Source organism: Lactobacillus sp. M0403 (assembly GCF_016101265.1).
Classification (GTDB): domain Bacteria; phylum Bacillota; class Bacilli; order Lactobacillales; family Lactobacillaceae; genus Lactobacillus; species Lactobacillus apis.
The window spans coordinates 9,157-66,827 of record NZ_JACFQV010000001.1 but is presented as its reverse complement, the minus strand read 5'-3'; the positions used below and the strand labels follow the sequence as shown (position 1 = coordinate 66,827).

The window sequence follows — 57,671 nt, the reverse complement described above, 5'->3', positions numbered from 1 at the left end:
AGGTGACGTCGTAGACGTTACTGGTACTACAAGAGGTCATGGATACCAAGGTAACATTAAGCGTTGGGGCCAATCACGTGGACCTGAAACTCACGGTTCAAGATACCACAGAGTTCCTGGTTCAATGGGTTCCATCATTAACCGTGTACCAAAGGGCAAGCGTTTGCCAGGTCACATGGGTATGAAGAAAGTTACCATTGAAAACTTAGTAATTGAAAAAGTTGTAGCAGACAAGAATGTTTTACTTATTAAAGGTAACGTTCCAGGTGCTAAGAACTCATTAATTACTGTTAGATCTGCTGTTAAGAATAGTAAATAGGAAGGAGGACTAGAATGGCTAATTTAAAAGTTATCGATCAAAAAGGTAAAGATGCCGGTGAAGTTACTTTAAAAGATGAAGTATTTGGTATCGAACCAAACGAAAGCGTAGTTTTTGACGCAATCATCAGACAAAGAGCTGGCAAGCGTCAAGGTACCTCAAAAGTTAAGAACAGATCTGCTGTTCGCGGTGGTGGTAAAAAGCCATGGAAGCAAAAAGGTACTGGTCGTGCTCGTCAAGGTTCTATCCGTTCACCACAATGGCGTGGCGGTGGTGTAGTCTTCGGACCAACTCCACGTTCTTACGCATATTCAATGCCAAGAAAGCAACGTCGTTTGGCTATCAAGTCAGTTCTTTCCCAAAAGTTGATTGATAAGAATTTGATCGTTTTAGACCAGTTGACAATGTCTGCTCCTAAGACTAAAGAATTCAAGTCAATGTTAGACAGCTTAAATATTGAAGGTAAAGTACTTGTTGTTTCAGAAGACAAGAATGTACAACTTTCAGCTAGAAACTTACCAAAGGTTAAGGTTGTTCCTATCAACGGTTTAAACGTTGAAGACGTTGTCAACTATGACAAATTGATCTTGACTAAGGATGCTATTGAGAAGATTGAAGAGAATGTTGAGGGGGCTTCGAGAAAATGAGTGCACATGATATCATTTTAAGACCTATCATTACTGAAAAGTCAACGAACTTAATGGATGATAAGAAGTACACTTTCAACGTGCTTTTAACTGCAACCAAGACTCAAGTTCGTAATGCTGTCGAAGAAATCTTTGATGTCAAAGTTAAGAAAGTTAATATCATGAATGTTCGTGGTAAAGACAAGCGAGTTGGTCGTTACACTGGTAAAACTGCTCGTACGCGTAAAGCAATTGTCACATTAACTGATGATTCAAACGACATTAAGATTTTCAAAGACGAAAATCAAGAAGAAAATAAGTAATAGGAGGTCAGTCAATTGGCTATTAAAATTTATAAGCCAACCACAAATGGTCGCCGTAATATGACTTCTTCCGACTTTGCTGAGATTACTAAGACTACGCCAGAACGTACCTTACTTGAATCTCAATCACATACTGCAGGTCGTAACTCATATGGTCGTATTACAAGTAGACACCGTGGTGGTGGTCATAAACAAAAGTACCGTATCATCGATTTTAAGCGTAACAAGGACAATGCAAAGGCTGTTGTTAAGTCTATTGAATATGATCCAAACAGAAGTGCTAACATTGCGCTTTTACACTACACTGATGGTATCAAAGCTTACATTTTAGCTCCTAAAGGCTTAAAAGTTGGCGATGTTGTTGAATCTGGTCCAAATTCAGATATTAAACCAGGTAACGCTTTACCATTAGCAAACATTCCAACTGGTACTTCGATTCACAACATTGAATTAAGACCTGGCAAAGGTGGACAATTCGTAAGAAGTGCCGGCACCAGTGCTCAAGTTTTAGGTAATGACGGTAAGTACACTTTAGTTAGATTACAAAGTGGCGAAGTTCGTAAGATTTTGTCAGCTTGTCGTGCAACTATTGGTGTTGTTGGTAATGAACAACACTCATTGATTCAATTAGGTAAGGCTGGCCGTAGTCGCTGGTTAGGCAGACGTCCACAATCTCGTGGTTCTGTAATGAACCCTAACGATCACCCACATGGTGGTGGTGAAGGTAAGGCTCCAGTTGGTCGTCCACAACCTATGACTCCTTGGGGTAAGAAAGCTCGCGGTATTAAGACTAGAGATAGTAAGAAAGCTAGCGAGAAGTTAATTATTCGTCACCGTAAGGGTAGCAAGTAACAGAAGGAGGGTTAATTAATGAGCCGTAGTATTAAAAAAGGGCCTTTTGCTGATGCATCATTGCTGAAGAAAGTCGATGCACAAGCAGACACAGAGAAAAAACAGGTTATTAAAACCTGGTCGCGTCGTTCAACTATTTTCCCTTCCTTCGTTGGTTTGACTATAGCTGTTTACGATGGTAGAAAACATGTTCCAGTTTATATTACTGAAGACATGGTTGGTCACAAGTTAGGTGAATTTGTTCCAACGAGAACTTTCCATGGACACAAGACATCTGACGACAAGGCCACTGGAAAATAGAGGAAGGAGAAACACTTAAATGGCAGAACAAATTAGTTCAGCTAGGGCTGAAGCAAGAACTGTTCGTATTGCTCCAAGAAAAGCACGTTTGGTCGTTGATTTGATTCGCGGCAAAGATGTTGCTGAAGCATTGGCAATCTTGAAATTTACGCCTAGAGCTGCTTCCCCAATCGTTGAAAAAGTTTTACGTTCAGCAATTGCTAACGCAGAACATAACTACGATCTTGAAAGTGCTAACCTTTACGTATCAGAAGCATACGTAAATGAGGGTGCTACTTTAAAGAGATTTAGACCACGTGCCAAGGGTATGGCTTCTCCAATTAACAAGAGAACTAGTCATGTAGTTGTTGTAGTTTCAGAAAAGAACGATTAAGGGAGGTATATTAATGGGTCAGAAAATTAACCCAAATGGTTTTCGTCTCGGCGTAATTCGTGACTGGGAATCTAAATGGTATGCTGACAGAGGATATAAAGAAACCTTAAATGAAGACTTGAAGATCAGAAACTTCATCTCAAAGAAATTAAAGGATGCCTCTGTTTCTACTATTGAAATTGAACGTGCAGCAAATAGAATCAACGTATCAATTAATACCTCAAAGCCTGGTATGGTAATTGGTAAAGGTGGTTCTGAAGTTGAAGCTTTAAGAAAACAATTAAATGCATTAACTAAGAAGCAAGTTCACGTTAATATTGTTGAAATTAAGAAGCCAGATCTTGATGCTAAGTTAGTTGCTGACAGTATTGCAGCCCAACTTGAAGCTCGTGTTGCTTTCAGACGTGCTATGCGTCAAGCAACTCAAAGATCTATGCGTGCTGGTGCCAAAGGAATCAGAGTTCAAACTTCTGGTCGTTTAAACGGTGCCGACATGGCAAGAAGAGAATGGCACACTGAAGGTCGTGTTCCATTACAAACTTTAAGAGCTGACATTGATTACGCTTGGGTAAATGCCTTCACTACATACGGTGAAATTGGTGTTCAAGTATGGATCAACCGCGGAGAAGTTTTACCTTCAAAGAGTAAAAATCCTGCAAAAGCTGTGAAGGGAGGAAACAAATAATGCCTCTAGTACCTAAAAGAGTAAAGCACCGTCGTGAATTCCGTGGAAAGATGCGTGGTGCTGCTAAGGGTGGTAAGACCATCGCTTTCGGCGAATACGGTTTACAAGCTCTTGAATCTCACTGGATTACTAATCAACAAATCGAAGCTGCCCGTGTTGCGATGACTCGTTACATGAAGCGTGGTGGTAAAGTTTGGATTAGAATTTTCCCTCAAAAGTCATACACTGCCAAAGGTGTTGGTGTCCGGATGGGTTCCGGTAAAGGTGCACCAGCTGGTTGGGTAGCTGTAGTTAAGAGAGAAAAGATTATGTTTGAAATTGGCGGAGTTAGTGAAGAAGTTGCTCGTGAAGCTTTAAGACTTGCTTCAACAAAATTGCCAATTAAATGTAAGTTTGTGAAAAGAAGTTCGGAAGTAGGTGGCAATTCTAATGAAGGCTAAGGATATCAGAGCACTAACCACTGATCAGATGTTGGACAAGGAAAAGCAATATAAAGAAGAACTCTTCAACTTGCGTTTCCAACAAGCAACGGGTCAATTAGAAAATACCGCTCGTCTACGCAAAGTCCGTAAAAACATCGCTAGAATTAAAACAATTCTAAGTGAAGATGCATTGAAGAAAGATTAGTGGAAGGGAGTTATTAACTTGAGCGAAACAATCGAAAGAAATCGTCGTCACGTATATCAAGGTCGAGTAGTTTCAGATAAGAATGACAAGACTATTACAGTTGTTGTTGATACTTACAAGAATCACCCTGTTTACAAGAAGCGTATCAAGTACTCCAAGAAGTACTACGCACAAGACGAAAAAAATGAAGCTAAAGTTGGCGATACTGTTCGTATCATGGAAACCCGTCCATTATCTCGTACAAAGCGCTTCCGTTTAGTAAAAATTGTCAAGAAATCTGTATAGTTTTGCGGATTTAGTGAGGGGAGGATTAAATAGTGATTCAAAATGAATCCCGTTTGAAGGTTGCTGATAACTCTGGTGCCAGAGAACTATTAGTTATTAGAGTCTTAGGTGGATCAAGACGTAAGACCGGTAACATTGGTGATATCGTAGTAGCAACTGTTAAACAAGCAACACCAGGTGGCGTTGTCAAAAAAGGTGACGTTGTCAAAGCTGTCATTGTTAGAACAAAATCAGGCGCACGCCGTGAAGATGGTTCATACATCAAATTTGATGAAAATGCCGGCGTTGTAATTAATGCAGATAAGAGCCCACGCGGTACTCGTATCTTTGGGCCTGTTGCACGTGAGTTGCGTGAGCACGACTTTATGAAAATCGTCTCTCTTGCTCCTGAAGTCTTATAATTAAGTGAGGTGCACTGATGTTTGTTAAAACTGGTGACAAAGTAAAAGTTATTGCCGGAAAAGACAAAGGCAAAGAAGGTACTGTTCTTTCTGTTAACGTTAAGAAAAACCGTGTGGTTGTTAAAGGCGTTAATACAATTAAGAAACACCAAAAACCTTCTCAAACCAATGCTAATGGTGGTGTAGTTGAATCTGAAGGTTCAATCCACGCATCAAACGTTAAGGTTATTGCTAAGTCTGAAAGCAAAAAAGAAGAAACTAAGAAATAGGAAGGAGGACACAAATGGCAAATTATTTAGCAGAAGAATATAAAGAAAAAATTGTTCCTGCATTGCAAGAAAAGTTTGAATACAGCTCAGTTATGCAAGTACCTAAAATCGAAAAGATCGTTTTGAACATGGGTGTTGGTGACGCTGTTACTAATGCAAAGAACTTGGATGAAGCTGTCGAAGAATTAGCTTTAATCTCAGGTCAAAAGCCTTTAGTAACTAAGGCTAAGAAGTCAATCGCTAACTTCCGTTTACGTGAAGGTATGTCTATCGGTGCTAAGGTTACCCTTAGAGGAGATAGAATGTATGACTTCTTGTACAAGTTAATTAGTGTTTCACTTCCTCGTGTTCGTGACTTCCGCGGTGTTTCAAGCCGTTCATTCGATGGTCGTGGTAACTACACTTTAGGTATTAAGGAACAACTTATCTTCCCTGAAATTGACTTTGATAAAGTTAATCGTACAAGAGGTTTAGATGTTGTTATCGTTACTACTGCCAACACTGATGAAGAAGCTCGTGAGCTTTTAAGTCAATTTGGTATGCCGTTTGCAAAATAATGGAGGACACTAATGGCTAAAACATCACAAAAAATTAGAAATCATCGTCCTGCTAAGTTTTCTTCACGTGAATACACTCGTTGCGAGAGATGTGGTCGTCCACACTCCGTATATCGTAAATTTGGTTTATGCCGTATTTGCTTGAAGGATTTAGCACACAAAGGTCAAATCCCAGGTCTTAAAAAGGCTAGTTGGTAATACGGTTAGGAGGATAGCATAAATGGTCATGACAGATCCGATCGCAGATTACTTGACTAGAATTAGAAATGCCAACATGGCAAAGCATAGTTCAGTTGAAATTCCTGCATCAAACATTAAAAAATCTATTTCAGAAATTTTGAAACGCGAAGGCTTCATCCGTGATTACGAAGTTACTGATGACAACAAGCAAGGCATGATTAAGATTTTCTTGAAATATGGTCCAGACGGAGAACGTGTCATTTCAGGCTTAAAGCGTATTTCTAAGCCAGGTCTTAGAAACTACGTAAGTGCTGAAAACTTACCTAAAGTTCTTAACGGTTTAGGTATCGCCATCGTTTCAACTTCTGCCGGTGTAATTACCGATAAAGAAGCTAGACAAAAAGACGTTGGTGGCGAAGTTGTTGCTTACGTTTGGTAATTTTGACAGAAAGGAGAACAATCAATGAGCCGTATCGGTTTAAAAACAATTGAAGTCCCAGATAGTGTCACAGTTACCAAAGATGGTGACAACATCACCGTTAAGGGACCTAAGGGTGAATTAACTAGATACTTTGATCCAAAGATTACTTTCAAGCAAGAAGATGGCAAGATCAACTTTTCACGTTCAAGTGAAAGTGATAAGGCACTTCATGGTACTGAAAGAGCTAACTTAGCTTCAATGGTTGAAGGTGTAGTTAATGGTTATAAGAAGACTTTGAAGTTAATCGGTGTTGGTTACCGTGCAACTGCACAAGGCAACAAGTTAACTTTAAATGTTGGTTACTCACACCCAGTAGAAATGACTGCACCAGAAGGTGTTTCCGTAAAAGCTACTTCAGCAACTGAAATTGAAGTAGAAGGAATTTCAAAGCAAAATGTTGGACAATTTGCTGCTGAAATTCGCGATGTACGTCCACCAGAGCCTTACAAGGGTAAAGGTATTCGTTACACTGACGAATACGTACGTCGTAAGGAAGGTAAGACAGGTAAATAGTAAATAAATTTTTGAGGTGAAATTGTGATTTCAAAACCAGATAAAAACAAGTTACGCTTAAAGCGTCACAAACGTATTCGTGGCAAAATTTCTGGTACTGCTGAGCGCCCACGCTTAAGCGTTTTTCGTTCAAATAAAAACATCTACGCTCAATTAATTGATGACGTAGCGGGTGTAACGCTAGCAAGTGCCTCATCTTTAGATGATTCTGTTGCAAAGGATTCAGCTAAAGTAGAACAGGCTCAAGCTGTTGGTAAGGCAATTGCCGAAGCAGCAAAAGCTAAAAACATTTCAAATGTTGTGTTCGATAGAAGTGGTTACTTATACCACGGCCGTATTTCAGCTTTGGCAGATGCCGCTCGTGAAAACGGATTAGATTTCTAGGGAAGGAGATAAATACATGGCAAACCGCAACGATTCTCGTAATAATCGCAGAAATAAAGACGACATCGAAGATCAGTTAGTAGCAATTAATCGTGTCACCAAGGTTGTCAAGGGTGGTCAACGAATGAGATTTGCTGCCTTGGTAATCGTTGGCGACAAAAAAGGTCGTGTAGGCTTTGGTACTGGTAAAGCTCAAGAAGTTCCAGAAGCAATCCGTAAGGCCGTTGAAGCTGGTAAAAAGAACATGATTACTGTTCCTAAGGTTGGTACTACTATTCCTCATGAGGTAATTGGACACTATGGTTCAGGTAGTATTTTAATTAAACCTGCCCCAGCTGGTTCCGGAGTTGCTGCCGGTGGTGCCGTTCGTATCGTTATGGATATGGCTGGTATCGCAGATGTTACTTCTAAGTCACTCGGTTCAAACACTCCAATTAATGTTGTTCGTGCAACTATTGATGGTTTGAAGAAGCTTAGAACTAGTGAAGATGTTGAAAAGCTTCGTCACGCAGATTTAGATTAGGGAGACAATATAAATGACTGAATTAAAAGTTACTTTAATTAGAAGTGCTGCGCACCGTCTACCTAATCAACAAAAAATTGTTAAAGCTTTGGGCTTAGGTAGAATCAATAGTACAGCTACTCTACCAGACAACGCTGCTACTCGTGGTGCATTGATGAAAATTGCACACTTGATCTCAGTTGAAGAGATCAACAAATAAATTATTGAGGAGGTGCCGAATTAATGAAGCTTCATGAATTACATGCTGCTGAGGGTTCACGCAATACTAGAAAACGTGTTGGACGTGGTACTTCAAGTGGTTACGGTAAGACTTCAGGCCGTGGACAAAAGGGACAATTAGCCCGTCAAGGTGGACACACTCGTTTAGGTTTTGAAGGTGGACAAATGCCATTATTCAGAACTATGCCTAAGCGTGGTTTTAAGAATGTTAACCGTAAAGAATATGCAATTATTAATTTAGACGACTTAAACAAGTTTAAAGACAATGACGAAGTAACTATCGCAAGTCTTAAAGAAAACGGTTTGGTAAAGAAAGAATTATCAGGCGTTAAATTACTTGCCAATGGTGAGTTGAAAGTTAAGTTAAACGTAAAGGTTAACAAAGTTTCCGCCGCTGCCAAGAAAGCAGTTGAAGCTGCAGGCGGATCTGTTGAGGTGATCTAATGTTTTCGACTTTGAAGAACGCCTTTAAGGATAAAGAAATTAGAAATAAGATTTATTTTACTCTCTTTATTCTTTTGCTTTATCGCATTGGAGCTAACATTACTGTTCCAGGTGTCAATGCAAAAGCGATTACTCAAGTTGCACAAACTGGTTTGGTCCCAATGCTGGACACTGTGTCCGGTGGTGGACTAGATAACTATTCAATCTTTTCACTGGGTGTTTCCCCGTATATTACTGCGCAAATTGTTATTCAATTATTGCAAATGGATATAGTTCCTACATTAGTAGAATGGGGAAAGCAAGGTGAAGTAGGTCGTCGTAAGACAAACAATGTGACAAGATGGCTTGCATTGGTTGTTGCCTTCATTCAGAGTATCGGAATCACGCTTGGTTTCAACGCTTTGACTGAGATGGGATTAGTCAAATCACAGACTTGGCAATCCTATGTTGAGATTGCAATTGTGATGACTGCCGGAACAATGTTACTAACCTGGTTAGGTGATGAAATCACTGATAAAGGTTTAGGAAACGGAGTTTCAGTTATCATTTTTGCTGGTATTATTGCTCGACTTCCGCGCGGCCTATGGCAGCTTTATAAAGATGAAGTTATTAACAATAGTGCGAGTGACCGTTGGCAAGGAATTGTGTTCTTCATTGCGATTATCATTGCAATACTCATCGTAACTCAAATTGTTACTTGGGTTGAACAGGCAGATCGCCGAATTCCAATCCAATACACTAGACGAGCAACTACCAGTGGCTCAGAAAGTTTCTTACCATTAAAAGTTAATGTTTCAGGTGTTATTCCAGTAATTTTCGCTAGTTCGTTTATCGTAACACCAGCGACAATTTTAATGGCCTTTCAAAGAACCCAAGGCGATCAACAATGGTACAAGGTAATGACTACAATCTTTAGTCTGCAAACTACGCCTGGTGTAGTAATTTACACAGTGTTGATTGTACTGTTTACTTTCTTTTATGCTTTTGTTCAGGTTAATCCTGAGAAGCTTGCTAAGAACTTGCAAAAACAAGGTGCATACATTCCTAGTGTATGGCCAGGCAAGGATACTCAAAAATACGTTTCAAAAGTGTTGATTAGATTATCAACTGTTGGTTCAGTATTTTTAGGTTTGGTAGCATTGCTACCACAACTTGCAACTAATTTGTGGGGCTTACCAAGTTCAATCGGACTAGGTGGAACTAGTTTATTGATCGTAATTGGGGTTGTCTTGGAGTTATCTCGTCAAATTAACGGCTTGTTAATGAAGAGAGAATATGTAGGATTCATCAGATAGGAACGAATAAATGATTAATTTATTTCTTTTAGGTTTGCCAGGTGCTGGTAAAGGAACAGTATCAGAGCAAATTGTTGATAAGTATCATCTAACTCATATTTCAACTGGGGATATGTTTAGAGAAGCAATGGCTAATGAGACCAAGGTTGGTCTTGAAGCTAAGAGTTATATTGACAAAGGTGATTTGGTACCGGATGAGGTTACAGCTAGATTAGTTGAAGAACGTTTGGGCCAACCTGATATTAAGGAAGGCTACATTCTAGATGGTTTTCCAAGAACTATAGTTCAAGCAGAACTTTTAGAAGAAATCACTAAAAAGCTAAATAAGCCTTTGACTAATGTTATCTCACTTGAAGTTAAAGAAGATACTTTAGTAAATCGTTTGTCAGCACGCTTCATGTGTAAAAAATGTGGTGCAACATATAATAAGATTACAAAGATGCCTAAAGTTGAGGGTACATGTGATCGTTGTGGTAGCCACGAATTTTACCAACGTGAAGATGACAAGCCAGAAGTAGTAAAGAATCGTTTACAAGTTAACGAAAAGATGAATACACCTTTAAAAGACTATTATCAAAAGAATGGAATTCTCAGCGTCGTTGACGGTGAGCAAACTCCAGAAAAAGTCTTTGAAAGTGTTGATGCGGTTTTAAGTAAATAGTAATAATTTGTATATTTACTTTTCCGTGTTATAATTTCAAAGTATGACTGTTTAAATGCGGAGGAACCACTTTGGCAAAAGATGATGTCATTGAAGTAAAGGGTAAAGTTATTGATACTTTACCTAATGCTATGTTTAAAGTTGAATTGGAAAATGGAGCTGAAATTTTAGCACATGTTTCTGGTAAAATCAGAATGCACTATATTCGTATTTTGCCTGGAGACCGTGTTACTGTTGAACTTTCTCCTTACGACTTAACAAAAGGTAGAATTACTTATCGGTATATAAAATAATAACGGAGGGAAACATGAAGGTTAGACCATCTGTTAAACCAATGTGTGAACATTGTAAGATTATTAAAAGACATGGTCGTGTAATGGTTATTTGCCCTGCAAACCCAAAGCACAAGCAGCGTCAAGGTTAAAAACAAAATAGGAGGTGCAATTTATGGCACGTATTGCTGGTGTTGACTTACCAAGAGATAAAAGAATCGTTGTTGCATTAACATATATTTACGGTATTGGTGAACCAACAGCTCAGAAAATTTGTGCGGATGCTGGTGTTTCTGAAGACATACGTTCAAAAGATTTGACTCCAGATGACCAAGAAAAGCTTCGCGCAGAAGTTGATAAATACCGTGTTGAAGGTGACTTACGTAGAGAAGTCAGCATGAATATCAAACGGTTAATTGATATTGGTTCTTACCGTGGTATGCGTCACCGCCGTGGACTTCCAGTTCGTGGACAAAATACCAAGAATAATGCCCGTACACGTAAGGGCAGTAAGAAGAGATAAATAAAATTATAAGGAGGTTTATTGATGCCTAAAACAGCACGTAAACGTCGTGTAAAGAAGCACGTTGAAAAAGGCGTTGCTCACATTCACTCTACGTTTAATAATACTTTAGTCATGATTACTGACGCTCAAGGCAATGCAATTGCCTGGTCTTCAGCTGGTGCATTGGGCTTTAAAGGTAGCCGTAAATCTACACCATTTGCTGCTCAAATGGCAGCAGAAGCTGCAGCTAAGAGTGCAATGGACCAAGGAATGAAACATGTAGAAGTTTCCGTTAAAGGTCCTGGTGCTGGACGTGAATCTGCTATCAGATCACTTCAAGCTACTGGTTTAGAAATCACTGCAATTCGTGATGTTACACCAGTTCCCCACAATGGTTCTAGACCACCAAAACGTCGTCGTGTTTAATTTTGTTCTTAATGAAGGACGTTGCGTTTTGAAAGGGGCCTAGTAATGATTGAATTTGAAAAACCAAATATTACCGTTGTGGACCAAGAGAAGTCTTATGGTAAATTTGTCATTGAACCACTAGAACGAGGCTTCGGTACTACTCTAGGTAACTCATTGCGTAGAGTTTTACTTACATCTATTCCAGGTACTGGACTTGTTTATGTTCAAATTGATGATGTTTTACACGAATTCTCAACCGTTCCAGGTGTTAGAGAAGACGTTGCTAAAATAATCTTGAACCTAAAGAAGCTTCAATTGAAATCATTTTCTGATGAGCAAAAGACAATTGAAGTAGACGTTGAAGGTCCGGCTACTGTTACTGCAGATGACTTAAAAGTCGACTCAGATGTGCAGGTTCTTAACCCAGAGCAATATATTTGTACTATTGCTGAAGGTGGACATTTACACATGCAAATTGCAGTTAAAAATGGCCGTGGTTACGTTGCAGCAAGTGAAAATAAGAGTGAAGATATGCCAATTGGTGTTATTCCAGTTGATTCTCTCTTTTCACCAATTGAAAAAGTTAATTATCAAGTTGAATCAACTCGTGTTGGTAAAAGAGATGATTTTGACAAGCTCACTTTAGAGATTTGGACTGATGGTTCAATCAAACCTAATGACGCCCTTAGTTTTGCTGCTAAAATTTTGGTAGCACACTTTAAAGTGTTTGAAACTGCTGATGCAAATACCCAATTCAATGACGTGATGGTTGAAAAAGAGGACGACACTGCAGAGAAGAAGCTTGAAATGACAATTGAAGAGCTTGATTTGTCTGTTCGTTCATACAACTGCCTGAAGCGTGCTGGTATTAATACTCTGCAAGAACTGACTGATAAGACAGAAGCAGATATGATGCGTGTACGTAATTTGGGACGCAAGTCATTAGAAGAAGTTAAAAACAAATTAACTGATTTGGGACTTTCACTTCGTCAAGAAGATTAACCTAACAAATAAAAGGAGGTAAACTGATGGCATACCGTAAATTAGGTCGCGATAGTGCACAAAGAAAAGCAATGCTTAGAGAAATGACCACTCAATTGATCATGAACGAACGTATTGTTACTACTGAGACACGTGCTAAGGAAGTTCGCAAAACTGCCGAAAAGATGATTACTTTAGGCAAGCGTGGTGACTTAGCTGCAAGAAGAAGAGCTGCTCGTTACGTACGTAATGAAGTTGCTGATATTCAAGAAGAAAAAGATGCAGTTGTTGTAAAATCAGCATTGCAAAAGCTTTTCAGCGATATTGCACCTCGTTATAAAGACCGTAATGGTGGTTACACCAGAATTATGAAGTTGGCTAAACCTCGTAGAGGCGATGCAGCTCCAATGGTTATTCTAGAATTAGTTTAATTTAGATAACCAACTTAATAGCTATTAAGAATTACCCGTGAGAGTGAGAATAAGCGTTAAGATGATGACGAAAGTTTAGTCTAGCTTAGATAAGTAAATTATCCCTCCTCATGGGTGATTTTTTTTGCTCTTTTTTATTCTGCTGAGTCAGCTTGCTTAAGCTATCAGCAGAATTTTTATTTTTAAAAATCATCTTTTTGAATGTCTAGTTTTCACCTTAGCCGTAAGTTATTATAATAGATACAGTAATAGAAAATTTAACTCTTAAAGATAGAATTACAAAGTAAAAAGTTTACCAATAACGTTATGCGGTGTGAAACAGGTGAACTGATAATCATCTAGCGAAATATGTGATTAATAGTCTTAAAGAGAAAAATAAAAAAGTGTAAGAAAGCATGATCATCGAAGAATTTTAGTTATTTTTTGGTACAATTAAATCATACTGTGAGAAAGGTGAAATCATGACAAAAGATAATATTATAAAAATCAAAAATATCAGCTTCACGTATCCTGAGTCTGATTCGCCTGCTATTGATCAACTTAGCTTTGAGATTCCGAGAGGATCTTGGACATCAATTATCGGTCATAACGGAAGTGGTAAATCGACAATCGTCCGTTTAATAAATGGCTTATTAGTTCCGAATGAAAATGAAGACTCATTTATCGAAGTTGATGGAACAAAACTAACTGATGATTCTGTCTGGGACATTAGAAATAAAGTTGGGGTAGTTTTTCAGAATCCCGATAATCAATTTGTAGGAGCAACAGTTGCTGATGATGTAGCCTTTGGATTGGAAAATCGAGGAGTACCCCGGTCGGAAATGGTAAAGATTGTTCCAGAAGCAATTAAAGCTGTGGGAATGACGGATTATACACATACTGAGCCAGCTAACTTATCAGGCGGTCAAAAGCAGCGGGTAGCAATTGCCGGTATTATTGCAATTAGGCCAAAAGTAATTATTTTGGATGAGGCAACTTCAATGCTTGATCCTGAAGGCAGAGATCGGATTTTAAAGACAGTTCATCAGATGCAGGATGATTACAATTTAACGGTTATTGCAATTACACATGATATCGATGAAGCAAGCTTGGCAGATAATGTGATTGTCATGGACGACGGTCATTTAATTACCCAGGGCACTCCTAAAGATGTATTCGCACAAGCCAAGTTGTTAAAAGAAATTGGTTTAGATATTCCTTTTTATATGCAAGTAAAACAGGCATTACTCGAGGATGAATTTCCAATACCAGAACAAGTTAATTCAGAAAAAGAGTTGATTAAGTACTTATGTCAATTAAATTCGAAAAAGTAGGATATACATATTCACCAGGCTCACCATTAGAGAAAAAAGGGCTTGATAATATTAGCTTTGAGTTAAAAGAGGGCTCTTTTACTGCAATTATAGGACATACTGGAAGTGGTAAGTCTACGCTGATGCAACATTTTAATGCGTTGCTTAAGCCTACCGAAGGACAAATTGAAATTGCAGGAACAACGATAACGCCTGAAACTTCCAACAAGAACCTAAAACAACTTCGTAAACATGTTAGTTTAGTATTCCAATTTCCAGAGTCACAGTTATTTGAAAATACTGTACTTGACGATATAGCATTTGGACCAAAAAATTTTGGTTTTAGTGAAGAGGAAGCTAAAGAAAGTGCACGTTCGTGGCTAAATAAGGTTGGTTTACCTGATGAAATTGGTGAACGCTCTCCCTTTGAACTTTCCGGCGGACAGATGCGTCGTGTGGCAATTGCAGGTGTAATGGCCTATGAACCAGATATTTTATGCCTTGATGAGCCCGCAGCTGGTCTTGATCCACGTGCACGTAATCAGATGATGAATTTGTTTTCTGAATATCAAAAAGCTGGTCATACTATTATTTTGGTTACACATAATATGGATGATGTAGCTAATTATGCTGACGACGTTCTTGTCTTGGAGCATGGTAAGCTATTGATGCATGATTGCCCTGACCAAGTATTTAAAAACCGTGCGTGGCTTGAAGAACATCATTTAGAAGAACCCAAGGCTTCACTTTTCGCTGCACAGTTGGAAAATTTCACTTTTGCTAAGCCACCGTTAACAAAACACGATTTGGTAAAAGAAATAGAAAAGAATTTAAAGGGGTGAGTGTGCGTGAGTAAAATTTTAATTGGGCGCTATATTTCTGGTAACTCGCTGGTTTATAAAATGGATCCACGCGGTAAATTACTAGCCACTATCTTTTTTATTCTGATTGTTTTTATGGCGAATAACCCTCTTTCTTATTTAATTGTTACAGTATTTAGCTTAGTTGCTGTTGCTGCTACTAAGTTAAAGCCAAAGATTTTTTGGGATGGTGTCAAACCGTTAATATGGTTGATACTATTTACTTCCTTTTTGCAGCTCTTTTTTACTGTGGGAGGAAAAGTATATTGGCGATGGACAATATTTGCAGTTTCAAGCTATGGTATTGAGAATGCGATATTCATTTTTATTCGCTTTACGGTAATTATTTTAATTTCGACCGTTATGACGGTTACAACTATGCCACTTGAAATTGCTGATGCAATTGAATGGATCTTGACACCGCTGAAGCTAATAAAGGTTCCTGTTGATAAAATTGCGTTGGTTATGTCGATTGCGTTGCGTTTTGTTCCAACATTATTTGATGAAACATTTAAAATCATGAATGCGCAGAGATCGCGGGGAGCGGATTTTAATAATGGTGGATTAATTACTAGGGCTAAAGCTGTAACACCGCTTTTAGTACCACTGTTCATTAGTTCGCTTGAAACTGCGATTGATTTGTCGACGGCAATGGAGTCGCGTGGTTATCGCGGAGATGAAGGTAGAACCAAGTTTCGCGTTTTAAAGTGGTCAAAATATGACTTAGTGAATTTGGGCTACTTTGCTATTTTAATTGTACTGTTATTAGTTTTTAGGACACATTAATGACTACTAGATATAAGATGACTTTGGCCTATGACGGTCACTTGTTTCATGGCTTTCAATCTCAACCCAATCAGAGAACGGTGCAAGGAACAATTGAAGCAGCTTTGAAAAAAATGACGAAGGGACAAGATGTTCCAATTGAAGGCTCAGGCAGAACAGATTCTGGGGTTCATGCATTAGGACAGGTTATTCATTTCGATTATCCGGGAACAAGAATTCCGCCAGAAAGAATGATTCGGGCTCTTAATTCAATTATGCCTCTCGATATTGTTTTTAAAGAATGTGAAATAGTTGATGAAAGTTTTCATGTTCGCTATAGTGCAAAAGGTAAATGGTATCGTTATCACGTTAGCTTAGATCGCTTTGTTGATCCATTCAAACGTTTTTATACAGGACATTATCCGTATCCAGTTAATTTGGAAAAGATGCAGCAAGCTGCGACTGACCTAATTGGTACTCATGATTTTACTAGTTTCGCTGCAAGTGGTGGACAAATAAAGAATAAAGTACGGACAATGTATTATGTTAATATTCAAAAAGATGAGCAAGAAAACGAAATTGTTTTTGATTTTATTTGCTCCGGCTTTTTGTACAATATGGTGCGAATTCTTGTTGCAACTTTATTAGAGATTGGCAATGGGAAAAGACCGGTGGATGATCTTCCTAGAGTAATTGAGGCAAAAGATCGGGAACTGGTCAGAGAAACTGCACAAGCAAATGGTCTATTTTTATACCATGTTTTTTATGAAGATATCCCCAAAAAATATCGACTGGACAAGGATTAATATTGACAAACTGCTCAAATAGACGTATTCTATTTAAGTATGTTTGTCCACGATAGGCCCCGGAATCTTATTGTTTTCAAACAACGTATTAACGGAGGAAATTAAATTGCGTACTACACAATTAGCAAAACCTAATGAAATTGAACGTAAGTGGTATGTTATTGACGCAACAGACGTATCTTTAGGTCGTCTGTCTACTGCAGTAGCAACTATTTTAAGAGGTAAAAACAAGCCTCAATATACACCAAATGTTGACACTGGTGACAACGTTATTATTATTAACGCTGCTAAGCTTAAGTTAACTGGTAAAAAGGCTACTGACAAGATTTACTACCACCACTCTTCTTACCGTGGCGGCTTAAAAGCTACCCCAGCAGGTGACTTACTTGCCAACAACCCAGTTAGATTAGTTGAATTGTCAGTTAAAGGAATGCTTCCAAAGAACACTCTTGGTCACCAAGAATTCATGAAGATGCATGTTTATGCTGGTGAAGACCACAAGCATGAAGCACAAAAGCCTGAAAAATTAGACATTAACAAATTAATCTAGGAGGTTAAATTAAATGGCACAACAAGTTGCATATGCAGGTACTGGCCGTCGCAAGAATTCAGTTGCGCGTGTACGTTTAGTACCAGGCAGTGGTAAAATTACTGTTAACAACAAAGACATTGATGAATACATTCCATTCCCTAATTTAGTTAAGGACTTGAAGCAACCATTGACTTTGACAGAAACTGACAACCAATATGACGTTAAAGTTAACGTAAATGGTGGTGGATTCTCAGGTCAAGCTGGTGCAATCCGTTTAGGTATTGCTCGTGCTCTTCTTGAAGTAGACCCAGATTTCCGTGGTCCATTAAAGAAGGCAGGTTTCTTAACTCGTGATCCAAGAATGGTTGAACGTAAGAAACCAGGTCTTAAGAAAGCTCGTAAAGCTTCACAATTCAGTAAGCGTTAATTTTATTTCATATTTATTAACGTTTTGCCGTAAGATTGCAGAGCTTAAAATAAAAAAAAGCACTTACTGTAGTTTAGTAAGTGCTTTTTTGTTGTAATTTTTTGGAGATAGATAATGGTACAAATAGAATTAACTCGCTTTAGAATTAAAAAAGGTAAAGAACAAAGGGCTGAAGAGTGGATGAAATTCCTAAATGATCATCATGCTGATACAGTTGCAACGATGGCTGGTGAGAAAATGTATGTTGAAACTGTTTTTAAAGAAGAAAATGCCGATGGCTATATGTACTTTTACTGGTACTCAATTCAAGGTGAAAATGGTAGTGCAGTTGAAGACTCGGAGAGCTATATTGATAAAAAGCACCTAAAATTGAAGAAAATATGTAGTAATGCATAGATAAATATTCAAAGCTGGAACCAATTATAGTTCCGGCTTTTTTCTTTTCTCAAGTTTTGAAAAAATAAGTATATGGGTAGAATATACATGAATTCTATGTGTCATTAATAAAAAAATATAATTGGATTATAGATGAGCAAAATTACATTTAACTGTTATTTATGAAAAGTCGGTTCACATATAGATATCAAAGAAAGAAGCGACAGTTTCTACTGTAATACTATGTTATTTTATTTTTCCAGTTTGTTATTTAGCTTATAAATGCCATGTTGACGCAAAAGTTACCATAATATATAATCATAAAACGTGATGATTAAATAAATAATTCTATGATATGCGTTATTTAATTTGGTGTAGTTGTTACTATACCTACTGCTTGTAAGACATTTTATAGAAATTTTCATTTAATAGTATGGTCATTATTTTTTTGAAATATAAAAATATGGAGAAGTGTAATTTAATATGAAGAAAATTAAAAAGGCTCTATTTTGCTTTATGAGTTTAATGGTTCTCTTGCAGTATATGATGCCGACAGTTGTCTTTGCTGTAGAAAATCAAGGCGACTTTCAGTTAACTTCTTTATCTGTCGATAAAGAAGAGAAAGACAGGATTGAAGCGAAAATAAGCCTTTCTTTTAAAGCTCAGACAGAAGAAAGTCAAACGTTGATCTTTAACGAAGACGCAACCGTTAAAGATGTAAAAATAGAAAATGAAACTGAGTCAACTAAAGTTGATTACGTTATCAACAAAAATAAAATAGAGATGAAGATTGCTCCTAGAACAGAGGGAACAATTATCCTTTCTGTTTTACTCGACTCTTCAGATTTAAAAGATGATAATCTGATGCTTACAAATGGTGTTCAAACATTAAAGGCACCGCTAAAAACGCATGAGTCAGAATCAGAAGAAGATGCAGCTAAAGAAACAGAAGAGTCTGAAAAGGAATCTGAATCTGCTGATAAAGCTAAAGAAGTAAAAATAAAACGTGATGGCGGCAAGCAAAACATCCGTGATTTATTATCTAAAGTGGGAATTAGTCCTGCAACCATTATTGACGATGTAAAAGTTGTATATATTGATAGCAATGGTCACATATGTACGGACTTAGATAGCATACCAGCTAATGCAAGTGTTGAAGTAAATTACTCTTGGAGTCTTCCCGAAGAATTATTCGGAGTAATTAAGGAAGGTGATTATTTCGAATTTAGCTTACCAGATGCCATTCGAGTTTTTCCGGGAACTGGACCACTTATAGGAAATCTAGGTCAATATGGTTCATATGAAGTTTTCACTGATGGTAGAGTACGGTTTGAATTCAACAAGAATGTAGAAACTGATCATGATATAATGGGTAGCTTCAGTTATTCAACAAAGTTTAAGCGGACTGAACCTGGAGTAGTTGTCATTCAAACACCAAATGAAGATAATGCTGGACCAAGCAAAATTCGTATTCGTCCAAATTATGATCAAGCTATAGATAAAAGCGGTCACGTTAATAAAGTACCTAATCCAACTGGAATAGTTTGGGAAGTCAATATTAATCGTCCCTTAAGTAATATGAAGGATGCCGAGCTTGTTGATATTGTACCTGCTGGTACAAGTCTGAAGAGTATTGAGATTTATCCAGAAACTGTAGATGGCACTGGTGCTATTGTAAATATTGACAGGGATCACCCATTAACCGAAGGCGTAGATTATAAAAGAATCTCATCTGGTTCGACTGAAACCATTAAGTTTATTGGAAAGTACGCAGAGACTCATCAAGCCTTTCATGTTGTTTATACAACAATGATTGATGAGGATAGAAAACCTGAGAAGGGTGGAAACGTAGAATTCAAAAACCGTGCTACTCTTGATGATGGTACTTCCAGCACCTCTGCTGAAGCGAGCGTCACTGCCCATTATGAGCGACCAATTACAAAAAATGGTCCGTTTGCCACAGGTAATGATCAAATATATAAATGGATTGTTAGATACAACTACAATGAAAGGAAGCATCCCGCTGGCTCAACGATTACGGATACAATGTGTGATAGGCTTTCTTTAGTCAAAGATTCCGTTAAGTTATTTAGGATTTCATTTACTGGTGCTGGTGATGATGAAATAATTGGCGATTCCTTGGTAGAAGGTAGCGATTACGTAATAGAAGAAAGTTCATCTAATGCGCACCGATTTATCATTAGGTTTTTAAAGGAAATCGATTATCCAGTTAGAATTGACTACCAAACAAAAGTGAACGGTTATGTTGACGAAACTACTCCAATTTCTAATTCTGTCATAACAGATATCGGAGATAGTGACGAGAGTGAAGGTACTGGACATAAAGATGAGATTAAAGGGGATGCAAACCAGCAGAGTATTGCTAAGAGTATTGACGGTGATATTGACTACGTAACTCATGAAATCCCATGGCAAATTCAAATTAATAAGTCTGGCTATTTGCTGAAAAATTGGTATTTGGAGGATACATTCAGTAAAGGACAAAAATTAGTAGATGGTAGTTTCAGAATCATCGATCTAACCGAAGGGAAAGCGTTGAGTTCAGATCAATATACATTTACTAAAACCGACAATGGCTTTAAGGTAGAATTTGAAGGCGAACTGAAAAACGGCACTGATCATAAATATGCCATAACCTATAAAACTAATTTTGATATTGCTGCAATAGAAGGCACTGGAAGTGAAGATTCATTTATATTTAAAAATACGGCTACTGCAAACTGGATGGATAAATCTGGTGGCAGTCATTCAAGCACAGATTGGGTAGAATTTGATCCACTGCAAAGATTTAAATACAATGGAAACAAAATTGGTGTGTATAATGCGATTAACAAGAAGATTACTTGGACAGTAGCAGTAAACTATCGTCATCAAGAGTTGAAAAATGCAACGATTACGGATGTAATAGAAGCGCCACAAGATTATGTTGCAGGTAGCGCGAAACTATATGAAGCAACGGTCAATAGTAATGGTACTTACACTTTAGGTGATCAAGTTGGGGCAGACCTAGTTGAGCCTACGACTGCTCTACCAACATTACAGGTTAACTTGCCAGAGAACAGTAACAAAATGTACGTACTTGTCTTCGAAACAAGTCTGGCAGGAAAAGTAATCAATCAACAGTATTATAATAATAGGGCGGTCTTTACCACTGAAGGTGTATCACATAATTTAAACTCGAGTATTTCACCAGCCCATTTCGGCGAATTACTTGATAAGGATGGTGCACAGGATCCTGATGATAGCGGTTATGTAAAATGGAACTTAACAGTTAATGCTTCACAATCTACTTTAAGCAACGTAAAAATTGTGGATACTCCATCAGCTAACCAATTTATTTCTAAAGATGGGATCGTAATATATGGAACTATTGTTGACAGTGCAGGGAATATCGAAAAAGATAGTTCAACTGTTTTAGCTGAAGGTACAGATTACAAAGTAGATATTGAAACTAACAATGCAACAGGTGCTCAGGTAGTTACAATTGAGTTTCTAAAGCAAATTACCACATCATATATAGTGGAGTATCGTTCATTAGTTCTTTTAGATAAATTAGTTGACACAGTTGCAAACTCTGCCAGTATATCCGGGATGAATGAGCAAACTATAACTCAGGGTCAAGCTAAGGAGATTGTTGTAACTAGCACGTCTGGAAATGCTACAGGGTCAAAGGGATCGATTAAACTTATTAAAGAGGATTTAAGCGGAAAGAAGAGACTATCAGGTGTTCACTTACAATTGTGGACAATCAATGAAAAGCTGGAGAAAAATAAGCTTGTTCGTGAAGGTGTTACAGATTCAAAAGGAGAATTGGAGCTTGGAAACTTGCGAGTTCAAGAATATCTCGTTGTTGAAACTGAAGCTCCTGCTGGCTATACAGTCAGCGATGAACTGGCAAAAGGTAAGAGAATAAAAGTTATAAAAGATGAAGCAGGCAGTACTGCTAAAGTGGTTCATATTTATAATGAACCAACAAAGGTAACTTTTAGAAAAGTTAGCGAGCCTGACGAAAAAGGTTCAAAACTTCCATTAAAAGGAGCAGAATTTAAAGTTCTTGATTCTAATGGAAAAGTTGTAGAAGGATATGAAAACGTTGTTTCAGGCGATGAAGGAATCGTCACGATTGAAGGTTTGGTTCCAGGCAAGTACCAAATTGTAGAAACAAAGGCACCTACTGGATATAAATTAGACGATAAGCCAAGAGAGTTTACGGTAGAAAAGAAAGATGACGGAATAATTCCTCCAATTAACTTAGGTGATTGGGAAAATAAACGTCTAAATTATAAAGGATCTGCAAAACTACTCAAGACTGATAATAAAGGCAATCCTCTAGCTGGAGCAGAATTTAAAGTAGTCGATAGGGATGACAATATTGTTAAATCAGGTTTGACTTCAGATGCCAATGGAGTTGTTTTAGCTACATCATTGGCACCAGGAAAATATGAATTTATTGAAACTAAAGCTCCTGAGGGATATGTTATTAACGCAAAGCCAGTTAGTTTTACAATAAGTGAAGAAGCCAAGGAAGATCCAGCTGCGGTAGTTACAGAGTGTGAGTTAATTAACTACAAGGGATCAGCTCAATTAGTCAAAACTGACAGCAAAGGCAATCCTTTAGCTGGAGCAGAGTTTAAGCTGGTTGACAAAGATGGTAAAACAGTTCGCGAAAACTTGGTATCATCAGAAAGTGGTATCGTCTTTGTCTCAGACTTGGCACCGGGCAAATATGAATTTGTCGAAACTAAAGCACCAGCAGGCTATTTGCGGAATGCTGCACCTGCTAGTTTTACAATAAGTGAATCAGCCCAAGGTGAGCCCGCAGTTGTTGAGGCAAAATTAGTTAACTATAAGGGTACAGCTCAATTAGTCAAAACCGACAGTAAAGGTAATCCTTTAGCAGGAGCAGAATTTAAAGTAGTTAATAAAGATGGTGAGATAGTTCAGGAAAGCTTAGTATCGTCTGATAAAGGTATAGTCTTTGTCACCGACTTAACACCAGGCAAATATCAATTTATCGAAACTAAGGCACCAACTGGCTATGTTATTAATTCGACACCGACTGATTTCACCATAAGTGAGTCAGCTCAAGGTGAGCCTACTGTTGTTGAAGCCAAATTAGTTAACTATAAAGGTTCAGCTCAATTAGTTAAAACCGACAGTAATGGTAAACCTTTAGCTGGAGCAGCATTTAAAGTAGTTGATGCAGATGGTAAAACTGTACAGGAGAAACTGGTCTCGTCTGACAAAGGTATTGTTTCAGTAACTGACTTAGCACCAGGTAAATACCAATTTATCGAAACCCAAGCGCCTAAAGGTTATTACTTAAATAGTAAGCCAGTTGATTTTACAATTGATAAAGAGGCAGTGGGTGAGCCTGTCTTAGTGAAAGCTGGAAACTTAGTCAACATGGAAATTAAGAATGATACACCAGAATGGCCAAGTAATCCTGAAACTCCAAGTGCACCTGACGAACCAGATAGTCCGGATAATCCTGAAAAGCCAAGCATTCCAACAGATCCTGGAAAGCCAAGTATTCCGGATAATCCAACTACGGTAAAAACTGTGTATGATAAGAGATATAATAAAGAAGCTCGGCACGATACAAGTCAAAAACTGCCGAAAACGAATTATCAAAATACATTATGGCTAACAATTTTAGGCTTGGTTATTCTTATGCTTGTAGCTGTGATCATCTATCGAAATAAGAAAGTAGACCAAGCTGAATAGTTATCTAGTTCATATCATGAATTAAGAAAATCAAATTTTTAAAACAACTAAAAGTGCACAATGTAATCTTCAAGGTTAAGATACTTTATTAGTTGATTTCTAAGGACTAACTTCCGAGATTTTATCGAAGTTAGTCCTTTTAGTTTGACTTTTATTTTTCGATTGGAGGAATAGTTAATGTTACTCTTCAATCGCAGTTTACAGTCCCGTAATAATTTAATTGAAAAAATTTTTTTCGTTTTAACATATTCCATAAACCGTTCACTAATTCAGAATTAAATGATTTTCTCATATGAAATACTGATTTTTCCAATCATTAATTTTAACGTAACTGAAAAGGCATTATGTAATGCAAATCTTGAATGGCGTGGAAGAAAAAAATATTCAATTCTAATAGCCAGAACACAATTTTTTATTAAATATATTAATATACTTAATTAGTATACACAGGCTTTTGTTTATAAATAGTAAAAAACAGTAAATAAAATTTTTATATTAATTTTAAGAAGTAAATTTCCTGAAAAGGTGTTATTTTTTTGAATCCACTTTCTATTTGATTATCTAAAGTAAAAATGTAAAAAACAACAAGTCATAACTGTTATTTTATAGTTAGAACAGGTTATATATCAGATAAATACTATGTTGACGCTACATAAGCTATACTATATAATCAAAAAACGTAGCATATGAATATATAGTGTTAAATAGAATGTGTTATTTTATTTAAGGAGTACGTTACTATATCTGTCACTGATAAAACATTTTATAGGAAATATTTATTTCGCGATTAGGTCTATATTTTTAAGGGAAATATAGGAAATATGGGGAAGTGTAATTTAATATGAGGAAATTTAAAAAGGCACTATTTTGCTTTATGAGTTTATTAATTCTCTTGCAGTATATGGTGCCGACAATTGTCTTTGCTGTAGAAGATCAGGGAGATTTTCAATTAAATACTTTATCTATAGATAAAGAAGAGAAGGATAAGATTGAAGCGAAATTAAATATTTCCTTTAAGACTCAAACTGAAGAAAATCAAACTCTATCTTTTAACGAAAATGCAGACGTTAAAGATGTGAAAATAGAAAACGAAGTAGAATCAACCAAAGTTGATTATGTTATTAAAAAAAATAAAATAGAAATGAAGATTGCCCCCAGAACCGAAGGGACAATTAGTATTGCTGTAACAATTGATTCTTCGAACTTAAAAGATGATAATTTGATACTTACAAATGGAGTTCAAACACTAAAGGCTCCAAGAAAGATAAGTGAGACAGAAGAAGAATCAAATAAGGAGAAAGAGTCAGAAACTGCAGATAAAGCTAAAGATGTAAAACTGAAACGTGATGGTGGTAAGCAGAACGTTCGTGACTTATTAGCTAAAGTGGGAATTAGTCCTGCAACGATTATTGACAGAGCAAAAATTTCATATACTGACAGTAATGGCAATCCATTGACTGATTTAGATAATGTGCCAGCTAATGCAAATGTTGAAATAAATTACTATTGGAGTCTTCCAGAAGAATTATTTGGAGTAATTAAAGCAGGCGATTATTTTGAATTCAAATTACCAGATGTTATTAGGATTTTTCCAGGAACTGGTCCACTTGTTGGAAAATTAGGCCAGTATGGCTCTTTTGAAGTTTTTACGGATGGTAGAGTTCGATTTGAGTTTAACCAAAATGTCGAAACCGATCATGATATAACAGGGGACTTCAGTTATGCAACAAATTTTAAAGAGTCAGAACATGGTGAAATTGTAATTAAAACACCAACTGAAGAAAATATTCCACCTACCACAGTTCGTATACGTCCTAACTACACTCAAACTATAGATATGAACGGATACTCTGATAAAAAGATGAACCCAGATAATACAATTTGGGAAATTAATATTAACCGTCCTTTAAATAAAATGGTAAATGCTACTGTTACTACAGATATAGAAGATTTTGAGACCGTTAAGATATATCCAGAAACTGTGGACAATAATGGAAATATTGTAAGTATTGATAAAGGCCACCCATTAACTCAAGGTGTGGATTATAAAAGAGACTATACTGGCCCATCTAAAACCATTAAGTTTATCGGCAAGTATGCAGAGACCTATCAAGCATTTCATATAGTTGTTGTAAACAAAATTGAAGAAAGATATAAAAGTAATTCAGGTAACACTGTTGTGGTGTGTAACCGAGCTACTCTAAATGATGGAAGTTCCATAACAAAGGTTGAAGCAGAGGCTAGAAATCAATTTGGAAAACCAATTTCCAAATCGGGTCCTGTTTCTACGGGTACTCATAATATATATAATTGGACTGTTAGATACAACTATAATGAAAGGAAACGTCCAGCTGGTTCTACAATTACAGATACTATGAGTGATAGATTGTCTTTGCTCACTGATTCTGTTAAATTGACTAAAGTTTCATTTAATAATGAAGGCAATGAAGTAGTTGGGGATACCTTAATAGAAGGACAGGATTATAAGGTAGAGCAGAATTCGTCTAATATTCACAGGTTCATTATTAGATTCTTAAAAGATATTGACTATGCAGTTAAGATTGATTACCAGACAAAAATCACTGATTATGTTGAAGTCACAACACCAATTTCAAACTCCATAGAAACAGATTTCGGCGACGACCGTGATATAAGTGGTACTGGAACTAATTTTAAAGATGAAAAAGATGCAAATGCGTTCCAACAGAATGTGGAAAAAAGTGTTGATGGTGAAGCTAACTATCAAACTTGTGAAGTTCCATGGAAAATAGAAATTAACAACGCTGGTTATTTTCTGAAAAATTGGAAACTTGAAGACAATCTTCGCGAGGGACAGAAATTATTAGAAGACAGTTTCAAAATTGAAGATACTACTGAAAACAAAATTCTTAGTCCAGATCAATATACATTTACTAAAACTGACATTGGCTTTAATGTAGAATTTGAAGGTGATTTAAAAAATGGTACTAACCATAAATTTACAATTACGTACAAGACAAAGTTTGATCTCAGTGAATTAGAATTAGACAAAGAAGAAGGATTAGAACATTTAGTTAATATTTATAATGAAGCTAGTGCAAAGTGGATTGATAAAGAAGGTAAAAATCGTAAATCCAATACGATTGCGAAATTTAGCCCAATTAGTGAATTTCAATTTAACGGTAAAAAATCTGGTGAGTATAATGCGATTACTAAAAAGTTCACTTGGACAGTGGCTGTAAATTACCGTCAAAAAGGATTAAAGAGTTCAGTAATAACAGATACAATTGAAAAGTCGCAGGATTATGTTCCAGGCAGTGCAAAACTATATGAAGCGACAGTTAATACTGATGGCTCATATACTTTAGGTAGTCAAGTTGGGGCAGACCTAGTTGAACCTACGACTGCTCTGCCAACATTACAGGTTAATTTGCCCGAGAACAGTGATAAAGTGTATGTACTTGTTTTTGAAACAAGTTTGGCAGGAAAAATAATCGACCAACCTACATATAACAACACTGCTAGATTTACAACTGATGGAACCTCACATAATTTGAATGCGAGCATCTCACCAGCTCATCATGGAGAGTTTTTAAGCAAGGACGGTAATCAAGATCCTGATGATAGCAGTTATGTAAAGTGGAACTTAACGGTTAATGCTTCGCAGTCAACCTTAAGTGACGCAAAAATTGTGGATACCCCATCAGCTAACCAATTTATTTCTAAAGATGGAATCGTAGTATACGGTACGACTGTTGACAATGCAGGGAATATCGAAAAAGATAGTTCTACAGTTTTATCTGAAGGTACAGATTACAAATTAGATATCAAAACTGACAATGCAACTGGTGCTCAAGTAATTACAATTGAGTTTCTAAAGAAAATTACCACATCATATATAATAGAGTACCGTTCTTTAGTTCTTTTAGATAAAGCGGCTGACTCCGTTACAAATTCAGCCAATATATCTGGGATGAATGAACAAACTGTAACTCAGGAAAAAGCTAAAGAGATTGTTGTAACTAGCACATCAGGAAATGCTACAGGATCGAAGGGATCAATTAAACTTATTAAAGAAGATTCAAGTGGAAAGAAAAGATTAGCAGGTGCTCATTTACAACTATGGACAATCAACGAAAAGCTGGAGAAAAATAAGCTTGTTCGTGAAGGTGTTACAGATTCAAATGGTGAATTAGAGCTTGGTAACTTACGAGTTCAAGAATATCTTGTTGTTGAATCTGAAGCTCCTGCTGGCTACAAGGTCAGTGATGAACTGGCAAAAGGTAAGAGAATCAAGGTTATAAAAGATGAAGCAGGCAGTACTACTAAAGTGGTTCATATTTATAATGAACCAACAAAGGTAACTTTTAGAAAAGTGAGTGAGCCTGACGAAAAAGGTTCAAAACTTCCATTAAAAGGAGCAGAATTTAAAGTTCTTGATTCTAATGGAAAAGTTGTAGAAGGATATGAAAACGTCGTTTCAGGCGATGAAGGAATCGTTACGATTGAAGGTTTGGCTCCAGGCAAATACCAACTTGTAGAAACAAAGGCACCTACTGGATATAAATTAGACGATAAGCCAAGAGATTTTGCGGTAGAAAAGAAAGCTGACGGAACAATTCCTCCAATTGACTTAGGAGATTGGGAAAATAGGCGTCTAAATTATGAAGGATCTGCTAAACTACTCAAAATTGATAGTAAAGGTAATCCTCTAGCTGGAGCAGAATTTAAAGTAGTCGATAAAAATGGCAACATTGTTAAATCAGGTTTAACTTCAGATACCAATGGCTTTGTTATAGTTGCATCTTTGGCTCCAGGTACTTATCAATTTATTGAAACTAAAGCTCCAACAGGTTATGTTCTGAATTCCAAACCAGTTAGTTTTACAATAAGTGAAGAAGCCAAGGAAGATCCAGCTGCGGTAGTTACAGAGTGTGAGTTAATTAACTATAAGGGATCAGCTCAATTAGTAAAAACTGACAGCAAAGGCAATCCTTTAGCTGGAGCAGAGTTTAAGCTGGTTGACAAAGATGGTAAAACAGTTCGCGATAGTTTGGTATCATCAGAAAGCGGCATTGTCTTTGTCTCAGACTTGGCACCAGGAAAATATGAATTTGTCGAAACCAAAGCACCAACTGGTTATGTTCTGAACTCAGCACCGGCTGGTTTTACAATAGATGAATCAGCCCAAGGAGAGCCTGCAGTTGCAGAAGCAAAATTAGTCAATTATAAGGGATCAGCTCAATTAGTAAAAACCGACAGTAAAGGTAATCCTTTAGCAGGAGCAGAATTTAAAGTAGTTGATGCGGATGGTAAGACAGTTCAAGAAAACTTGGTATCATCTGATACAGGTATAGTCTTTGTTTCAGACTTGGCACCAGGAAAATATGAATTTGTCGAAACTAAGGCACCAAGTGGTTATGTTCTGAATGATGCTCCGACTAGTTTTACAATAGATGAATCATCACTAGGAAAGCCTAAAGTAGTAGAAGCAAAACTAGTCAACTACAAGGGTTCGGCTCAATTATTAAAGACTGATAGTAAGGGTAATCCTTTAGCAGGAGCAGAATTTAAAGTAGTTGATGCGGATGGTAAGACAGTTCAAGAAAACTTGCTATCATCTGACAAAGGTATAGTCTTTGTTTCTGACTTAGCACCAGGTAAATACCAATTTATCGAAACTAAAGCCCCAACTGGCTACGTTCTGAATTCGACACCGACTGAGTTCATCATAAGTGATTCAGCTCAAGGTGAAACTTCAGTAGTGGAAGTAAAATTAGTCAACTACAAAGGCTCAGCGCAACTAGTTAAAATTGACAGCAAAGGCAATCCTTTAGCAGGAGCAGAATTTAAGGTGGTCGATAAAGATGACAATATTGTTAAATCAGGTTTGACTTCAGATGCCAATGGTACTATTTTAGTTACAGATTTGGCACCAGGAAAATATGAATTTGTCGAAACCAAAGCACCAAGTGGTTATGTTTTGAATTCAACACCAGCTGGTTTTACAATAGCTGAAACAGCTCAAGGTGAACCTACAGTTGTCGAAGCAAAATTAGTCAACTACAAAGGTTCAGCTCAATTAGTAAAAACTGATAGTAAAGGTAATCCTTTATCTGGAGCAGAGTTTAAACTAGTTAATAAAGATGGTGAGACAGTTCGCGAAAACTTGGTATCGTCTGATACAGGTATAGTCTTTGTCTCAGACTTGGCACCAGGAAAATATGAATTTGTCGAAACCAAAGCCCCAAGTGGTTATGTTTTGAATTCAACACCAGCTGGTTTTACAATAGCTGAAACAGCTCAAGGTGAACCTGCAGTTGTCGAGGCAAAACTAGTCAACTACAAGGGTTCGGCTCAATTATTAAAGACTGATAGTAAAGGCAATCCTTTAGCTGGAGCAGAATTTAAAGTAGTCGATAAAGAAGGTAAGATAGTTCAGGAAAACTTGGTGTCATCTGATGAAGGTATTGTTTTTGTCTCAGATTTGGCACCAGGTAAGTATCAATTTGTTGAAACTAAAGCACCAACTGGATACATTTTGAATTCGACACCAACTGAATTTACAATAAGTGAGTCAGCTCAAGGCGAACACGCAGTTGTCAAAATAAAATTAGTCAACTATAAGGGTTCGGCCCAATTAGTTAAAACTGACAGTAATGGTAAACCCATAGCTGGAGCAGAATTTAAAGTGGTTGATGCAGCTGGTAAGACAGTAAAGGATAAACTAGTGTCGTCTGACAAAGGTATAGTTGCAGTGACGGATTTAGCACCAGGCAAATACCAATTTATCGAAACCAAAGCGCCTAAAGGTTATTATTTAAATAGCAAGGCAGTAGACTTTACAATTGATAAAGAGGCAGCAGGTGAGCCGAGGTTAGTGGAAGCTGGGAGCTTAGTCAACTTGGAAATTAAGAATGATACACCAGAATGGCCAAGTAAGCCGAGTGATTCTGAAACACCAGGTACACCTGACGAATCGGACAATCCTGGGAAACCAAGCAGGCCCGCTACCCCAACCACATCAAAAACTATGTATGATAAAAGATATAATAAAAAAGGTAGTAAAAAAGTCATTCATAGTAAGGATAAAAGTAAGGGTGAAAAATTGCCAAAGACAAATTATCAAAGTACAATACTGTTAACAGTCTTAGGCTTGATTATCCTTATGCTTGTAGTTTTAGTTATTTATCGAAATAATAAAATGGACAATGATGAATAGTTATCTAGTTCATATCATGAATTAAGAAAACTAAGTTTTTAAAACAACAAAATAGGTACAGAGTAATATAAAACTCTGTACCTATTTTTTATTAATTACGATTTAAAAAGAAGTTAGACTACTCGAGTGATCCTATCTTTTTATTCATAGCGCAAGGCTGTAATTGGATCTAATTTTGCAGCTCGTCTTGCTGGCAACGTTCCTGCTAAAAATGTAATTAGGCAAATGATACCGACGATTAACAAGCTACTGGACCAATTAAACTGGACTAAAACAAAACCATCTATTCCTTTAAGGAAACTACTTGTTGCTGCTTTATTCAATAATTGGCCTAAGCCCATTGCAGAAATTAAACCTAACAATGACCCGATTAATCCAATTAAAATAGCTTCACAGCTAAAAATTGAGAATACTTTCCCGCGGCCTACGCCAAGGGCTTTCATCAAACCAATTTCACGTGTTCGATCACGAACTGACATGTAAAGCGTATTGATAACACCGAAACTAGCAGCAATCAAGGCAATTGCTCCAAAGATAATTAACACACCTGTTGCTGCATTAAAGGTTTGAAATAGTTGTTTGACGGCTTCCTTTAGAGTTTGTGCGTCATAGCCCTTTTTGTTAAGAGCCTTTTCAGCCTTTGCAACTGCTGCGTCGCTTTTTCCAACTGGAGTTGCCACAACTTCGGTATAACGATCTTTAAGTGCTTTTGGCAGACCATCTTGATTGGCGGCAACAATTTTTTCACTTAAGCCATGACTATATACTGATTGACCGCTGTTTACCATACTCTCATTTCTAATACCAACAACTTTTGCAGTGATAGTTGATTTTTTCTTGGTAACAGGTGAAATGACAACCAAGTTTATCTTTTTGCCGAGAATTTTACGAACATTTTTATAGCCAAAAGCCTTAGCCATTTCTTTTGTCAATAAAATCTCTGATTTATTTCCAGAAGTAGCCACTTGTTTACCAGCAAATAAATCATATTTGATACCAAGGGTAGTTTGCGCATTGATCACATATTTAGTCTTACTTTTACTTTGAGCATATTCAACGTTATCATCTTTCATTGCTTTAACGTTTTTAATTCCCTTAGTGCGCTTGATTTTTTCGACATCTTTTTTAGTCATCATGCCGTCAGCGTTTTGACTACTTTTCTTAGTACTATATTTCTGCGGTCCTGTACCATCTCCAGCTGAGTATTGCGGTGAAATGATCATTTGTTCAGTGTTACCAACATTACCAATTTGTTTATGTAAATAGTCATTAACACCCGTATTGATTCCTAGCGTAATACTAATTGTTAAAGAACCAATTAAAACGGCAATAATAGTTAATAGAGTTCTTCCTTTGTTATGCCATAAGTTGGATCCAGCAGAGTTTAAAATATCACGGAATTTCATTAGAAATCTCCTTTCACTACTTGACCATCTTTAATTTGGATTTGACGATCACATTTTTGGGCTAAGTCTGGATCGTGGGTAACGATAATCAAGGTAATACCTTTTTCACGATTCAGTTTGAAAAGAATATCTTCAACTTTTGCACCGGTATTAGAGTCTAAATTACCTGTTGGCTCGTCGGCAAAGATAATTTCTGGATTGTTAACAAGTGCTCGGGCGATACAAACGCGTTGCTTTTGACCACCTGATAGAGCACTAGCTTTATTATTCATTTTGGCTTCTAAACCAACCGCTTCAAGCGCAGAAGTTGCTAATTCACGTCGTTTTTTGCCAGTTACACCGGCTATTTTCATTGGCAACATAACGTTCTCAAGAACACTATCTTGTGCATTGAGGAAAAACTGTTGAAAAACAAAGCCAAAAGTCTGGTTTCGCAACTTGTTTAATGACTTTGCCTTAATTTTTGCTGTTGGTTGGTCATTTAGTAAAATGCTGCCTGAAGAGGGATGATCTAGCAAAGCCATAATATGCATTAAGGTTGATTTGCCAGAGCCACTTTTACCAATGATAGCAACTGATTCTCCTTTTTCAATCTTCAAACTAACGCCGCGTAATGCCTGAAAGCTAGTTGTTCCTTTCCCATAAGTACGTGTAATATCCCGCGCCTCAATTAAACTCATTTTATTCACTCCTTTTGTACTGCTGTTATATATAAATAATACACTAGATGATTTAAAATTCAATACATTATGGAACTAAAATTAAAAAAAGATGTAAATGAGAGTAATGTAGAAGCGTAAAATTCATTTGTTGCTTAACTAATCGAAGTTTAATTAACACTTCGGTTGCAATCGGCTGGCTTGCATAACATGTTTTTAAGTTCTACAATATTATATAAAATATAGTATAGAGGAGATGGAAACATGCATTTTCAATTTCAGCCACGCTTGCTTGACGGTGCAAGTTTATCCTTTATTGATGAAGAAAGTCTTTATGGGTATGCAATTGCTAAGCGTGTTAGATCAATTTTTGCTGTATCAGATTCTTCAATATATCCCGTACTTAGACGGTTAAAAAAGCAGCAGCTTGTTACTACTTATGATCATTCATATCATGGTCGTAATCGCCGTTACTATAAGATTACAGCAGCAGGAAGCACTGAATTACACACAATTGCTAAGGAATGGTGGAGTTTTAGTAACAAAATTAATGAGTTGATGGGAGAAGAAAATGGATAAAATAATCGGAAAGTATATTAATGACTTAAACAATAATTTACTAGATCTTCCGCATGATGAACGCCAAGATGTAATTGAGTTTTACCAAGAATTTTTATTTGACGGCAATTTTAGTAGTGAAAAGGAGATTATCAAGGATTTAGGTACACCAAAGCAGCTGGCACGTATGATTTTGGCAGATTACTCAGTCTCCAAGGATGTACCCCAACCTGATATGCATGAAAAAACAAGCTCCAAAACCAACCTAAAAACAATTTGGCTAATTTTGCTTGGTGTTTTAGCGGCGCCTGTTGGCATTCCCTTGATCCTAGTAACGTGTTTTTTGATGATTGCAGCTCTAGTTGCATTTTGCGGAATTTTTGTTGCTGTTGTACTGACTACGGTTGGCTTATTTGCATTGGGAGTTTTCATCCTGTTAAAAACTTGTGGATTACTTTTTAGCAATTCTTGGTCAACAGGGTTGTTTTACACAGGAATTAGTATTTGCCTGATTAGCTTGAGTCTATTCTTATTCCCGCTAATTATTAAATTCATTCACTTCTTGATCGCTGAATGCACAATCTTTTTCCGCTATCTAGGTAGAAAAATTTTCAAGAACCATTATTATAAAACAAATTCTGCAATGAAAATGGAGGGATAATGATGAAAAAATTTTACCAAATAACTGGACTAATCGGGATTATCGGTATATTTGCTGCACTACTAGGTTGGGCGAATGCTGGAGTCAATCCAGTATTCGATAATCATAATCAATTTACCTTTGAGACTTCTGGCAGTACGGTACATAAACGCGAGTTAACTACCAGCCCTAACTTTGATCAAATTATTGTACAAACTGACAACTCTGATATTTATTTGCATTCTGGTAAAAAGTATCAAATTACAGTTACTGGATTAAACCCTAACGCAGCCAAAGCCAAAGTTAGAAAAAAGCGACTTGAAATTAACGAATCTCGTCCGGTTGCAATTAATTGGCGAAATGATAGCTCTCGAATCGATATCACGATTCCTAAAAACAAGTATTTAGCTGAAGTTGATAGTAGTAGCGACAATGGCAACCTTAATATCAAAAGTATCTCAATAAATGATCTTTTTGCGAATGCACAAAATGGTAAAGTTACTGTGGATAAACTAACTGCTAAGAAGACCATTTTTGCTAGCTATGGTAATCATCGGATAGATATTGGCAATTCAGATATCGGAAAGTCGCTTATTACAATTCATGGAGGTCAATTAAAAATTGATCACAGTAAATTAACTGCGGATGCCAAAGCATACTCAAGTCAGGTAGCGATTACTGACTCACAACTAATTAACCGAAACTCTTTCCAAATGCTAAGAAAAGGCGATTTTACAATTAAAGCTGCGCCTAACCTCAGCTACGAGCTCGCAGCCGACGGAGCAAATATTAGATACAAGGGGCAGAAAATCAATAATAAGTTAACCAAGAAGTTGTCAGCTAAAAACAACCTCGAAGTATTCGCAGCAAAAGGAACAATTACAGTGGAATAGGACTAAAGTAACTGAACTCATTTTCAAAACCACCTTTAATTCAAATTGACTTCTTGTCTTTAAACCAGCATAATCAGCAATAACAATTTTTTACTAAGTGCAAACGGCACAAGAAGGAGTGGATTATAATGTTGAAAAAACCATCTAAATTAGCTCAAGGTGACAAAATTGCTGTTGTGAGCCTGTCGCAGGGAACACTAGGTGAGGACTTTGCAGCTCATCAACTTAAGCTGGGTAAAAAAAGAATTGAAGAACTTGGGTTAACCCCTGTTTTTATGCCTAATGCCCTTAAAGGAATAGATTTTGTCAAAAATCATCCTGAAAAAAGGGCGGCCGATCTGAAACAAGCTTTTCTTGATCCAGAAATAAAAGGAATAATTGCGGCTATTGGCGGCGATGACACATTCAAGATTTTGCCCTTTTTAATGGAAGACGAAGAATTTAAACAGGCGGTGGTTAAGCAGCCAAAACTGTTCACCGGTTTTTCGGACACAACAATTGACCATCTGATGTTTTACCGGCTAGGGATGCAGAGTTTTTATGGTCCAAGTTTTTTAAACGATTTTGCAGAACTTGATACAGAAATGCTGCCGTATACGAAGAAGACAATCGAGCACTTTTTCACCAATCCTGCAACTACTGAAATTCCAGCGAGTGAAACTTGGTATGAGGAAAGAACAGATTTTTCTACTGCCCAAGTTGGCCAACCACGTGTCAGTCACCAAGATTCTGGATATCAAGTCTTGCGTGGACACGGGCAAGTTCAAGGTCATTTGTGGGGTGGCTGTATCGATAGCATTTATGATGCACTAGATGGAGAACGCTATAGCGATGAACCAGCAGTGATTGCACGTTATCAATTGCTTTTAAAGCCAGAAGAAACTAAGGACAAAATCATCTTTCTTGAAACTTCTGAAGAACAGCCGGAACCAGCTTTGTATCGGAAAAAGTTGACGCGCCTCGCTGAAGCCGGAATTCTTGAAAATGCGCAAGCAATTTTAGTTGGCAAACCTCAAAACAAAAAGTACTTTGCTGAATATCAAAAAGAACTGCTTGAAGTAACACAAGAATACAATACACCTATTTTGTATAACGCTAACTTTGGTCACGCTTATCCACATACGGCATTGCCATATGGTGCGTTAGCGAAAATCGACTTTGATCAGCCAAGTCTGACAATTATGGAACCATGGTTTGCATAATTACAAGAAAAAAGCCATCTAGCATGGAGCTAGGTGGCATTTTTGTGTGGATAAAATAAAAACTAGCGTGAAGGACTGACCCAAGTTCCAGAGCCATGACCCAAGATGGTTTTAATTGCAGGAACAAAAGTTGTCACAATAGTAAGCGTGTTGATAATCCACAAACATAATAGGTAAATTGGCGCAAATAGTAAATACTCAATCTTATTGCCTTTGCGGTCAATCATTAGTGCGATAACTAATTGCATTGTACCCGCAAGCATTTCAAAGCAAATCAAGATTAAAGCGGAGAACAACAAATAAACTAATTGGGACCAATTTTGTGTAAGTGTAAAATTACCTACTAAATAGGTGAAAACAAATGTGGCTAACCAAAAGAAGAAAGACCAACAAATGCTAAGAGTTTGATCCAGTAACATTAATGATTCACCTAAATTTTTGAGTGGATGACGTAAAACCTTTCTTAAGTTGGTCAACCAAACTTCTGTACCACCCTTTGCCCAGCGCTTACGTTGGTGGTAGAGTTCTTTGAGCGTTTCTGGAACAAGTGTGTAAGAAATGATTTCAGGTGCAAAAACTGCCAACCAGTTGTTCAGTTGATGGTCCCAAGCAACACTGATGTCTTCGGTTGCCCGGTCCTGCCGAAACATCCCCACATCAATTAGGGCACTCTTGCGGTACATCGTGTTCGCACCGCTATAGGCAAAAATACTACCGAAAACTCCCATTTCCGCTCTTTTAATAATGCCAACAATGCTTGAGAATTCAACTGTGGTTGATTTGGTAATCAACTTGGTTCTATTTCGAACCTCCACATTAGAAGTCACGGCAGCGATATTTTGACCTTCGGGACTATTAAAATAGTTAACGTAGCGCATCAGAGCATCTGCTTCTGGAAGTGTATCCGCATCGTTGCTGAGCACTAAATCACCTTTAGAAAAGGCGAGGCCGATATTAAAAGCATGAGCCTTACCCTTATTTTCAGCTAAGCGAATTACACGCAATCGTTTAGATTGTTGCTGCAATTTCCGCAGAATTTTGGGCGTATTGTCGGTTGAGCAATCGTCGATCACTAGTACTTCATAATTAGTGTAGTTTAACTCATTAAGTAAATAGCTAATCGTTTCTTCAATTGTAACCTCTTCATTATGAGCGGGAACCATAATGGTAATAAAGGGCTGTTCACGTGAGTCCAAAATCGTGAAGTCCCTCTTTTTGTTTTTAAAAACATATTTATAACAAAGTCCACCGACAAACCAGGCCAAACCGCCTAAGATTGGGTAGGAAACTAAAATCAAAAATAGTACTTTAAAAACTGTTTTAGCTGTCAGCCAGATTGATGTCATAGATTCTTTTCTCCTTTGGCAAATAGTGTCTGGGCAAAGTCAGTCTCAAGGTTTTGTTGCGGCTCAACACAGTAAAAACTGCAGTTGTGCCTTTCGTCCGAGTTACCAAATTTCTCCTGCCAGGCCTGTTCGACTAGTTGTGAACGCTCTTGTTGCCGGTCTTGGTCAACTACGAGATGGTCTCGCCAGCTAGCTGCGAAGCGGTAATTATTTAAAAAAGTTAATGTTAGATAGGAGATGCTGATAAAAACGAAGTAATCGTCAAAGAATTTTGCTAAAAATTCCAGTGGACGCAAAATCGCAGTATTGTAGTTAAAGGGGAGTAGGGATGCAAAGTGAGGCTGCCAAAGTGGTAGGGCTAATCCAAAAAAGGGCAAAAAAACAAATAGCCAGCCGAGCAAAGCTATGCTTGTTTGCTCGATTTTTAGGTGCCAATCTCCACTAGTAAAATAGTCATCTTCAATTAAGTCAATTGTGCTTTTCTGCTTCAAAGCAAATTCCCTCCTTGCTAGGTAAACTGTACATTAACAAAGTGCGTTTTATACTTTATTATGGTTTGGATTTATGTGCAATTTTGAATACCTAGCTTTAGAAATTTTCAAGAAAGATTATCATTTGCTTAACCACTTTAACCTTACTTAATAAATGTTGAAGTAGATTAAAGAACAATTTTAGGCGCGCTAACAGAGTCATTTTCAAATAAATGACTCTGTTTTTGTGCCAAAAATCATCGCAGAAGTCTGCGACATAGTTGCATAAAGTGCTTTAGCACCTTGTTTATTAGCTGTGAATAAAAATATGCTTTTTCCACTTAATATGGAAAAAGCTTGTAATTACAAAATATTGATAACAGTCTAGTATAAATAAATGTAAAGGGTTTCAAAATAAGGAAGTGAGAACAGGTAATGAAATTTTCAGCTAATGACGTTTATTTGGACGTCAATGAGCAAAGTGTTGATTCCTTTTTAAAGTATGCTTCGCAAGTTGCTTGTAATGCAGGTTTTGCTGCAGATGCAAGTGAACTAGAGCAAAGCTTTTTGGCAAGAGAACAAGAATATCCAACTGGGTTAGAAGATGGTTTTGCAATCCCACATGCAAAAACGGAGACAGTTAAGCAGCCAGGGTTTATCTACTTCAGATTGACCACACCACTTGATTGGCAAACATACGATGACAAGCCAGTGACGGATGTATTTGCGCTGATGGTGCCACCAGAAAATGCTGGGGATGAGCACTTGAAAATGTTAGCAAGTTTGTCTACTGCCTTACTTGAGGATGATTTCAAACAAGAGTTACGTCAGTTGACTTCTAAAGAAGAGATAGCCAACTTTATTAATCAAAAGATTGGAGAATAACCATGAATGTAGTAGGAGTTTCAGCATGTCCAGCTGGATTAGCCCATACTCCAATGGCAGCGAAAGCCTTGGAAAAAGCGGGTAAGGAATTAGATTGGAATGTCAGAATTGAGCAACAAGGGATGATGGGTCCAGTTAATCCAATTACCCAAGCAGAAGCAGATGCGGCTGACTTTGTCTTGATTGCATCTGATCAAAAAATCACTAGTATGGAACGTTTTGAAGGTAAACCAATTATTCGAGTAGATATCAACACTTGTATCAAGGCACCTAAAGCTGTCTTGAAGAAGTGTGCTGCTGCGGTTAAGAAGGAGAACTAAAAATGAAGAGAATTTTGAAGGAATGGGAAGGAGCCATTATGAGTGGGATCTCTTACATGATCCCGACAGTTATTGGTGGTGCGCTAGTTGTTGGTGTTCCGCAATTAATTGGTATGTGTTTTGGTTATGGTGACCTTTCCAAGTTTGCCAAAACTGGTGGCTTTTTCCACTTGCTTTATCAAATTAACTCCGTTGGTTGGATCGGTATCGGCCTAGTTAACCTGGTTATTGGTGGCTACATTGCTTATGCACTTGGTGACAAACCAGCTTTGGGAGCCGGCTTTATCGGTGGACAATTAGCAACCAATAACCAACTTGGCTTCATCGGTGCGATTGCAGCTGGTTTGATTGCAGGTTATGTTGCACGTTGGTGCCGTAAAATCAAAGTTCCAGAAAAGTGGAATTCAGCTATTGAATTAATTGTTATGCCACTTTTAACCGTTGGTTCGGTTGCTTTGTTTGTTGGTGTAGTCTTAACGCCGCCACTTGCCTGGCTTAATAATGGTTTAACCTCATGGGTTAAGTTCATGGTAGAACAAAAGACTAACGCTATTTTGTTAGCTGCTATTATGGGCGCCATGATTGGTTCAGACCTTGGAGGTCCTATCAACAAGGCAGCTTGGGGTGTAGGTAACTTCTTCTTTATCGAAGGAATTTACCAACCATGTCTGTATACCAACATCGCCATTTGTGCAATCCCAATGGGTTATGCACTTATGAGTTTCATTTGGCCTAAGAAGCGTTTCTCAGCAGAATTGCTAGAAATGGGTCATAACAACTTAATTATGGGTACATTTGGAATTACTGAAGGGGCTATTCCATTTATGATGAAGGCTCCTCAATTAATCATTGTAAACGTTATCGGTGGTGCACTTGGTTCAGCAGCAGGTGCATGGCTAGGTGTTAAATCACATATCCCACCTCTAGGCGGTTTACCTGGAATTTTAACAGCCGACAACATTTTAGCTTACCTCGGCGGAATTCTAGTTTGTGCTTTGTTCATTGCAATTGTCGCTCCATTAGTTGCTGACTTTACTGACAAAGATTCTACACCTGGTGAAGAATCAATGAGTGATGATGATATTGAATTAAACATCCAATAATATGAAACCGAAAAAACTATAGTTGGGAATCAAATCAATCTTTTCTAGCTATAGTTTTTTATTTTTAGGAGAAAAAATGGTAAAAAAAGTTTTTGTCGTTCCACATACTCACTGGGATAGGGAATGGTTCTTTACCTCAGATCAAGCGAAAGTATATCTACTAAAAGATCTAAAAGATGTTCTTGATCATCTTGAAGCTTCAGGACAATATGGTTCTTTTTTGCTGGACGGTCAGTCTTCACTAATCGAGGATTATTTAAATTGGCGTCCGCAAGAGCGAAACCGGGTTGAGAAGTTAGTTAAAGAAAAGAAACTAATTCTTGGACCATGGTATACCCAAACGGATCAGTATCTAGCTTCTGGGGAAAGCATTATTAACAACTTACGTATTGGAATGAAGCAGAGTGATGAATTAGGGGGCCATATGAACGTTGCCTATGTTCCTGATTCATTTGGTCAAGAATCAAGTATGCCCCAAATATATCAACAGCTTGGTATTGAGGATGCTGTTTTGTACCGCGGCTTTTCACTTGATGATACTAAGCAATCCGAATTTACTTGGCAAGGTGAGGACGGTTCAGAAATCAGTGTTTTCCGGATGGCCTGTGGTTACTTTATTGGCGGCGTAGTCGATGAAACTAAGCTAGCCCAGTTAATGACTGAAGAACCATTTAAAACAGTTGTTGACCAAGCTTCAACTGATAATGTGCTGTTTCCAAATGGCTCTGATATGGCACCGCTACGTTTTGACCTACCTGAGTTTATCGAGCGGCTTAATCAAGCAAATAAAGGAAAGTTCACTTTTGAAGTTGCTTCACTCGAGGATTACATTACAACTGTTAAAGAAGCTAACCCTGAATTGCGACTGATTACTGGAGAACAGGATTGTGGCAAGGACATGCGTGTTCATAAGTCGATTTCATCTTCACGTGCCGACTTAAAAGCCCTTAACACCAAATTGCAAAATTATCTTGCGAATGTTGTAGAACCAGTTCTTGCCCTGGGAAGCTATTTTGGCTTGCCTTATCCAGCCAAAACGCTTGAAGACTTGTGGAAAAAAATGGCTAAGAATGCAGCACATGATTCAATGGGAAACTGTGTGTCTGATCGGGTAAACGCGGATATTAAAGCACGCTATCAAAAGGTTGAAGATATAGCAACTGCACTGGTTGAAGTGACTTTGCGGCAAATTTCCACAGGTGTTAAAAATGATGGTCACCCAATTACACTGACCGTTTTCAATACGTTGCCAGTTGAACGTGGCGGTGTGGTAAGCAAACGGATATATTCCCCAAGCCGTAACTTCAAAATTCAAGATTATAATGGGCAAAATATTCCCTTTGAAATTACTGCTGTCAAAGATGTAACTGAGTTAATTACGTCTTCAACAATTCAACTTGATCCAGGTCAAGCAATTTATTTACCGGAAAAAGTGTATCAGCTTGATGTGAATATGCAGTTAGCAAACATCCCCGCTTTTGGTTACAAGCAGTTATCTTTGGTTTCAGAACAGGACCAAGAAATAGACTTACCAACAAGACAAACTGGAACCAAGATTGAAAACGAGTTCTATCAAATTTCAGTAAATGTTGATGGTAGTTTAGACATTTTGGATAAACTGAATAATCACTTATATCAGAAACAAGCAATCTTAGAAGAAAATGGTGATGATGGTGACTCCTACAACTATTCACCTGCCAAACAGGATTTAGTTAGTTACTCAACAGCACAACCGCATCGCTCACAATGCATCCAAAATGCACTAAGTAGCAAATTAATTATTGATTACGATTTTAGTGTACCGAGTGATTTGGCTGCTCGGGCTAAGGGCTTGACTGATGTGAAGATGCCAACGCAAATGATAGTGACACTTGATCAGGCATCAAAGCTGATCAAATTTGAGCTTAATGTCGATAACAGACTGCCAAAGAGTCACCGTTTATGCATCGATTTTGACAGTGAAGTAGTTACTAATACGAGTATTGCCGACATTCAGTTTGGTACGATAAAACGTCCGCTGACGAAGAAGCAAGCTTTAAAAGATTGGCATCAAAATCAAGGTGCGTGGCAAGAAAAGCCAATTTCGATTAACACTGTTCAAAGCTTTGTTGCGATGTCCGATGATGAACGTGGACTTGCACTTATTCCACAAGGAGTTCGTGAATACGAATGTATTGGAAAAGACAACGCCACAATTAGATTAACTGTTTTCCGGACATATGGAATGCTAGGAAAACGCGACTTGCTCTATCGACCTGGAAGGGCATCGGGGGATGAAACTGTGCCAACGCCTGAGGCTGAACTAAATCAGCACTTATCCTTCGAGTTAGCCATGACAACCATGCAAACTGGCTATGATCAGGCTGCTTTGGCTAGCGAGGTTAAAGCGTTTGAGACACCACTACAGGTCTATCAATATGCGGAATTTTTGAATGGTCGATTAACTTTTCCATTCAATCCGGTTAAACGAACAGCTGATCCTGAACTCAGCCTCTTTAAGACCGATAACCAGTTAGTTATCAGCACGGTTGAACAAACAGAAGAAGGCACAGGCTATCAAATGAGATTGTATAATCCGCTGTTTCATCCTGTAGGTGACAAAATTACGTTTAATAAGCAACCACAAGTGGTGCAACTAGTCGACTTATTAGGAAACAAAATTGCGGATTTGCAGGTAGACAATCGGACAGTTGTTCTGCCAGAAATTGATCACGCTAAGTTCATGACAGTTTATTTTGAATTATAGGAGAAATTATGGTTAAAGCATATTTTGTAAATCACACACACTGGGATCGAGAATGGTATTTCACTACTCAGGATGCTCAGGTTTTAAGTGATCAATTGTTTACACAAGTTTTGGGCGAACTTGAGAATCATCCAGAAGCAAACTTTACTTTGGATGGCCAGATGTCAATTGTGGATGAGTATGTCGAAATTCATCCTGAAGCTAAGGAACGAATTCACCGCCTAGTTAACCGAAAGCAGTTATTCATTGGACCATGGTATACCCAAACAGATGCAATGGTACCGAGTGCTGAGTCGTTATTGCGTAACTTGATTATCGGTATTATCGACGCAAGAGAAAATTATGGTGAACCAATGATGTTAGGTTATTTGCCTGACACTTTTGGCTTTAATGCCAACTTGCCAATGATTTTAAACCAAGTGGGAATCCATGACTTTTTATCTTGGCGTGGAACGAATTTTAAACGACAAACTAATTCTGTATACTTTAAATGGAAAGCAATGGGTGGCAAAGCTGTCTTTGCGGCCAATTTCCCACTGGGGTATTACACCGGTCAAATCGATTTGGAATCAAAGCGCAACTTACAAGATTTTGTCAAAAATCGCTTAGATAAGGGAATTGAATTTGAAGCATTAAATGGCAATAATGACGAGGTTTTGGTTCCTTCTGGAATCGATCAAATGAACATCATTCATGATGTTTCAAAAACAATTGAAAAAGTTAACGAGCTTTCGCAAAATGATGTCGAAATAAGTACATATCCACAGTTTATGAACAAGTTACGTTCTAAGAAACTACCAGAATATCAAGGGGAATTAAGATATCCAACTTATTCTCGAGTTCACAGGACAATTACATCGGTTAGATCATGTAATAAGCGTAGTAATTTTGAACTTGAACAAGCTATTACCAGACGTTTAGAACCACTTATGGTAATTGCCAAGTATGCAGATATTCCAATTTCAAATGGAATTGTGGTTAAGCTGTGGAAATTATTATTTGAATTGCAACCACATGACACTTTGGGTGGAAGTGTTACTGATAATGTTGCAGTTGACATGGAGCACCGGATTAAGCAAGCAAACGAGATTGCTGATGGTGTGGAAAACTATATTAAGAAGAGAATCGCACAACGGCTAAATCTGTCTGATCACGATGTCATTGTCTTTAATACTGATCCATACGAATTTAATGGACGCAAAACAGTTGAAGTAGTTAGTCAAAGTAGTCAAGTTAAATTCCCAGCAGAGAATAAGGCTGTAATTGTGGGCAAAGAAGAAGTTAAATCGCGTCCACATATTATGCAGTTAACGCCAAACGGCTATGAATTTAAGGATGAACCAGGCTACTTTAAACTCAAGGTCAGTCTAGAAGTAAAAATGGCTGGTTTAGGTTATCAAGTGCTGCATTTCGAGGATAGTGATCAAGTAGTAGACGAGTTCCAGAGCATAAGTGGAAAATCAATTGGTAATCACCGAGTTCAACTGGCCTTTGAAGATGGTGCCTTTTATTTAAGCACTAAATACAAGACATTTAATGATGTTATTAGTATTTATGATCAAGCTAATGATGGTGATACCTATGATTTTTCACCACTTCGAGGGGATGAAGAGAAGCGACTTGATTGGAATGGAACAATCAAAAAAGAAGTTGCTGATGGAATTGAAAGATTGATTCTAACTGGCACATGGCAATTACCGTTTGATTTGGAAGACCGGGTTGATGGCGAAGCGCCTAAAACAGTTGATGTGAGCTATCAATTAATTTTAACGATAGCAGCCACTTCGGATGTGATTTCAGCCAAATTAACGATCGATAATCAAGCTCTGTCACACCGCTTACGCTTGCGTCTAAAAACTGGTATTACGACCAAGACAGCACATGCGCAGATTCAAGGTGGTTTTCGTCAAACGGAAAATGAAGCGATTGATGACAATTGGAACGATGAATTTGTTGAAAAACCAGTTAACATTTATATTTTTGATCGTGCAGTCGGCTTACATGATAAGCAAGACGGTCTCTATTTCTTTGGAACTGGTCAAAAGGAATATGAAAAAGTTGACGATTCCCTTTATATCACGCTTATGGCAACTACGGGACAACTGGGTAAATCAGACTTATTGTGGCGTCCTGGACGTGCATCCGGAGACACAACTTCTGTTGGCCATATTATGATGCCAACGCCGTTAGCTCAAGAAACTGGAACTAATGAGTTCTCGTTTGGTTTGTATGCCCCAAGTAATGCTGAGCTTGCAGAAAATAGACTGACAAAAGTAATCAGCGATTGGTATGCACCATCTGTTAGTTACCAGATGCAAAAATATAATCTCTTTGTTAATCGTCTTGATAACAAGTTATGGGATATTGAATTTTCACCAAAATTAACCAAGATTGAACAAACTGAATCTTGGCTAAATATCAAACAAAATGTTGAAGTTTCAGCACTGTATCCTGCATACACAATTAAAAACAACTTGGTTCTCCGTCTTTCAAATCCGACAAAAGAAGTAGTTGATGTTTCTTATCTAAAAGATGCTGGCTTTACTGTAGTGAACGGTTTGGAAGAGATAATTGACCAGGATTACCAAATTGCCCCTTATGACATGTTGACCTTGATTAAGCAAATATAGCAGTTTGTAACTTATATAACTAAATGAGAAGAAGTGAATGTATGAAACTATCTTATAAACGATTGGGAATAATCCTCGAATTTTTATTAAATAATTCTGCCAACCGCTACGTTTCTGCCTCCTTTTTAGCTCAAAAGTGCAATGTAAGTACGAGGACAATTAGGTCCGATATTCAAGCATTAAACCGCGAATTAAGCAGTTTACAAGTTGAAATAAAAAATAAGCGAGGCGAGGGCTTTTACCTAAGTGATTTTGATAAAAAAACAGAGCAAACGCTAACGGAATTGGCACGAAGGGATTTGCCGGCTTCAAGTTCAGGTGAGCGAATTGCTGAAGTTGAGCAGTACCTATTGGTTAATAGTCGTGTTAAATTAGATGATCTGACAGAGAAGCTGTTTATCAGTGATAATACCTTCTTCACATACTTGGTAACAATTAAGAAAGAGTTCAGTGATTTTGAACTACGAGTTGTGAAAGACGGGGATGAGTATTATGTTGACGGCTCTGAATCTGCCAAACGCAATTTTATTATTAGTAAACTTATTAATAAGAAGTCGAATAGCTATATCGTTGACTTTACAGAACGCGAGAAGAGTATTTTTGCTAACTTAGATTTGAACTTGTTAAAAGAAACGGTGCATGGTTTTTTACGTCATTATAGTTACCACTTATCGGACATTAATACTAAAAACATTATCTTGCATCTAGCTTTAGCAATTTCGAGAATTAAGATGGGTTACCGTTTAGAGACTGGTAATTCGGTGGAAATTAAGCCCCCAGTTCAGAGCACTGTCCAAAAGCTACTTCAAAAATTGGAAGCAGAATTCCAAGTGGAGTTCAATCAAGTAGAGGCCAATGACCTAATTTATCATTTTGCTTTGAATTATCCTGAATGTGTAAGTGAAAATGATCACGTTAGTATAAAGGACAATATTAATAGTGCCATTACGATTTTTTTGGAAAACATCAAAAAAGAGTTTGCAATCGATTTATTAGATGATCGTGAACTGCGGGTTAATTTGACGCAACACTTAACCAATCTAGTGAAAATTAAGACGGTTAATGGTAATCGGAAGAATCCGTTGTTAAACGTCATATTGTCCACTTTTCCCTATGCGTATGAGATTACGGCTTATTCAGCACCAATTTTGGAGCACATGCTCAATTTAAAATTGAATGACGATGAGCTCTCCTTCATCACGCTGCATATAGGTGCCTCGATTGAGCGGCAGGGAAATCTTTCGTCTCAAAAAAACGCTGCACTAATTTGCGGGAATGGAATTTCAACAGCTGCACTTGTACGCGCAAAATTGCAAACTCAATTTGCGTCCTTTTTAAACATTACGGGAACTTATACTTACGATGAATATCTAGCGGGTAAAGCAAGTGGTAATGACTTTCTCATTTCGATGGTGCCTTTGACTGATGCCACGGTACCAGTGATTCAAATTGATTTAACTAATTTTCACAATGATATTTTGCAACTGTCTGAATATTTGAAGTCACTTAATAATCCATACCGCGCGATTAATAAGCTGTTTGATGAGGAAAATATCTACTTAGTGCAAGAACCGTTATCCAAAGCGCAATTACTCGATATGCTAATTAAAAACTTAGAGCGTAAAAAAATTGTTAACAAAGATTTCAAACAACGGGTAGATGAACGAGAAAAGATGTATTCAACCGCAATTGGTGGAAAAATAGCTATCCCGCATTCCTTAGGCTATGCTACGAAAAAATCAAAGGTATCATTTGCTCGCTTAGATAAACCAATCAAATGGGACGAAAAAAATGAAGTTAAATATGTATTTCTCTTGGCAATTGCCCGTCAAGACTATCTAAGTGTACAGAAATTATTTGACTTCATTGTTGATTTACAAACTAATCTGACTTTTCGCAAAATTATTGATAAGAGCTCGAGTCCCAAAGAAATTAAGCACGCAATTAGTTCATTAATTAAATCAAGCTACTGATATTACAAAAATTATTTGATCAGCGAAACGAACTGTTTTAGCAGTTCGTTTTTTGCTAGTTTTAAGTCAAATTGTTCTATACTGAACTTGTAAATAAGCTTGAAGTTAAAGGCTTTTGTCATAGCAATTGGCCTCAACTAAGACTATATTTTTAAAAACTATAGCCAAACTAAATGCTCTTGAGTGAAGAATTACACAATGATAGAATTGTGCGACAAGGAGATGAAGCAATGAAATTAGAAAAAGCAATGACAATTTTAGGATGGGTTGCCTCTGTGACGGCAATTATTATGTATGTGTCCTACATTCCACAAATTATTAGTAATCTGCATGGAGTTAAAGGCAATCCAATCCAGCCACTCGCTACAGCAATTAATACGCTACTATGGGTTATTTACGGACTCTTTAAAGAAGATCGTGATATTCCAATAGCTGCCTGCAATGCCATCGGCTTTGTTTTCGGCTTAATTGCGTTTTTCACTGCTCTATAAGAGTTAAATATTGAAAGGTCATTCCTACTTTTAGGGATGACTTTTTTATTTGCTGCAGTGATTACTAATCTATTTTACAAATACGAAGATGAAAGATTGTAAAAATAAACTTTAGTACTTCGGACAGAATTTCCATTGGACTGAGTAAAAAAGATAACCGCAAAACAAATAAAAATATATAACAGTAAACTTATTAGACAAAAAGCTCTTTTTTAATAAATAAGAGCTTTTTTTGTTTACCGATAATTCTAAAAAACTATACGTAGCCCTTCATCAACAACAATATTATAAGCAGGTTAAAAATAGAAGATGAAGACGATTTTACGAGATTTAAATAACACCTCTAAAAGAGTGAGAAGAAAAATTCTTTAACTAGTTTAAAGATGTGAAAATGCCGAAAAAAGGCAAGATTAATTATTTTAATTCTCCAAACAGTAAATGCATCTAATGTAGCACAAAATATATGAGTTATTTTATTCAGCTATTATTACATGTGTTATTTTTAAAAAATTAATGCGATTTTTAAATAAAGTAACAAAAGTTACTTTATTTATATAATTTTATATTATATAAAAAGTAAAAATAAAATATAAACATAATAACTTTAAAACGGCTTTTTCGGCTTTGGAATCCAATTGTATATATCGATATAATTGCTTTTATATCAGCGATTATATCGATAAAATCAAAAATGGGATTTGTCCTCAAAAAATCAAAAAACAGCTTTATGTAATTTAATTTATGTGATAGACTTTCTCATTATATAGTAAATGAATGAACAGGAGAGTATAATTTGAAAAAGAACTTAAAGTTAGTCGAAGAGACTAAAAACACAAATTATAAATTACATAAAAGTAAAAAGAACTGGCTGGTTAGTTATTCTTTAGTAACTTTTATGTTAGGTGGAATTTACCTAGATAGTCATGCTGGTGTTCCAGTTAAAGCCGCTGAGATTGACTCTAAGACGGAGCAAAAGAAGGGGATCAATCAAGACTTGCAGCAGTCGGTGGACTCTAAATCCATAGACAATGCCAAACAGAATTCTTCTGTTGACCTAGACACTGCTGCAACCACCGTAAAAAGCAAAATTAATTCTGATACTGGACTTTCAAGTAGTGATAAGTCCAATCAACTCAAACAAGTTGATGCGGTGGCGGAACAGGCAAAAACTGAAGTAGAAGAAGCCAGTAGTTTAGTTGAAATTAATGCAGCTTTAACTCAGGCAATTGATGACATTAATTCTTGCTATCATGCTAGTGCTGCTAATACAACAGTAAAAAAGAACAAACAGAATGCAAAAAAGGCGCCGATTGAGAAGGCACCACTTGTTAATAAAAATAAAAAGCCAATCACTAAAAAGGTGAGTGTTTCAACATATGAAGGATTGAATTCATTCTTTAAAAAAGCTGAAACACCAGCCGTTGCGCCATCAGAAAAAGCGAAAGCAGCTACTGAATCTCCTAAAGCTCAAGATAGTATTACTGCAGGTGCTCAAGTAGAAGAAACTGAGAAAGCAGGAATATCTTCTAACTCTACTGAGACTGACATAATCAATAATGAAACTGAAGCAAATGATACTGTATACCAAAAAAACACTAATCCAGATGCTTCACAGGCTGTCGTAACTCCAAGGGCAGGCACAGTAAGTCAAAAAGACGATGACAAAAGTATATTGCTTACTTCTGACACAGCAGAGCATTCTAACTACATTAATACTGCTGCAACAATAACTGAGCAGAATAAAAAAGATATTAAAAATCCGTCAAATCATGTTTCGCTCCCTCTTCAAATTACAAATCCAGATAATTTTAAGACTAAAGTTGCAACTGTATCGACATTTGAAGAATTTGCGACAGCCTGGGCTGATAACAAGGTATCATATATTAATATTGTCACTGACATCTCTAATGAGCAGAGCAAATTAGAACTCGGTAAAAGGTCTGGAAGAGGTAGTGTAGTAATAAATGGTAACGGGCATCGGATTGATTTGGGAAATGCAGCTTTTAAGTTCACTCCTACTACCCTTCCAGTCCAATTTGCTTTAACAAATGCTTCGCTAACTAAGACGGCAACAAGTGATAGCGAAAGCAATCTTATTGACTTTAAAGGTAGTGATTGGTCAGATCATGATGCTCCGAAAGCCTCAATCTATTTTGATAATGTTACGGTAAAAAGTAGTGATAAAGCTAATTCGAGTAATGAAGAACTTTGTTACATTACAAGAGTTGGCAAAGCTTCAGTTAAGTTTTCTGGAACTAATTACTTTGAGGTCAGAGAGGGTTTTACCAATCAGTATGGATTTTCATCTGTAGAATTTGCTGATAATGCTGATGTAACAATAAAAACAACTAATACAAAACAAAGTACACTAATTAATACCGACGTAACTAGTAGTTCTTCTGTTTCCATAGGCAATGGAGCTTCATTAACAATTTACGAAGATTCTGATGAAGCATCAAATAAATCAGTTTTTAGAGGGGTTAGTGCTTTAAAAGCTGGTAATGATGTTTCTTGGAATCAACATGGTTGGGGAGCTTTTATTGACTCGGACATATTGGGTTCTGAGTATTTTTTTGGTGAGAGATTCACTTTAAATCATGATATTTTAACTCCAGAGATAATGCCTTCCATTAGACTAGTTAATACGTTTCCAGGTAGTCTTGCCCCAAGTGTTACTTTTAGTAAGGGTGCGTCTTTAACAATAAAATCAAATTCTGAATTAAGTCCTATATTTGATTTAGTCTCTACTGCATCTTCATCTGGAGTTGGAAACTACGACTACGATGAAGCCTATATTTCTTGTCCTAAATTAACAATTAATAGTCCTCGAGCGTTGGATATATCCTATTGTGACGAAGATGGAGAACCCATTACACCATCAGTAGCGATGATTTCGACTTACCGAGATCCTGAAAATCATATCGGCTCCTTTAATATAAATGGTGTGACACAACCTCTTGATTTTTGGACTAGTAATAATGTAAGTACAACACCTGATAAAACTGTCAATGGTTTTGACACATTTAAAATTTGGAAAAAGACTAGTACATTTGATTCCGCAGGAAACAAAACGGTTGATTCTTCGCTTTTCCCTTTAAAATATAGAGAGATGAGGCTTAGCAACAATGATATTCCTAAGGTTGGATCTGCTGTTGTTCAATATGTTGGTCAAAGTGGAACAGTAATAAAAACTGTTAATATGCCATTAACGGATAAAGATAATTTTGTTGGACAGAGATTTCGCCTTTTGGATACGAAATATGCTGTAGATGAAATGCCAGCTGGATACTTTCTGGCTAGAGCTACCAGTGGAGACTTATTTCCTGGAGCAGTAATAGATCCTGATTTAATGCTGACCGATGCTAATGGCCAAGCAAAATATGTATATGTTCCAGGAAGAACAGCAACGAGTGCAATAAAGCCGGATCGGATTTACACCATATATGTTTGGGGCACGCCACAAACAGTTAAATTCCAGTATGTGGACATTAATCATAAGGATCGAGGTCCAATCGTACCGACATCCAAAACTTTGTGGTACGATAAAAAAAGTACGTCAGCTAACACAGGAAATGTTATAAATTGGACAAGCGACAGATTCAAATCATATATTCCATCAGGTTACCACTACTATGTTGAAAAAAGTGGGGAGAATATTCAACCCAAAACCACTACCGTTGGTGTGGACAATCCAATTGTTACAATATATGTAGAGGGTGATGAAAAAAATATAAATATAGGATATAGAGATACAGTTACTATGTATTCTCTCTTCCCTTCAAATCCAGTTAAAATCACTGGAAGAGTGGGAGACACGGTTACTATACCAGATGCACCGGACATACCAAAATACATCTTTTCCAGAGTTACGGATACTAATGCTAGTGGTTCTGACGTAAAGTCTATTAATATAGGTTTGAGCAATCCGGTAATTACATATTGGTATACCAATCTTGATAATATTATTGGTAAGTATCAAGATGGTATTACTGAGGCGCGAGAAAAAGCTAAAATTGATGTTAATAAGAATGATAATATTACGCAAGATGAGAAGACCTCATATATTAGAGCTATTGATAATATATACAGTAAGTACATTGATAAATTAAAAACTGCAAAAACGCTCGATCAATGTGAGCAAACTGTCAGTGGAGCAAAAAGTGAATTCCAATATATTGTTGACCAAACAGGGTTACCGCTTGAAACCCAAAAGAAAAATGCTAAGGTAAGAATAGATCAGGCACTTGCTGAGATTAAGGAAGTAATAGACGCTGATAAAAACTTAACTTCAACAGAAAAGGCAGATTTATGGGAAAAACTAAGTGGACCGACAGCTGCAAGTGCTAAAAATGCAATAGACGCAGCAACCAATGCGGATAAATTATCTACAGCGTTAGAAAAAGGTGTAAATGATGTCCAAACATATGCACCAGAATTCACATTAGACAAGAGAAAAGCCAACGCTAAGGCAGAGCTATCTGATAAGTTCAAATTGATACAGCCTATTAAAAACACGATTGACACTGATCCTACATTATCTGCTGATGAAAAAGCAGCGCAAAAGGCAGCAATTGATAGGGATGTTCAACAGGGTACTGAAGAAATTGGTAATGCTAAGAATGCTGATGAAGTAGTTAAGCTTCTTGAAGATTGGATAAATACAGTTAAATCAGAATATAAACCTGGAGGAAACGGCTCCGGCTCAAATGGTTCAGAATCAAACAGCTCAGGTTCAAATGGATCTGACTCCAACGGATCTGACTCCAACGGCTCCGGCTCAAACGGCTCAGGTTCAAATGGATCTGACTCCAATGGTTCCGGCTCCAACGGCTCAGACTCCAACGGTTCAGGCTCCAATGGTTCAGAGTCAAATGGCTCAGGATCTAACGGTTCAGAATCAAACGGTTCTGATTCAAATGGCTCAGGCTCCAACGGTTCTGAATCAAATGGTTCAGACTCAAATGGCTCAGGTTCAAATGGCTCCGGCTCCAATGGTTCAGAATCAAATGGCTCCGGTTCAAATGGCTCCGGCTCAAATGGCTCTGACTCAAGTGGCTCAGAGTCAAATGGCTCCGGCTCAAACGGCTCCGGCTCCAACGGTTCAGAGTCAAATGGCTCAGGATCTAACGGGTCAGAGTCAAATGGTTCAGGATCAAACGGCTCCGGCTCCAACGGCTCTGAATCAAATGGCTCAGGCTCCAACGGTTCTGACTCAAATGGCTCTGACTCCAATGGTTCAGGTTCAAATGGCTCAGACTCCAATGGTTCAGGTTCAAACGGCTCAGGCTCCAACGGCTCAGAATCCAACGGTTCAGACTCAAATGGCACAGGCTCCAACGGTTCAGACTCGAACGGCACAGGCTCAAATGGCTCAGGCTCAAATGGCTCTGACTCAAATGGCTCTGACTCAAACGGCTCTGACTCAAACGGCTCAGAATCAAATGGCTCAGGCTCCAACGGTTCTGACTCAAATGGCTCCGGCTCCAACGGTTCTGACTCAAATGGTTCAGGATCAAACGGTTCAGGCTCCAACGGCTCAGAATCAAACGGTTCTGATTCAAATGGTTCTGATTCAAATGGTTCAGGCTCCAACGGTTCAGACTCCAATGGCTCAGAATCAAATGGTTCAGGCTCAAACGGTTCAGACTCCAATGGTTCAGGCTCCAACGGCTCCGAATCAAACGGCTCCGAATCAAACGGTTCAGGATCTAACGGCTCCGAATCAAACGGTTCAGGCTCCAACGGCTCAGACTCAAATGGCTCAGGATCTAACGGTTCAGGCTCCAACGGCTCAGACTCAAATGGCTCAGGATCTAACGGTTCAGGTTCAAATGGCACAGGCTCAAATGGTTCCGGCTCCAACGGCTCAGAGTCAAATGGTTCCGGCTCAAATGGCACAGGCTCAAACGGCTCCGGCTCCAATGGCTCCGACTCCAACGACTCCGGCTCCAACGGCTCAGAATCAAATGGCTCAGGCTCCAACGGCTCAGACTCCAACGGTTCCGGCAGCAACGGTTCTGACTCAAATGGCTCTGACTCAAATGGTTCAGGTTCAAACGGCTCAGAATCAAATGGCACAGGCTCAAATGGTTCAGAATCTAACGGCTCAGACTCAAATGGCACAGGCTCAAATGGTTCCGACGGCAACAGTTCCGGCTCAAATGGCTCAGACTCCAATGGTTCAGGCTCAAACGGCTCAGGCTCAAATGGCTCAGGTTCGAATGGTTCCGGCTCCAACAGCTCTGATTCAAATGGCTCCGGCTCGAACGGCACAGGATCAAACGGTTCAGACTCAAATAGTTCAGGCTCCAACGGCTCAGACTCCAATGGTTCAGAGTCAAATGGTTCCGGTTCAAACGGTTCAGACTCCAATGGCTCAGGATCCAACGGTTCCGGTTCAAATGGCACAGGCTCAAATGGTTCAGACTCCAACGGTTCAGGATCTAACGGCTCCGACTCCAATGGTTCAGGCTCAAACGGCTCAGAATCAAACGGTTCAGGATCTAACGGCTCAGAATCAAACGGCTCAGACTCAAACGGCTCAGGCTCAAATGGTTCTGACTCAAATGGCTCAGGCTCAAACGGTTCAGACTCAAATGGCTCAGGCTCGAACGGTTCTGGTTCAAATGGCTCAGAATCAAACGGTTCTGACTCCAATGGCTCCGGTTCAAATGGTTCAGACTCCAATGGTTCAGGTTCGAATGGTTCTGACTCAAATGGCTCCGGCTCCAATGGTTCAGACTCAAATGGCTCCGGCTCCAATGGCTCAGGATCAAACGGTTCTGACTCAAATGGCTCCGGTTCAAATGGTTCAGGCTCAAACGGTTCCGACTCCAATGGTTCCGGCTCAAATGGCTCCGGCTCGAACGGTTCAGGCTCGAACGGATCCGAGTCCAATGGCTCCGGCTCTAACGGATCTGAGTCAAATGGCTCCGGCTCAAATGGCTCCGACTCCAATGGCTCCGACTCCAACGGTTCTGACTCAAACGGCTCCGGCTCAAATGGCTCCGGCTCCAACGGTTCTGACTCCAATGGTTCCGGCTCAAATGGTTCCGGCTCAAACGGCTCCGGCTCCAACGGTTCTGACTCCAATGGTTCCGGCTCAAACGGCTCAGACTCCAATGGCTCAGGATCTAACGGTTCCGGTTCAAACGGTTCAGAGTCAAATGGCTCCGGCTCAAACGGTTCCGGCTCTAATGGTTCTGATTCCAATGGCTCAGAATCAAATGGTTCAAGCTCCAACGGTTCAGAGTCAAATGGTTCAGGTTCAAACGGCTCAGAATCAAATGGCTCCGGCTCAAACAGCTCTGATTCAAATGGCTCCGGCTCAAATGGTTCAGACTCAAATAGTTCCGGTTCAAACGGCTCCGGCTCCAACGGTTCCGGTTCAAATGGCTCAGACTCCAACGGCTCTGAATCCAATGGTTCCGGCTCCAATGGTTCTGACTCGAATGGCTCCGGTTCAAACGGCTCCGACTCAAACGGTTCAGAGTCAAATGGCTCCGGCTCCAATGGTTCCGGCTCCAACGATTCCGGCTCAAACGGCTCAGAGTCAAATGGCTCCGGCTCGAACGGTTCAGAATCAAACGGCTCCGACTCCAATGGCTCCGGCTCAAACGGCTCCGGTTCAAATGGTTCCGACAGCAACGGTTCAGACTCAAATGGCTCCGGTTCAAATGGTTCAGGCTCGAACGGCTCAGACTCCAATGGCTCCGGCTCAAACGGTTCAGAATCAAACGGCTCAGGCTCAAATGGCTCCGGCTCGAACGGCTCAGACTCCAATGGTTCTGACTCCAATGGTTCCGGCTCAAATGGCTCCGGCTCCAACGGCTCCGAATCAAACGGTTCTGATTCAAATGGCTCCGGCTCCAACGGCTCCGGCTCAAACGGTTCAGAATCAAACGGCTCAGACTCCAATGGTTCCGGCTCAAATGGCTCCGGTTCAAACGGTTCTGACTCCAATGGTTCCGACAGCAACGGTTCAGACTCCAATGGCTCAGGCTCAAACGGCTCAGACTCGAATGGCTCCGGCTCAAACGGTTCAGACTCAAACGGCTCAGGCTCAAATGGCTCAGACTCCAATGGCTCAGGTTCAAACGGTTCAGACTCAAATGGCTCAGAATCGAACGGTTCAGACTCAAATGGTTCCGGCTCAAACGGCTCCGACTCAAATGGTTCCGGCTCAAACGGCTCAGAATCAAACGGTTCAGACTCAAATGGCTCCGAATCGAACGGTTCAGGCTCAAATGGCTCAAGCTCAAATGGTTCTGACTCAAATGGTTCAGGTTCAAACGGTTCTGACTCAAACGGCTCCGAATCGAACGGTTCAGGCTCAAACGGTTCTGACTCAAATGGATCAGGCTCAAATGGCTCAGACTCAAACGGTTCTGACTCAAATGGATCAGGCTCAAATGGCTCAAGCTCAAATGGTTCTGACTCCAACGGCTCAGACTCAAATGGATCTGACTCAAATGGTTCTGACTCAAACGGTTCTGACTCAAACGGTTCTGACTCAAATGGCTCAGGCTCAAACGGTTCAGAATCAAACGGTTCTGACTCAAATGGTTCCGGTTCAAACGGTTCAGACTCCAACGGCTCCGGCAGCAACGGTTCAGGCTCAAACGGTTCTGATTCAAATGGCTCAGACTCCAACGGCTCTGATTCAAATGGCTCAGAGTCAAATGGCTCCGGCTCCAATGGTTCAGGTTCAAACGGCTCCGGCTCCAATGGTTCAGACTCAAATGGCTCAGGTTCAAACGGCTCAGACTCAAATGGATCTGACTCAAATGGATCAGGTTCAAACGGTTCTGACTCAAATGGCTCAGGCTCAAATGGCTCAAGCTCAAATGGTTCTGACTCCAACGGCTCAGACTCAAATGGATCTGACTCAAATGGTTCAGGTTCAAACGGTTCTGACTCAAACGGTTCTGACTCAAATGGATCAGGCTCAAATGGATCAGGTTCAAACGGCTCAGACTCAAATGGTTCAGGTTCAAACGGTTCTGACTCAAATGGATCAGGCTCAAATGGCTCAAGCTCAAATGGTTCTGACTCCAACGGCTCAGACTCAAATGGATCTGACTCAAATGGATCTGACTCAAATGGCTCAGAATCAAATGGATCAGGCTCGAACGGTTCTGACTCAAATGGTTCTGACTCAAATGGCTCAGGTTCAAACGGTTCTGACTCAAATGGCTCCGAATCGAACGGTTCAGGCTCAAATGGCTCAAGCTCAAATGGTTCTGACTCAAACGGCTCAGAATCAAATGGTTCTGACTCAAATGGTTCAGGTTCAAACGGTTCTGACTCAAATGGCTCCGAATCGAACGGTTCAGGCTCAAACGGTTCTGACTCAAATGGTTCAGGTTCAAACGGTTCTGACTCAAATGGCTCCGAATCGAACGGTTCAGGCTCAAACGGTTCTGACTC

At 38.3% G+C, this 57,671-nt stretch carries 52 protein-coding genes and 1 pseudogene (1 of these 53 running past the window's edge); 49 read left to right on the top strand and 4 right to left on the bottom strand.

Annotated features, from left to right (window positions below):
- From rplC to H3T48_RS00095, 37 genes and pseudogenes are all read left to right on the top strand, one after another.
- Positions 1-319: the 3' portion of a 50S ribosomal protein L3 gene (gene rplC / locus H3T48_RS00275; RefSeq protein WP_046307583.1), read on the top strand. The gene continues 311 nt to the left of window position 1, outside the view; the window shows 319 of its 630 coding nt (coding positions 312-630); its start codon lies off the left edge, out of view; its stop codon occupies positions 317-319.
- Positions 320-333: 14 nt separating this feature from the next.
- Entirely contained in the window at positions 334-966 is a 633-nt protein-coding gene (gene rplD, locus H3T48_RS00270) for a 50S ribosomal protein L4 (protein WP_046307581.1), read from the top strand.
- A complete protein-coding gene (gene rplW / locus H3T48_RS00265; protein ID WP_046307577.1) occupies positions 963-1,268 on the top strand; it encodes a 50S ribosomal protein L23 in 306 nt (101 codons plus the stop codon). The genes rplD and rplW overlap by 4 nt, the downstream gene beginning before the upstream one ends.
- Before the next feature lie 15 nt (positions 1,269-1,283).
- Complete coding sequence (gene rplB / locus H3T48_RS00260) at positions 1,284-2,120, top strand: 50S ribosomal protein L2 (RefSeq protein ID WP_122035762.1); 837 nt, start codon at positions 1,284-1,286, stop codon at positions 2,118-2,120.
- 18 nt (positions 2,121-2,138) lie between these two features.
- Positions 2,139-2,420, top strand: a complete 282-nt coding sequence (gene rpsS, locus H3T48_RS00255; RefSeq protein WP_046307575.1) for a 30S ribosomal protein S19 — start codon at positions 2,139-2,141, stop codon at positions 2,418-2,420.
- Positions 2,421-2,439: 19 nt separating this feature from the next.
- Positions 2,440-2,793, top strand: a complete 354-nt coding sequence (gene rplV, locus H3T48_RS00250) for a 50S ribosomal protein L22 (RefSeq protein WP_198187647.1) — start codon at positions 2,440-2,442, stop codon at positions 2,791-2,793.
- Between the two features lie 13 nt (positions 2,794-2,806).
- Entirely contained in the window at positions 2,807-3,478 is a 672-nt protein-coding gene (gene rpsC, locus H3T48_RS00245) for a 30S ribosomal protein S3 (RefSeq protein WP_046307570.1), read from the top strand.
- Positions 3,478-3,918, top strand: a complete 441-nt coding sequence (rplP, locus tag H3T48_RS00240) for a 50S ribosomal protein L16 (protein ID WP_046307568.1) — start codon at positions 3,478-3,480, stop codon at positions 3,916-3,918. The genes rpsC and rplP overlap by 1 nt, the downstream gene beginning before the upstream one ends.
- Positions 3,908-4,105: a 50S ribosomal protein L29 gene (rpmC, locus tag H3T48_RS00235; protein WP_046307567.1), complete on the top strand. Its 198-nt coding sequence runs from the start codon at positions 3,908-3,910 to the stop codon at positions 4,103-4,105. The genes rplP and rpmC overlap by 11 nt, the downstream gene beginning before the upstream one ends.
- Before the next feature lie 18 nt (positions 4,106-4,123).
- The gene (gene rpsQ, locus H3T48_RS00230) at positions 4,124-4,390 is read left to right on the top strand and encodes a 30S ribosomal protein S17 (RefSeq protein WP_046307565.1); all 267 of its coding nucleotides are present in this window, start codon (positions 4,124-4,126) and stop codon (positions 4,388-4,390) included.
- Between the two features lie 32 nt (positions 4,391-4,422).
- Entirely contained in the window at positions 4,423-4,791 is a 369-nt protein-coding gene (gene rplN / locus H3T48_RS00225) for a 50S ribosomal protein L14 (protein WP_034980437.1), read from the top strand.
- Between the two features lie 17 nt (positions 4,792-4,808).
- Positions 4,809-5,060 (top strand): 50S ribosomal protein L24, encoded by a 252-nt coding sequence (gene rplX, locus H3T48_RS00220; RefSeq protein WP_046307564.1) that lies wholly within the window; start codon positions 4,809-4,811, stop codon positions 5,058-5,060.
- A 14-nt stretch (positions 5,061-5,074) separates the two neighbouring features.
- Positions 5,075-5,617: a 50S ribosomal protein L5 gene (gene rplE, locus H3T48_RS00215; protein WP_046307563.1), complete on the top strand. Its 543-nt coding sequence runs from the start codon at positions 5,075-5,077 to the stop codon at positions 5,615-5,617.
- 12 nt (positions 5,618-5,629) lie between these two features.
- Complete coding sequence (locus H3T48_RS00210) at positions 5,630-5,815, top strand: type Z 30S ribosomal protein S14 (protein ID WP_046307561.1); 186 nt, start codon at positions 5,630-5,632, stop codon at positions 5,813-5,815.
- Between the two features lie 22 nt (positions 5,816-5,837).
- On the top strand, positions 5,838-6,236 hold the full coding sequence (gene rpsH / locus H3T48_RS00205; RefSeq protein WP_046307559.1) for a 30S ribosomal protein S8: 399 nt from the start codon (positions 5,838-5,840) through the stop codon (positions 6,234-6,236).
- 24 nt (positions 6,237-6,260) lie between these two features.
- Positions 6,261-6,791, top strand: a complete 531-nt coding sequence (gene rplF / locus H3T48_RS00200) for a 50S ribosomal protein L6 (protein ID WP_046307557.1) — start codon at positions 6,261-6,263, stop codon at positions 6,789-6,791.
- A gap of 24 nt (positions 6,792-6,815) precedes the next feature.
- The gene (gene rplR / locus H3T48_RS00195; protein ID WP_074425750.1) at positions 6,816-7,175 is read left to right on the top strand and encodes a 50S ribosomal protein L18; all 360 of its coding nucleotides are present in this window, start codon (positions 6,816-6,818) and stop codon (positions 7,173-7,175) included.
- 16 nt (positions 7,176-7,191) lie between these two features.
- A complete protein-coding gene (rpsE, locus tag H3T48_RS00190) occupies positions 7,192-7,698 on the top strand; it encodes a 30S ribosomal protein S5 (RefSeq protein ID WP_046307555.1) in 507 nt (168 codons plus the stop codon).
- Positions 7,699-7,711: 13 nt separating this feature from the next.
- Positions 7,712-7,897 carry a 50S ribosomal protein L30 gene (gene rpmD / locus H3T48_RS00185; protein WP_046307554.1) on the top strand — a complete coding sequence of 62 codons (186 nt, stop codon included), beginning with the start codon at positions 7,712-7,714 and terminating at the stop codon, positions 7,895-7,897.
- Between the two features lie 23 nt (positions 7,898-7,920).
- On the top strand, positions 7,921-8,361 hold the full coding sequence (gene rplO / locus H3T48_RS00180; RefSeq protein ID WP_046307553.1) for a 50S ribosomal protein L15: 441 nt from the start codon (positions 7,921-7,923) through the stop codon (positions 8,359-8,361).
- Positions 8,361-9,656 (top strand): preprotein translocase subunit SecY, encoded by a 1,296-nt coding sequence (gene secY / locus H3T48_RS00175; protein ID WP_046307552.1) that lies wholly within the window; start codon positions 8,361-8,363, stop codon positions 9,654-9,656. The genes rplO and secY overlap by 1 nt, the downstream gene beginning before the upstream one ends.
- Before the next feature lie 10 nt (positions 9,657-9,666).
- Entirely contained in the window at positions 9,667-10,317 is a 651-nt protein-coding gene (locus tag H3T48_RS00170; RefSeq protein WP_074425749.1) for an adenylate kinase, read from the top strand.
- Between the two features lie 71 nt (positions 10,318-10,388).
- A complete protein-coding gene (gene infA / locus H3T48_RS00165; protein WP_046307550.1) occupies positions 10,389-10,610 on the top strand; it encodes a translation initiation factor IF-1 in 222 nt (73 codons plus the stop codon).
- Positions 10,611-10,624: 14 nt separating this feature from the next.
- Positions 10,625-10,741, top strand: coding sequence for a 50S ribosomal protein L36 (gene rpmJ / locus H3T48_RS00160; protein WP_046307548.1), 117 nt, complete (start codon positions 10,625-10,627; stop codon positions 10,739-10,741).
- A 23-nt stretch (positions 10,742-10,764) separates the two neighbouring features.
- Entirely contained in the window at positions 10,765-11,112 is a 348-nt protein-coding gene (gene rpsM / locus H3T48_RS00155; protein WP_046307546.1) for a 30S ribosomal protein S13, read from the top strand.
- 24 nt (positions 11,113-11,136) lie between these two features.
- The gene (gene rpsK / locus H3T48_RS00150) at positions 11,137-11,520 is read left to right on the top strand and encodes a 30S ribosomal protein S11 (RefSeq protein WP_046307544.1); all 384 of its coding nucleotides are present in this window, start codon (positions 11,137-11,139) and stop codon (positions 11,518-11,520) included.
- Between the two features lie 45 nt (positions 11,521-11,565).
- Entirely contained in the window at positions 11,566-12,504 is a 939-nt protein-coding gene (locus H3T48_RS00145; RefSeq protein WP_046307542.1) for a DNA-directed RNA polymerase subunit alpha, read from the top strand.
- Positions 12,505-12,530: 26 nt separating this feature from the next.
- A complete protein-coding gene (rplQ, locus tag H3T48_RS00140; protein ID WP_122035758.1) occupies positions 12,531-12,914 on the top strand; it encodes a 50S ribosomal protein L17 in 384 nt (127 codons plus the stop codon).
- 461 nt (positions 12,915-13,375) lie between these two features.
- Positions 13,376-14,227: an energy-coupling factor ABC transporter ATP-binding protein gene (locus H3T48_RS00135; RefSeq protein ID WP_198187645.1), complete on the top strand. Its 852-nt coding sequence runs from the start codon at positions 13,376-13,378 to the stop codon at positions 14,225-14,227.
- On the top strand, positions 14,203-15,048 hold the full coding sequence (locus H3T48_RS00130; RefSeq protein WP_198187642.1) for an energy-coupling factor transporter ATPase: 846 nt from the start codon (positions 14,203-14,205) through the stop codon (positions 15,046-15,048). The genes H3T48_RS00135 and H3T48_RS00130 overlap by 25 nt, the downstream gene beginning before the upstream one ends.
- Before the next feature lie 6 nt (positions 15,049-15,054).
- Positions 15,055-15,852 carry an energy-coupling factor transporter transmembrane protein EcfT gene (locus H3T48_RS00125; protein ID WP_122035754.1) on the top strand — a complete coding sequence of 266 codons (798 nt, stop codon included), beginning with the start codon at positions 15,055-15,057 and terminating at the stop codon, positions 15,850-15,852.
- On the top strand, positions 15,852-16,637 hold the full coding sequence (truA, locus tag H3T48_RS00120; RefSeq protein WP_198187640.1) for a tRNA pseudouridine(38-40) synthase TruA: 786 nt from the start codon (positions 15,852-15,854) through the stop codon (positions 16,635-16,637). Before H3T48_RS00125 ends, truA begins: the two co-directional genes overlap by 1 nt.
- Positions 16,638-16,743: 106 nt before the next feature.
- Positions 16,744-17,187, top strand: a complete 444-nt coding sequence (gene rplM, locus H3T48_RS00115) for a 50S ribosomal protein L13 (protein ID WP_103752399.1) — start codon at positions 16,744-16,746, stop codon at positions 17,185-17,187.
- Positions 17,188-17,200: 13 nt separating this feature from the next.
- A complete protein-coding gene (rpsI, locus tag H3T48_RS00110; RefSeq protein WP_074425745.1) occupies positions 17,201-17,596 on the top strand; it encodes a 30S ribosomal protein S9 in 396 nt (131 codons plus the stop codon).
- A 114-nt stretch (positions 17,597-17,710) separates the two neighbouring features.
- Positions 17,711-17,980: pseudogene (locus H3T48_RS00105) on the top strand (DUF6176 family protein); the annotation flags it as partial.
- Positions 17,981-18,454: 474 nt separating this feature from the next.
- Complete coding sequence (locus H3T48_RS00100) at positions 18,455-23,719, top strand: SpaA isopeptide-forming pilin-related protein (protein WP_198187638.1); 5,265 nt, start codon at positions 18,455-18,457, stop codon at positions 23,717-23,719.
- 841 nt (positions 23,720-24,560) lie between these two features.
- Positions 24,561-30,920, top strand: a complete 6,360-nt coding sequence (locus H3T48_RS00095) for a SpaA isopeptide-forming pilin-related protein (RefSeq protein ID WP_198187636.1) — start codon at positions 24,561-24,563, stop codon at positions 30,918-30,920.
- A gap of 140 nt (positions 30,921-31,060) precedes the next feature.
- Here the strand turns inward: H3T48_RS00095 and H3T48_RS00090 are convergent, their stop codons facing one another.
- Together H3T48_RS00090 and H3T48_RS00085 are read right to left on the bottom strand one after the other, a co-directional pair.
- Entirely contained in the window at positions 31,061-32,326 is a 1,266-nt protein-coding gene (locus H3T48_RS00090) for an ABC transporter permease (protein ID WP_198187634.1), read from the bottom strand.
- The gene (locus H3T48_RS00085) at positions 32,326-33,006 is read right to left on the bottom strand and encodes an ABC transporter ATP-binding protein (protein WP_187158448.1); all 681 of its coding nucleotides are present in this window, start codon (positions 33,004-33,006) and stop codon (positions 32,326-32,328) included. Before H3T48_RS00085 ends, H3T48_RS00090 begins: the two co-directional genes overlap by 1 nt.
- A gap of 243 nt (positions 33,007-33,249) precedes the next feature.
- On the opposite strand from H3T48_RS00085, the gene H3T48_RS00080 reads away from it, so the two are divergent.
- The 4 genes from H3T48_RS00080 (at position 33,250) to H3T48_RS00065 (ending at position 36,278) form a co-directional block, all read left to right on the top strand.
- Positions 33,250-33,564 (top strand): PadR family transcriptional regulator, encoded by a 315-nt coding sequence (locus tag H3T48_RS00080; RefSeq protein ID WP_198187632.1) that lies wholly within the window; start codon positions 33,250-33,252, stop codon positions 33,562-33,564.
- The gene (locus tag H3T48_RS00075) at positions 33,557-34,204 is read left to right on the top strand and encodes a DUF1700 domain-containing protein (RefSeq protein ID WP_198187630.1); all 648 of its coding nucleotides are present in this window, start codon (positions 33,557-33,559) and stop codon (positions 34,202-34,204) included. Before H3T48_RS00080 ends, H3T48_RS00075 begins: the two co-directional genes overlap by 8 nt.
- Positions 34,204-35,076, top strand: coding sequence for a DUF4097 family beta strand repeat-containing protein (locus tag H3T48_RS00070; RefSeq protein WP_198187628.1), 873 nt, complete (start codon positions 34,204-34,206; stop codon positions 35,074-35,076). The genes H3T48_RS00075 and H3T48_RS00070 overlap by 1 nt, the downstream gene beginning before the upstream one ends.
- Before the next feature lie 131 nt (positions 35,077-35,207).
- On the top strand, positions 35,208-36,278 hold the full coding sequence (locus tag H3T48_RS00065; RefSeq protein ID WP_370567438.1) for a S66 peptidase family protein: 1,071 nt from the start codon (positions 35,208-35,210) through the stop codon (positions 36,276-36,278).
- A 62-nt stretch (positions 36,279-36,340) separates the two neighbouring features.
- Here the strand turns inward: H3T48_RS00065 and H3T48_RS00060 are convergent, their stop codons facing one another.
- Together H3T48_RS00060 and H3T48_RS00055 are read right to left on the bottom strand one after the other, a co-directional pair.
- Positions 36,341-37,624, bottom strand: a complete 1,284-nt coding sequence (locus tag H3T48_RS00060) for a glycosyltransferase family 2 protein (RefSeq protein WP_198187624.1) — start codon at positions 37,622-37,624, stop codon at positions 36,341-36,343.
- The gene (locus H3T48_RS00055; RefSeq protein WP_198187622.1) at positions 37,621-38,115 is read right to left on the bottom strand and encodes a cell division protein; all 495 of its coding nucleotides are present in this window, start codon (positions 38,113-38,115) and stop codon (positions 37,621-37,623) included. The genes H3T48_RS00060 and H3T48_RS00055 overlap by 4 nt, the downstream gene beginning before the upstream one ends.
- Positions 38,116-38,529: 414 nt before the next feature.
- Here H3T48_RS00055 and H3T48_RS00050 point away from each other — a divergent pair, with 414 nt between their 5' ends.
- From H3T48_RS00050 to H3T48_RS00015, 8 genes are all read left to right on the top strand, one after another.
- A complete protein-coding gene (locus H3T48_RS00050; protein ID WP_198187620.1) occupies positions 38,530-38,979 on the top strand; it encodes a PTS sugar transporter subunit IIA in 450 nt (149 codons plus the stop codon).
- A gap of 2 nt (positions 38,980-38,981) precedes the next feature.
- The gene (locus H3T48_RS00045; protein ID WP_046307502.1) at positions 38,982-39,299 is read left to right on the top strand and encodes a PTS fructose transporter subunit IIB; all 318 of its coding nucleotides are present in this window, start codon (positions 38,982-38,984) and stop codon (positions 39,297-39,299) included.
- Positions 39,300-39,301: 2 nt separating this feature from the next.
- Complete coding sequence (locus tag H3T48_RS00040; protein ID WP_046307501.1) at positions 39,302-40,402, top strand: PTS fructose transporter subunit IIC; 1,101 nt, start codon at positions 39,302-39,304, stop codon at positions 40,400-40,402.
- A 76-nt stretch (positions 40,403-40,478) separates the two neighbouring features.
- The gene (locus H3T48_RS00035) at positions 40,479-43,148 is read left to right on the top strand and encodes a glycoside hydrolase family 38 C-terminal domain-containing protein (protein WP_198187618.1); all 2,670 of its coding nucleotides are present in this window, start codon (positions 40,479-40,481) and stop codon (positions 43,146-43,148) included.
- Positions 43,149-43,156: 8 nt separating this feature from the next.
- Positions 43,157-45,778, top strand: a complete 2,622-nt coding sequence (locus tag H3T48_RS00030) for an alpha-mannosidase (protein ID WP_198187616.1) — start codon at positions 43,157-43,159, stop codon at positions 45,776-45,778.
- Between the two features lie 41 nt (positions 45,779-45,819).
- Entirely contained in the window at positions 45,820-47,751 is a 1,932-nt protein-coding gene (locus H3T48_RS00025; RefSeq protein ID WP_198187615.1) for a BglG family transcription antiterminator, read from the top strand.
- Positions 47,752-47,981: 230 nt separating this feature from the next.
- Positions 47,982-48,242: a SemiSWEET family transporter gene (locus H3T48_RS00020; RefSeq protein WP_074425732.1), complete on the top strand. Its 261-nt coding sequence runs from the start codon at positions 47,982-47,984 to the stop codon at positions 48,240-48,242.
- Between the two features lie 793 nt (positions 48,243-49,035).
- On the top strand, positions 49,036-57,671 hold an 8,636-nt coding region (locus tag H3T48_RS00015; protein ID WP_198187613.1), incomplete at its 3' end, for a DUF1542 domain-containing protein.

Excerpts from the sequence above, each read along its gene's own strand:
- rplD (WP_046307581.1), top strand. The coding sequence starts at position 334 with ATGGCTAATTTAAAAGTTATCGATCAAAAAGGTAAAGATGCCGGTGAA.
- rplW (WP_046307577.1), top strand. The coding sequence starts at position 963 with ATGAGTGCACATGATATCATTTTAAGACCTATCATTACTGAAAAGTCA.
- rpsS (WP_046307575.1), top strand. The coding sequence starts at position 2,139 with ATGAGCCGTAGTATTAAAAAAGGGCCTTTTGCTGATGCATCATTGCTG.
- rplV (WP_198187647.1), top strand. The coding sequence starts at position 2,440 with ATGGCAGAACAAATTAGTTCAGCTAGGGCTGAAGCAAGAACTGTTCGT.
- rpsC (WP_046307570.1), top strand. The coding sequence starts at position 2,807 with ATGGGTCAGAAAATTAACCCAAATGGTTTTCGTCTCGGCGTAATTCGT.
- rplP (WP_046307568.1), top strand. The coding sequence starts at position 3,478 with ATGCCTCTAGTACCTAAAAGAGTAAAGCACCGTCGTGAATTCCGTGGA.
- rpmC (WP_046307567.1), top strand. The coding sequence starts at position 3,908 with ATGAAGGCTAAGGATATCAGAGCACTAACCACTGATCAGATGTTGGAC.
- rplX (WP_046307564.1), top strand. The coding sequence starts at position 4,809 with ATGTTTGTTAAAACTGGTGACAAAGTAAAAGTTATTGCCGGAAAAGAC.
- rplE (WP_046307563.1), top strand. The coding sequence starts at position 5,075 with ATGGCAAATTATTTAGCAGAAGAATATAAAGAAAAAATTGTTCCTGCA.
- H3T48_RS00210 (WP_046307561.1), top strand. The coding sequence starts at position 5,630 with ATGGCTAAAACATCACAAAAAATTAGAAATCATCGTCCTGCTAAGTTT.
- rpsH (WP_046307559.1), top strand. The coding sequence starts at position 5,838 with ATGGTCATGACAGATCCGATCGCAGATTACTTGACTAGAATTAGAAAT.
- rplF (WP_046307557.1), top strand. The coding sequence starts at position 6,261 with ATGAGCCGTATCGGTTTAAAAACAATTGAAGTCCCAGATAGTGTCACA.
- rpsE (WP_046307555.1), top strand. The coding sequence starts at position 7,192 with ATGGCAAACCGCAACGATTCTCGTAATAATCGCAGAAATAAAGACGAC.
- rpmD (WP_046307554.1), top strand. The coding sequence starts at position 7,712 with ATGACTGAATTAAAAGTTACTTTAATTAGAAGTGCTGCGCACCGTCTA.
- rplO (WP_046307553.1), top strand. The coding sequence starts at position 7,921 with ATGAAGCTTCATGAATTACATGCTGCTGAGGGTTCACGCAATACTAGA.
- secY (WP_046307552.1), top strand. The coding sequence starts at position 8,361 with ATGTTTTCGACTTTGAAGAACGCCTTTAAGGATAAAGAAATTAGAAAT.
- H3T48_RS00170 (WP_074425749.1), top strand. The coding sequence starts at position 9,667 with ATGATTAATTTATTTCTTTTAGGTTTGCCAGGTGCTGGTAAAGGAACA.
- rpmJ (WP_046307548.1), top strand. The coding sequence starts at position 10,625 with ATGAAGGTTAGACCATCTGTTAAACCAATGTGTGAACATTGTAAGATT.
- rpsM (WP_046307546.1), top strand. The coding sequence starts at position 10,765 with ATGGCACGTATTGCTGGTGTTGACTTACCAAGAGATAAAAGAATCGTT.
- rpsK (WP_046307544.1), top strand. The coding sequence starts at position 11,137 with ATGCCTAAAACAGCACGTAAACGTCGTGTAAAGAAGCACGTTGAAAAA.
- H3T48_RS00145 (WP_046307542.1), top strand. The coding sequence starts at position 11,566 with ATGATTGAATTTGAAAAACCAAATATTACCGTTGTGGACCAAGAGAAG.
- rplQ (WP_122035758.1), top strand. The coding sequence starts at position 12,531 with ATGGCATACCGTAAATTAGGTCGCGATAGTGCACAAAGAAAAGCAATG.
- H3T48_RS00135 (WP_198187645.1), top strand. The coding sequence starts at position 13,376 with ATGACAAAAGATAATATTATAAAAATCAAAAATATCAGCTTCACGTAT.
- H3T48_RS00130 (WP_198187642.1), top strand. The coding sequence starts at position 14,203 with ATGTCAATTAAATTCGAAAAAGTAGGATATACATATTCACCAGGCTCA.
- truA (WP_198187640.1), top strand. The coding sequence starts at position 15,852 with ATGACTACTAGATATAAGATGACTTTGGCCTATGACGGTCACTTGTTT.
- rpsI (WP_074425745.1), top strand. The coding sequence starts at position 17,201 with ATGGCACAACAAGTTGCATATGCAGGTACTGGCCGTCGCAAGAATTCA.
- H3T48_RS00100 (WP_198187638.1), top strand. The coding sequence starts at position 18,455 with ATGAAGAAAATTAAAAAGGCTCTATTTTGCTTTATGAGTTTAATGGTT.
- H3T48_RS00095 (WP_198187636.1), top strand. The coding sequence starts at position 24,561 with ATGAGGAAATTTAAAAAGGCACTATTTTGCTTTATGAGTTTATTAATT.
- H3T48_RS00090 (WP_198187634.1), bottom strand. The coding sequence starts at position 32,326 with ATGAAATTCCGTGATATTTTAAACTCTGCTGGATCCAACTTATGGCAT.
- H3T48_RS00085 (WP_187158448.1), bottom strand. The coding sequence starts at position 33,006 with ATGAGTTTAATTGAGGCGCGGGATATTACACGTACTTATGGGAAAGGA.
- H3T48_RS00080 (WP_198187632.1), top strand. The coding sequence starts at position 33,250 with ATGCATTTTCAATTTCAGCCACGCTTGCTTGACGGTGCAAGTTTATCC.
- H3T48_RS00075 (WP_198187630.1), top strand. The coding sequence starts at position 33,557 with ATGGATAAAATAATCGGAAAGTATATTAATGACTTAAACAATAATTTA.
- H3T48_RS00070 (WP_198187628.1), top strand. The coding sequence starts at position 34,204 with ATGATGAAAAAATTTTACCAAATAACTGGACTAATCGGGATTATCGGT.
- H3T48_RS00060 (WP_198187624.1), bottom strand. The coding sequence starts at position 37,624 with ATGACATCAATCTGGCTGACAGCTAAAACAGTTTTTAAAGTACTATTT.
- H3T48_RS00050 (WP_198187620.1), top strand. The coding sequence starts at position 38,530 with ATGAAATTTTCAGCTAATGACGTTTATTTGGACGTCAATGAGCAAAGT.
- H3T48_RS00045 (WP_046307502.1), top strand. The coding sequence starts at position 38,982 with ATGAATGTAGTAGGAGTTTCAGCATGTCCAGCTGGATTAGCCCATACT.
- H3T48_RS00040 (WP_046307501.1), top strand. The coding sequence starts at position 39,302 with ATGAAGAGAATTTTGAAGGAATGGGAAGGAGCCATTATGAGTGGGATC.
- H3T48_RS00035 (WP_198187618.1), top strand. The coding sequence starts at position 40,479 with ATGGTAAAAAAAGTTTTTGTCGTTCCACATACTCACTGGGATAGGGAA.
- H3T48_RS00030 (WP_198187616.1), top strand. The coding sequence starts at position 43,157 with ATGGTTAAAGCATATTTTGTAAATCACACACACTGGGATCGAGAATGG.
- H3T48_RS00025 (WP_198187615.1), top strand. The coding sequence starts at position 45,820 with ATGAAACTATCTTATAAACGATTGGGAATAATCCTCGAATTTTTATTA.
- H3T48_RS00020 (WP_074425732.1), top strand. The coding sequence starts at position 47,982 with ATGAAATTAGAAAAAGCAATGACAATTTTAGGATGGGTTGCCTCTGTG.